Annotated in this window: 54 protein-coding genes and 1 pseudogene (2 of these 55 running past the window's edge); 8 read left to right on the forward strand and 47 right to left on the reverse strand. The window is 48.1% G+C overall.

What is annotated here, in order from left to right; all coding sequences use genetic code 11:
* Window positions 1–872: the 3' portion of a copper amine oxidase N-terminal domain-containing protein gene (locus tag BBD42_RS01000; protein ID WP_099516620.1), read on the forward strand. Its footprint begins 325 nt before the window's first position; the window shows 872 of its 1,197 coding nt (coding positions 326–1,197); the start codon falls outside the window, past its left edge; its stop codon occupies window positions 870–872.
* Between the two features lie 125 nt (window positions 873–997).
* On the opposite strand, the gene BBD42_RS01005 is transcribed toward BBD42_RS01000, so the two are convergent.
* From BBD42_RS01005 to fabF, 3 genes are all read right to left on the reverse strand, one after another.
* Window positions 998–2,470, reverse strand: a complete 1,473-nt coding sequence (locus BBD42_RS01005; protein ID WP_099516621.1) for a gluconokinase — start codon at window positions 2,468–2,470, stop codon at window positions 998–1,000.
* The gene (locus BBD42_RS01010; protein WP_099516622.1) at window positions 2,442–2,651 is read right to left on the reverse strand and encodes a hypothetical protein; all 210 of its coding nucleotides are present in this window, start codon (window positions 2,649–2,651) and stop codon (window positions 2,442–2,444) included. Before BBD42_RS01010 ends, BBD42_RS01005 begins: the two co-directional genes overlap by 29 nt.
* An 80-nt stretch (window positions 2,652–2,731) precedes the next feature.
* Entirely contained in the window at window positions 2,732–3,976 is a 1,245-nt protein-coding gene (gene fabF, locus BBD42_RS01015; protein ID WP_099516623.1) for a beta-ketoacyl-ACP synthase II, read from the reverse strand.
* A 149-nt stretch (window positions 3,977–4,125) separates the two neighbouring features.
* Between fabF and BBD42_RS01020 the strand changes: the two genes are divergently transcribed.
* Window positions 4,126–4,977, forward strand: a complete 852-nt coding sequence (locus BBD42_RS01020; RefSeq protein ID WP_099516624.1) for a helix-turn-helix transcriptional regulator — start codon at window positions 4,126–4,128, stop codon at window positions 4,975–4,977.
* A 239-nt stretch (window positions 4,978–5,216) separates the two neighbouring features.
* Here BBD42_RS01020 and BBD42_RS01025 read toward each other — a convergent pair whose 3' ends face one another.
* On the reverse strand, window positions 5,217–5,705 hold the full coding sequence (locus BBD42_RS01025; protein WP_099516625.1) for a hypothetical protein: 489 nt from the start codon (window positions 5,703–5,705) through the stop codon (window positions 5,217–5,219).
* Between the two features lie 499 nt (window positions 5,706–6,204).
* Here BBD42_RS01025 and BBD42_RS01030 point away from each other — a divergent pair, with 499 nt between their 5' ends.
* Window positions 6,205–6,570 (forward strand): transposase, encoded by a 366-nt coding sequence (locus BBD42_RS01030; protein WP_237163317.1) that lies wholly within the window; start codon window positions 6,205–6,207, stop codon window positions 6,568–6,570.
* A gap of 53 nt (window positions 6,571–6,623) precedes the next feature.
* On the opposite strand, the gene BBD42_RS01035 is transcribed toward BBD42_RS01030, so the two are convergent.
* The 12 genes and pseudogenes from BBD42_RS01035 to imm47 form a co-directional block, all read right to left on the reverse strand.
* The gene (locus BBD42_RS01035) at window positions 6,624–7,070 is read right to left on the reverse strand and encodes an SUKH-3 domain-containing protein (RefSeq protein WP_099516626.1); all 447 of its coding nucleotides are present in this window, start codon (window positions 7,068–7,070) and stop codon (window positions 6,624–6,626) included.
* Between the two features lie 403 nt (window positions 7,071–7,473).
* Complete coding sequence (locus BBD42_RS01040) at window positions 7,474–8,166, reverse strand: Imm3 family immunity protein (protein ID WP_099516627.1); 693 nt, start codon at window positions 8,164–8,166, stop codon at window positions 7,474–7,476.
* 18 nt (window positions 8,167–8,184) lie between these two features.
* Complete coding sequence (locus BBD42_RS01045; RefSeq protein ID WP_172455348.1) at window positions 8,185–8,601, reverse strand: deaminase domain-containing protein; 417 nt, start codon at window positions 8,599–8,601, stop codon at window positions 8,185–8,187.
* Between the two features lie 71 nt (window positions 8,602–8,672).
* The gene (locus tag BBD42_RS01050; protein ID WP_099516629.1) at window positions 8,673–9,773 is read right to left on the reverse strand and encodes a hypothetical protein; all 1,101 of its coding nucleotides are present in this window, start codon (window positions 9,771–9,773) and stop codon (window positions 8,673–8,675) included.
* 247 nt (window positions 9,774–10,020) lie between these two features.
* Window positions 10,021–10,989 (reverse strand): suppressor of fused domain protein, encoded by a 969-nt coding sequence (locus BBD42_RS01055; RefSeq protein ID WP_172455349.1) that lies wholly within the window; start codon window positions 10,987–10,989, stop codon window positions 10,021–10,023.
* 276 nt (window positions 10,990–11,265) lie between these two features.
* Window positions 11,266–11,453 (reverse strand): annotated as a pseudogene (locus tag BBD42_RS32720) (pentapeptide repeat-containing protein); the annotation flags it as partial.
* Window positions 11,444–11,662: a hypothetical protein gene (locus BBD42_RS01065; RefSeq protein WP_150131492.1), complete on the reverse strand. Its 219-nt coding sequence runs from the start codon at window positions 11,660–11,662 to the stop codon at window positions 11,444–11,446. The pseudogene BBD42_RS32720 and the gene BBD42_RS01065, both read right to left, overlap by 10 nt.
* A 419-nt stretch (window positions 11,663–12,081) precedes the next feature.
* Entirely contained in the window at window positions 12,082–12,546 is a 465-nt protein-coding gene (locus BBD42_RS01070; RefSeq protein WP_099516632.1) for an SMI1/KNR4 family protein, read from the reverse strand.
* A gap of 1 nt (window position 12,547) precedes the next feature.
* Entirely contained in the window at window positions 12,548–15,307 is a 2,760-nt protein-coding gene (locus BBD42_RS01075; protein ID WP_172455350.1) for a deaminase domain-containing protein, read from the reverse strand.
* A gap of 33 nt (window positions 15,308–15,340) precedes the next feature.
* Entirely contained in the window at window positions 15,341–15,736 is a 396-nt protein-coding gene (locus BBD42_RS01080; protein ID WP_099516634.1) for a DUF4280 domain-containing protein, read from the reverse strand.
* 27 nt (window positions 15,737–15,763) lie between these two features.
* Window positions 15,764–16,165 (reverse strand): hypothetical protein, encoded by a 402-nt coding sequence (locus tag BBD42_RS01085; RefSeq protein ID WP_099516635.1) that lies wholly within the window; start codon window positions 16,163–16,165, stop codon window positions 15,764–15,766.
* 175 nt (window positions 16,166–16,340) lie between these two features.
* A complete protein-coding gene (gene imm47 / locus BBD42_RS01090) occupies window positions 16,341–17,135 on the reverse strand; it encodes an Imm47 family immunity protein (RefSeq protein WP_099516636.1) in 795 nt (264 codons plus the stop codon).
* Window positions 17,136–17,335: 200 nt separating this feature from the next.
* On the opposite strand from imm47, the gene nfi reads away from it, so the two are divergent.
* A complete protein-coding gene (gene nfi / locus BBD42_RS01095; RefSeq protein WP_099516637.1) occupies window positions 17,336–18,025 on the forward strand; it encodes a deoxyribonuclease V in 690 nt (229 codons plus the stop codon).
* Window positions 18,026–18,145: 120 nt separating this feature from the next.
* Here the strand turns inward: nfi and BBD42_RS01100 are convergent, their stop codons facing one another.
* The 21 genes from BBD42_RS01100 to BBD42_RS01200 form a co-directional block, all read right to left on the reverse strand.
* Window positions 18,146–18,622 carry a toxin-antitoxin system YwqK family antitoxin gene (locus tag BBD42_RS01100; protein WP_099516638.1) on the reverse strand — a complete coding sequence of 159 codons (477 nt, stop codon included), beginning with the start codon at window positions 18,620–18,622 and terminating at the stop codon, window positions 18,146–18,148.
* 26 nt (window positions 18,623–18,648) lie between these two features.
* Window positions 18,649–19,890, reverse strand: a complete 1,242-nt coding sequence (locus BBD42_RS01105; RefSeq protein WP_099516639.1) for a YwqJ-related putative deaminase — start codon at window positions 19,888–19,890, stop codon at window positions 18,649–18,651.
* A 625-nt stretch (window positions 19,891–20,515) separates the two neighbouring features.
* Window positions 20,516–20,932 (reverse strand): SUKH-3 domain-containing protein, encoded by a 417-nt coding sequence (locus BBD42_RS01110; RefSeq protein ID WP_099516640.1) that lies wholly within the window; start codon window positions 20,930–20,932, stop codon window positions 20,516–20,518.
* An 11-nt stretch (window positions 20,933–20,943) separates the two neighbouring features.
* Window positions 20,944–23,829 carry a contractile injection system protein, VgrG/Pvc8 family gene (locus tag BBD42_RS01115; RefSeq protein WP_172455351.1) on the reverse strand — a complete coding sequence of 962 codons (2,886 nt, stop codon included), beginning with the start codon at window positions 23,827–23,829 and terminating at the stop codon, window positions 20,944–20,946.
* A 33-nt stretch (window positions 23,830–23,862) separates the two neighbouring features.
* Window positions 23,863–24,219 (reverse strand): DUF4280 domain-containing protein, encoded by a 357-nt coding sequence (locus tag BBD42_RS01120; RefSeq protein ID WP_237163318.1) that lies wholly within the window; start codon window positions 24,217–24,219, stop codon window positions 23,863–23,865.
* Window positions 24,220–24,336: 117 nt separating this feature from the next.
* Complete coding sequence (locus BBD42_RS01125) at window positions 24,337–24,861, reverse strand: hypothetical protein (RefSeq protein ID WP_237163319.1); 525 nt, start codon at window positions 24,859–24,861, stop codon at window positions 24,337–24,339.
* Complete coding sequence (locus tag BBD42_RS01130) at window positions 24,861–25,583, reverse strand: hypothetical protein (protein WP_099516644.1); 723 nt, start codon at window positions 25,581–25,583, stop codon at window positions 24,861–24,863. The genes BBD42_RS01125 and BBD42_RS01130 overlap by 1 nt, the downstream gene beginning before the upstream one ends.
* On the reverse strand, window positions 25,580–27,526 hold the full coding sequence (locus BBD42_RS01135) for a contractile injection system protein, VgrG/Pvc8 family (RefSeq protein ID WP_237163320.1): 1,947 nt from the start codon (window positions 27,524–27,526) through the stop codon (window positions 25,580–25,582). The genes BBD42_RS01130 and BBD42_RS01135 overlap by 4 nt, the downstream gene beginning before the upstream one ends.
* Entirely contained in the window at window positions 27,523–28,122 is a 600-nt protein-coding gene (locus BBD42_RS01140) for a hypothetical protein (RefSeq protein WP_099516645.1), read from the reverse strand. The genes BBD42_RS01135 and BBD42_RS01140 overlap by 4 nt, the downstream gene beginning before the upstream one ends.
* A 99-nt stretch (window positions 28,123–28,221) precedes the next feature.
* A complete protein-coding gene (locus BBD42_RS01145; protein ID WP_172455352.1) occupies window positions 28,222–28,794 on the reverse strand; it encodes an RDD family protein in 573 nt (190 codons plus the stop codon).
* Window positions 28,795–28,837: 43 nt separating this feature from the next.
* On the reverse strand, window positions 28,838–29,728 hold the full coding sequence (locus BBD42_RS31660; protein WP_172455353.1) for a DNA and RNA helicase: 891 nt from the start codon (window positions 29,726–29,728) through the stop codon (window positions 28,838–28,840).
* A 202-nt stretch (window positions 29,729–29,930) separates the two neighbouring features.
* Entirely contained in the window at window positions 29,931–32,687 is a 2,757-nt protein-coding gene (locus BBD42_RS01155) for an acetate and sugar kinases/Hsc70/actin family protein (RefSeq protein ID WP_481855956.1), read from the reverse strand.
* Between the two features lie 687 nt (window positions 32,688–33,374).
* Window positions 33,375–34,070 (reverse strand): iron-dependent peroxidase, encoded by a 696-nt coding sequence (locus BBD42_RS01160; RefSeq protein WP_099516648.1) that lies wholly within the window; start codon window positions 34,068–34,070, stop codon window positions 33,375–33,377.
* Window positions 34,061–35,353, reverse strand: a complete 1,293-nt coding sequence (locus tag BBD42_RS01165) for a normocyte-binding protein (protein WP_099516649.1) — start codon at window positions 35,351–35,353, stop codon at window positions 34,061–34,063. The genes BBD42_RS01160 and BBD42_RS01165 overlap by 10 nt, the downstream gene beginning before the upstream one ends.
* 49 nt (window positions 35,354–35,402) lie before the next feature.
* Window positions 35,403–37,319, reverse strand: coding sequence for a PP2C family protein-serine/threonine phosphatase (locus tag BBD42_RS01170; RefSeq protein ID WP_216364908.1), 1,917 nt, complete (start codon window positions 37,317–37,319; stop codon window positions 35,403–35,405).
* Between the two features lie 33 nt (window positions 37,320–37,352).
* Window positions 37,353–38,213, reverse strand: a complete 861-nt coding sequence (locus tag BBD42_RS01175; RefSeq protein ID WP_099521385.1) for a protein phosphatase 2C domain-containing protein — start codon at window positions 38,211–38,213, stop codon at window positions 37,353–37,355.
* 13 nt (window positions 38,214–38,226) lie between these two features.
* Complete coding sequence (locus tag BBD42_RS01180; protein WP_099516650.1) at window positions 38,227–38,754, reverse strand: FHA domain-containing protein; 528 nt, start codon at window positions 38,752–38,754, stop codon at window positions 38,227–38,229.
* Between the two features lie 113 nt (window positions 38,755–38,867).
* Window positions 38,868–39,440 carry an FHA domain-containing protein gene (locus BBD42_RS01185; protein ID WP_099516651.1) on the reverse strand — a complete coding sequence of 191 codons (573 nt, stop codon included), beginning with the start codon at window positions 39,438–39,440 and terminating at the stop codon, window positions 38,868–38,870.
* A gap of 39 nt (window positions 39,441–39,479) precedes the next feature.
* On the reverse strand, window positions 39,480–39,938 hold the full coding sequence (locus BBD42_RS01190; protein ID WP_099516652.1) for a J domain-containing protein: 459 nt from the start codon (window positions 39,936–39,938) through the stop codon (window positions 39,480–39,482).
* Between the two features lie 135 nt (window positions 39,939–40,073).
* Window positions 40,074–40,499, reverse strand: coding sequence for a hypothetical protein (locus BBD42_RS01195; protein ID WP_056039302.1), 426 nt, complete (start codon window positions 40,497–40,499; stop codon window positions 40,074–40,076).
* A gap of 132 nt (window positions 40,500–40,631) precedes the next feature.
* The gene (locus BBD42_RS01200) at window positions 40,632–42,800 is read right to left on the reverse strand and encodes a transcriptional regulator (protein WP_099516653.1); all 2,169 of its coding nucleotides are present in this window, start codon (window positions 42,798–42,800) and stop codon (window positions 40,632–40,634) included.
* Window positions 42,801–43,268: 468 nt separating this feature from the next.
* Between BBD42_RS01200 and BBD42_RS01205 the strand changes: the two genes are divergently transcribed.
* A complete protein-coding gene (locus BBD42_RS01205) occupies window positions 43,269–45,311 on the forward strand; it encodes a vWA domain-containing protein (RefSeq protein WP_099516654.1) in 2,043 nt (680 codons plus the stop codon).
* Between the two features lie 156 nt (window positions 45,312–45,467).
* Here the strand turns inward: BBD42_RS01205 and BBD42_RS01210 are convergent, their stop codons facing one another.
* Together BBD42_RS01210 and BBD42_RS01215 are read right to left on the reverse strand one after the other, a co-directional pair.
* A complete protein-coding gene (locus BBD42_RS01210) occupies window positions 45,468–46,382 on the reverse strand; it encodes a serine/threonine protein kinase (protein WP_099516655.1) in 915 nt (304 codons plus the stop codon).
* A gap of 296 nt (window positions 46,383–46,678) precedes the next feature.
* Window positions 46,679–47,041: a HesB/IscA family protein gene (locus BBD42_RS01215; RefSeq protein ID WP_056039292.1), complete on the reverse strand. Its 363-nt coding sequence runs from the start codon at window positions 47,039–47,041 to the stop codon at window positions 46,679–46,681.
* 432 nt (window positions 47,042–47,473) lie between these two features.
* Between BBD42_RS01215 and mqnE the strand changes: the two genes are divergently transcribed.
* A complete protein-coding gene (gene mqnE / locus BBD42_RS01220; RefSeq protein ID WP_099516656.1) occupies window positions 47,474–48,577 on the forward strand; it encodes an aminofutalosine synthase MqnE in 1,104 nt (367 codons plus the stop codon).
* A 125-nt stretch (window positions 48,578–48,702) separates the two neighbouring features.
* Window positions 48,703–49,770, forward strand: a complete 1,068-nt coding sequence (locus BBD42_RS01225) for an NAD(P)/FAD-dependent oxidoreductase (protein WP_099516657.1) — start codon at window positions 48,703–48,705, stop codon at window positions 49,768–49,770.
* On the opposite strand, the gene BBD42_RS01230 is transcribed toward BBD42_RS01225, so the two are convergent.
* Window positions 49,767–50,039 carry a YuzB family protein gene (locus tag BBD42_RS01230; RefSeq protein ID WP_056039283.1) on the reverse strand — a complete coding sequence of 91 codons (273 nt, stop codon included), beginning with the start codon at window positions 50,037–50,039 and terminating at the stop codon, window positions 49,767–49,769. The genes BBD42_RS01225 and BBD42_RS01230 overlap by 4 nt on opposite strands.
* 85 nt (window positions 50,040–50,124) lie before the next feature.
* Here BBD42_RS01230 and BBD42_RS01235 point away from each other — a divergent pair, with 85 nt between their 5' ends.
* Window positions 50,125–50,370, forward strand: coding sequence for a NifU family protein (locus BBD42_RS01235; RefSeq protein WP_046228577.1), 246 nt, complete (start codon window positions 50,125–50,127; stop codon window positions 50,368–50,370).
* 114 nt (window positions 50,371–50,484) lie between these two features.
* On the opposite strand, the gene BBD42_RS01240 is transcribed toward BBD42_RS01235, so the two are convergent.
* From BBD42_RS01240 to BBD42_RS01270, 7 genes are all read right to left on the reverse strand, one after another.
* On the reverse strand, window positions 50,485–51,258 hold the full coding sequence (locus tag BBD42_RS01240; RefSeq protein WP_099521386.1) for an SDR family oxidoreductase: 774 nt from the start codon (window positions 51,256–51,258) through the stop codon (window positions 50,485–50,487).
* 36 nt (window positions 51,259–51,294) lie between these two features.
* Window positions 51,295–52,002, reverse strand: a complete 708-nt coding sequence (locus tag BBD42_RS01245) for a Cthe_2314 family HEPN domain-containing protein (RefSeq protein WP_099516658.1) — start codon at window positions 52,000–52,002, stop codon at window positions 51,295–51,297.
* A gap of 25 nt (window positions 52,003–52,027) precedes the next feature.
* On the reverse strand, window positions 52,028–52,954 hold the full coding sequence (locus BBD42_RS01250; RefSeq protein ID WP_099516659.1) for a COX15/CtaA family protein: 927 nt from the start codon (window positions 52,952–52,954) through the stop codon (window positions 52,028–52,030).
* A 167-nt stretch (window positions 52,955–53,121) separates the two neighbouring features.
* Window positions 53,122–53,472, reverse strand: coding sequence for a thioredoxin family protein (locus BBD42_RS01255; protein ID WP_099516660.1), 351 nt, complete (start codon window positions 53,470–53,472; stop codon window positions 53,122–53,124).
* Window positions 53,473–53,489: 17 nt separating this feature from the next.
* On the reverse strand, window positions 53,490–55,088 hold the full coding sequence (locus tag BBD42_RS01260; RefSeq protein ID WP_099516661.1) for a copper amine oxidase N-terminal domain-containing protein: 1,599 nt from the start codon (window positions 55,086–55,088) through the stop codon (window positions 53,490–53,492).
* Window positions 55,089–55,347: 259 nt separating this feature from the next.
* Entirely contained in the window at window positions 55,348–57,009 is a 1,662-nt protein-coding gene (locus BBD42_RS01265) for a putative polysaccharide biosynthesis protein (protein ID WP_099516662.1), read from the reverse strand.
* Between the two features lie 30 nt (window positions 57,010–57,039).
* Window positions 57,040–57,671, reverse strand: partial view of a ThuA domain-containing protein gene (locus tag BBD42_RS01270; protein ID WP_099516663.1) — the 3' portion only. Its footprint extends 91 nt past the window's final position; 632 of the gene's 723 nt are visible here — the last part of the coding sequence; its start codon lies off the right edge, out of view — the gene reads right to left on this strand; the stop codon is at window positions 57,040–57,042.

Here is a 57,671-nt window from a genome sequence, read left to right on the forward strand (position 1 = left end):
TCGGGTCCACGGAGGCGATCAACAACGGCAAGCAGATCAAGCTGAACACCCCGCTTCAAGTGATTAAAGGCCATGTCTACGTACCGCTGCGCTTTTTCTCGGAATCCATTGGGGCAAGCGTGACTTGGAAACAAGCCGATAACACAGTAGGGATTAACCAGAAGGTCATTTATCAAGCGGGTGGCAGCCTGCAGTCAGGCGCAGTATGGATCGATCCAGCAACTGGAACCCTTTATTCGGCGCTAGGCAAATCCGATATCCCCAAGCTTGCAGGCAAGCTTAATATTGATCCGGAGCTTACCGGCTACTGGGGCATTTCAACCAAAGCGGTCGGAACAAATGGCCTCATGCTAACCGTTCTACTAAACTACGGGGAGCCCGGCATTCAATACCGTTCCCACGCTGCTTATATTAAAGATAGTAAGCTCGTCAAGCAGGCTACGGCGCAATATTTCCAGCGCTATGAGCCTAACATCGTTGCGATGAACAATAATCCTTTGCTGACCGACGGCAAAACATTATCCCTACTAGACAGCAGCGGAGCCACCTTGGAGGAATATGACCTGCCCAAGCTCGGTGGCAAGGATGAAGCATATGCCGTGCTTGGCATGGGCCAAGGCTACCTTATTATTCGCCCTAACAAAACAGGGCTGCTCACTTTAGTCGATTTGAAGACGGGCACCGCTACGCTCCTTTATAAGCAGTTCCTGTCTGCTGCCGAGCAGGAATATGCGGAAACAAATGACGTCCCTTATCATGGCGATGAGCTGGCCTTCAATGGCGAAACGTCTAAAGGCGTGCTCAGCTTCTCCTATCGCAGCGCCCTCGATGGCAAAAGCTACACCTACAGCTACTCGCTGAATAAAGCGTAAACAGCAAATCCTTATGTTTATATAATAAAACAAGCCCCGATAGCGATTTATTACCGCTGCCGGGGCTTGTTTTATTGGCGGCTGCCCGCCTATGAAAGGGTGCGGCTTAATGGTTAAGCTGCCCTTTAGAAAAAGGCTGCCATCGTTTTCGCCAGCTTTTCATAATTCGCATAAATTTCTTTGTAGCGCTTGCTCATCTCCGGGTTCGGCACAACCGGCTTGTCCATTGGAATATGCTGCTTAATTTCCTCATAAGAGCTCGCATAGCCAGTTGCTACTAATGAAGTCCAAGCGGCGCCCCATGCGGCGCTATGATGGTTTTCCGAGACGTATATTTCGGCGTCGAAAATATCCGCCATCATTTGCAGCCAGAGCGGCGAGCGGGACAGCCCGCCGTTCACATACATTTTTTGCGGCGCGCCCGCCAGCTTCTCCAGCGCCTTGCCAATCTGATACAGGTTGAACGTTACACCCTCCAGCACCGCGCGAATGAAGTGTGCCCGCTCATGGGTCATCGTTAAGCCGTAGAAATTGCCCTTCGCCCGCTGATTCCACAGCGGTGCCCGTTCGCCGTTCAAATACGGCAGGAAAAGCAGGCCGTCCGCGCCGGGAGCAACCTTCTCAGCCTCAGCCAGAAAAGCCTCGTAGCCGCCCTCATAATTCAGCGTATCCTTCAGCCATTGCAGCGCAATGCCGCCATTGTTCGTCGGGCCGCCGACGATATACGTGTCCTTCGTAAAAGAGTAGCAGAACGTCTCGCGGCTATCGCTCACCTTCGCCTGATGCGTGAGCTGGCGGATTGCCCCGCTCGTCCCAACAGATACGGCAACCTCGCCGGGAAGAATCGCTCCAATGCCGAGGTTCGACAGCTGTCCATCCGCAGATCCAATCGCGAACGGCAGGTCCGCTGGAACGCCCATTTGGGCAGCAATATCCGCATTTAGCCCCGAAAGAATTTCCGTTGGCGGCACGATTTCGGACAGCTGCGCTGCTGTAATGCCGGTTAACGCCAGCAGCTCTGGCTCCCAGTCCAGCTTCGCTGGATTGAATAAGCCGGTTGCCGAAGCCATCGCATAATCGATTTTGCGTTGTCCGAACCAACAGTAAAGCAAATATTCCTTAATCGACATAAAATAGCTCGCTTGCTCATAAGGCTCATAGTTATTTTCTTTCATCCACAGCAGCTTCATGAGCGGCGTCATCGGGTGAATCGGCGTTCCCGTCGCCTTGTACACCTGCTCCCCGCTTGCTTCCAGCAGCGCTTCCGCCTGGCCCGCGCTTCTTCCATCCGCCCAAATAATCGCCGGGGAAGTCGGATTTCCGGCTGCGTCCAGCGTCAGAATCGCATGCATCGCCGCCGAAAAACCGAGCGCCAGCAGCTCGCCTTCCTCTACCTTCGCCTTCTCAATCGCTTCTCTAATAGCGAGCACGGCCGAGCGCTCGATTTCCACCGGGCTTTGCTCCACCCAGCCTTGCTGCGGGTAGTAGAACGTATTCATTTTCTCCACATCTGCAACCAAATGGCCGTTTCGATCAAAAATACAAGCTTTCACGCTGGTTGTCCCCAGATCAAGCCCGATTACCAGCTCTCTTCCCATCTCTCATCGTCCTTTTCGTCTCCAGCTCCGAAGGGCCGTATTTTCCGCTTGCTATCGTTTTATTATAACTGATTTGCAGGGCAGATACGTTATAAATAAGCGGCCGGCCCGAATAAGCAAAACCAAGCAGCCGCATGAAGCGGCTGCTTGGTTTTGGCTTATCCTCTTTCATCGAAGCCATTCGTTTGCCTCATGCAGCCCGCTTGTTCCTCCAAGCTAGCGCATCAAGGAGGCTCGATGCAACGGCGTCTGCTCTCTAAATTACTCCTCAAATTTGCGCATCGCAATGACGGCATTGTGGCCGCCGAAGCCGAAGGAGTTCGTGAGGCCGACCTTTATATTTGCGCGGCGCGCTTCGTTCGCTACTATGTCCAAATCTCCGCAGTCCGGGTCAGGTTGCTCATAATTGATCGTCGGCGTAATGACGCCTTCCTGCAAGCCTTTGGCGAGGGCAATCGCCTGTGCCCCTCCCGATGCGCCAAGCATATGCCCCAGCATCGACTTCGTCGCCGTGACAGCTGGCGGCTGCTTGCCATCCGCTGCAAACAAGCGGCGAATCGCCGAAGCCTCCGAGCGGTCGCCAACCTCAGTGCTTGTGGCATGTGCACTAATGACATCCACATCCGCAGGGGCTAGTCCCGCTTCCTGCAGCGCAAGCTTCATCGCCCGGTAGGCACCATCTCCATCAGGCGGCGTCGCTACTATATGATAAGCATCCGAGGTTGCTCCATAGCCTACAACCTCCGCATAAATCCGCGCTCCTCTGCTTTGCGCATGCTCAAGCGATTCCAACACCATAATGCCCGCTCCTTCCGACATGACGAAGCCATCCCGGCCGTTGTCAAAAGGACGGCTTGCCCGCTCCGGCTCCTCGTTGCGAGTCGAAATCGCTGTCGCATTGCCGAAGCCTGCGACCGCAATATCTGTTACGGCCGCCTCTGAGCCTCCAGCAAACACAACGTCCGCCCAGCCGCCGCGAATGAGGCGGAACGCCTCGCCAATGGCGGTATTGCCCACAGAGCAGGCAGTAACTGGCGCAAGCGTCGGGCCGAGCGAGCCAAGCCTGATGCTGATTTGGGCAGCTGCCATATTGGCAATCATCATTGGCACAAGCAGCGGGCTGACCCGGCCTGGCCCGCGCTGACGCAGCTGCCCTTCGTTATCCTGCAGCGTTTGCAGGCCGCCAATGCCAGAGCCGACATATACCGCAAGCCGCTCACGGTCCAGCTGTTCCAGCTGCAAGCCCGAATCGGCAAGCGCCTCTTCCGCTGCCGCGAGGCCAAACTGGGTGAAGCGGTCCATTTTGCGGGCTTCTTTTTTCCCAAACCGCTCCTCTGGATTAAAATCCCGCACTAGACCGGCGAAATGCGTCTTATGGTTTGATGCATCGAATGTATCGATAGGGCCAATGCCCGATTTTCCCGCAAGCATTCCTTGCCAAAACGTCTCGACTCCTACTCCTAATGGCGATACGACACCAAGCCCCGTCACAACGACTCTATTCATTAATTGTTCCCCGCTTTCCAATAATAAACTGCTTATCTCGATTGATTGTATTATGGCAAACGAATTATCCTATTACAAGTTGTCGTTTATCCTAGTATTGGCTATACTACAATAACAAATAACAGCGTATTGGGAAGGGTTTGAGAGTTTTGTCCGATCGTATTCGGCTAGAAGCGCTTGCGTCTTTTCTGAAGGCGAAGCGCGCTGGAATTAAGCCGCAGGCAGTGGGCTTGCCTGCTGGCATTCGGCGGCGGACGCCGGGACTGCGCAGGGAGGAAGTGGCGCAGCTGGCGAACGTCAGCGCAACCTGGTATACGTGGCTGGAGCAGGGGCGGGACATTCATGTGTCCACCCAAGTGCTGGAGTCGATTGCAGGCGCGCTGCTGCTGACAGCGGATGAACGCGACTATATTTTCGGACTGGCGTTTGGCCATCATGCCGGTACAGGCGGGGGCGGCTTGAAGCTCGAAGAGGAGGAGCTTCCGCTTAGCCCTTCCTTGCAGCGGATCTTAACGGAGCTTCGTTATTGTCCGACGATTATTTCCGACCGCCATTGCCATATTGTCGGCTGGAACGAGGCAGCTGCGCATGTATTCGTCGATTTCAAATCCATTCCGTATGCCGAGCGGAACCTGATTCGCCTCCTGTTTACCCGCAAGGAACTGCGCAGCCTAGCCGTCAATTGGGAAACGTTCGTGGAAGGCTACCTTGCGATCTTCCGCACCTATTACGGCCAATATATGGGCGATGAATGGTATGATCATTTTATCGAGGAAATGTCGCGGCTCCATCCTGAATTTGAAGCATTATGGCAGCGCAGCCAGGTCAGCCGCTCACCGGAGGTCACGATCGAATTCCGCCACTCCAAAACAAGCAAAATGCTGTTCGCGCTGACCTCCTTTCAAGTGCTTGGGAGCGTAGACCTGCGGTGCACCGTCTATACTCCGGTGGAGGAATCAGGGACGGAAGAGAAGCTGCGGAGATTATTGGGCACTACATAATAGCCCCTTATTTCCGATGGGTAGGGAAGACTGATCGTGGAACTTGAAGGACTGATCGTGGAGCATAAATGTATTTCAGATTTCGCTAGATGGAGATAACGATGACTTTTGTGAGCCGTCTTATTTTACGGTAGATGGAGACATCATTTATGTTGCTTTGAACAAAAACAAACAACAAATAGCCAGCTTGCTATAATCCACTAAAATAATAAATTGCCAAAAAACTAAAATAGTAGATACTAAAATACTAATAACTGGCCTTCTGGCCATTTCCCTTTCCAGCCGCATGGGATATGTCCTGATTGATATACGTTTAACAGTCTCGTATAAAATCCAGGCATAATATAAGGGCTATAGGCATGCTCCATCATAGCTGCAAGCAGGTCCCACTCCACACTTTCATATACTGATTCGTTAAGATGATTATTTTTGGCGTACAAGGAGATATCATTCAAGACTCCATTTTTCAATAGCTTTTTGGCTTCAAGCGTTATGCTATTCCACTGTCTATAGGCTTCAAGATGCTCCTTATGCAGAGCTACGGTTAGACCGTTTCTAATTTCTAATTTGAAGTTATCCCATCTAGAGTTGAGGCTTTTCTCTGCCTCTCTCCAGTTATTTAGACAAGAATACTCATAATGGAGGGTAAAATCCGCCCCTTCCCCACACTTGCTAAACCAAGCTATTTCAGCAATTTGTTCAGCGTAGAACTCTTTCAGTGTTTTCATAAATGCTCCTTTGATTGTCTGCTTCTGGTTGCTTAGCGCTTATTCGAGGCCAATTTCATCTGACGATTCATGGCTAGATGAACCGCAGCTTGCATTTGTTGCTTAGATCAATGGGGTAGTGGCTATGGCTGGGGCTAACACCACACAGTTCGATAGGCTGCCTGCTTTTTTGGAGGACTGAGTTTCCGCTATTCTGGATTCTAACCCAATTTTAGGGCGTAAGCGGACAGGAGATACGCTATTGCCCTCAATCTCCCTTCAAAATGGCTTTTAGCAGCGTATTAGTGGCCCCTGTGTCCGCAGCCTGTGCCTTCACCTATGAATCGGTTGAAATAGCTGCCGCCGTGTCCGCCAAATTTTTCTTAGTGCAGGGAGAGGCACCTTGAAACGAAGGGCATAAACCTCTTTAGCCCCCTAATCCCCTTGGACACTTTTGTCCCATTCATATACACTACAGGAAGTGGAGGAAGTATCCATAAAAAGACGGTTTCGGTGCTCGGTGCAAACGAAGAAAGAGTTTGTAGTGGAGGTGCTGTCGGGGTACTGGATAGAGGCGGTAGCCCGGCAGCATGGCCTCTCCCCTAAAACACTCGGAAACTGGGTTCGCCAATATCAGGATGACCTTATGGTAAAAAAGCAAAGAGAGGACAAGCAGCTCGAGCAAGATGCTGCACAGTTTCAGGACCTCCAAAAGAAATACGAGGAAGCCGTTAAGCTGTTGGGTGAAATAGAACTGGAGATCCCTCTCCGCGAGATCTGGTTAAAAAAAAGTATCCCGACTGGAAGTAGCGAGCCATTGGATTGGACAAGGCTACCCCGTGCTTACCGTGCTGCGGATTTGCGGGGTTCCTCGATTGTAAAATAATTAAGGCTACCTCAGATAATAATACTAGGTAGCCCCTAAAAGATAAGTTATCCTTATTCTAGTTGTTCCCCTGGTAGAACCAAACATAGTGTATTCATTGCATTATATATATCTTCACCGAATTTAACCAAACAATATCCTGTTTCTCCATATATTTTTCCCGAGGTTGATATAAACATCATCGTATTTTCATTTCTCGCTTGACCTATAGCGGTTATTCCCTCCCCCACACGTTTTTCTATTTCATCAAAGTCTTCTTTATCGTAATAATCACCAAACGCTTCTTCTGGGTTTATATAAAATGAGTCCTTATTACCATTAGGACGCTTAAATTTACATTTTAAACCTCCAAATTCACTTAAAACATCTATAAGAGATTGATCAATTTCATAACCTTTCGATTTTAAAAAATCCACCATGCTAGTTATATCAGTCTTTCTTTCAGGGAACCAACCCGATGCCCTCAGAATACTCATTGTTTCAAGTGCAAGAATACTCATATTTTCACCATCCTATTTTTTATGCTTATTTCGAAATATCAGCCATAAAGTCCATGAATGTAAGTTTACAAATACGAACGATTACGGGCGAAACTAAACGGCCTCAGTCCGATGAAATTCAGAACTAAGGCCGCTCAAATGATCTTATTTTTTGTACTATCTACTTGATGTGGTACAATTCATAATTGCAACAGGCTTTTAAATTCTGATGTCTAGTCTACTAGTTCTAATTTCTTGATAAACCCATCAATCTGTTCAACATTACGGCATATCTATATTTTTTCTTTATATGCATACATCTCATACATAAAAACCTGCTACAAAAAAAGGTTATATTGGTATTCGTGAATTAAGTCTTTTGTTTGATCTTAGTAGCCTCTCAATAATATAAATCTCATAATGCTTATTTAGCATCTGGTAGCCGCTTTAATACACCTTCTATTTGTAATTGTAGCTTTTGTTTCTCATCCTGAGATAGTTGATCACCGACATCATCAACGTTAAAATCTTTCAAAGTTTCTTCAATGCGCATTAAATATTTAGTATCCGTTAAATTATATTCTATTAATCGTTCAGCTAATGTAGCGTAAACTCCAATCTTTTCACCTATTGTATGTTCACAATCACGTTCAAAACGCTTTAGAACATCTTCTGCCAGTTCATTAGCACTTTTGGTAGGAATGAAAATGGCATTAAAGTATCCATTCACTTCATTTCCAATTTCCTCATAATACCAGAAAGTCCTTGGATTAAAATTCAAAGGTTTTTTTTCAATTTCTTTTAGAACATAATTTTTTCTGACAATCAAAACGTTATATTGTTCGGGAGTTAACTGCTGTTCTAATGATTCAAAAGCAATTTCATTTAACTTTTCTAATAAATAATCTTTAGACTTATAAAACATATAGGGTTGTTTTAATGCAAATTCACCGTAAGAAACCAAAATAATTGCTTTCTCAAGGTCTCCTCTGTTCATAATTAATTCAAAATCATCCATTGTTCGTTCCAGAGCATTAGAGTTGTTTAATTTTCTTTCTTTATACTCTTTGTATGTTTCATTAAATGACTCAAATAATTCTTCGTATTTGTTATTCATATTCTCAAAACTCCTTTATTATTTAATAGGTGTAATTTCAACTCCTCGATTATGAACAACTTCCACCTCAATATTAGGATACTTTTCTTTAAATTTACTTATTAAGTAATTACAACTACCGCATGTATCTTTTTCTGTAAATAAAGTAATTTTCCCTTTCACATCTGGTTTATCCCCCAAATCTTTTGCTATATTATTTAAAATTTTATACTCTGTATCATCATCTCTTAAAGTTTCTCTCCCACGTGAATTAGGAGCATCAGTTGCATTAAATACTGGATTTTCAGGGTATTCGGATATATCTTTTATATTAGGATTACCTGAATGTTTTGTTACTTGACTATGAGCATAGTATTCATCTTTTGGTAATTTTACATCTAGCTCAACAGAAGAATAACAAAAATTACCTTTTACACTATTTAATACCTTGTTCAATAATTTACCTTTATATTTCGCTGCGCTTTCTAACAATACCTTGTCTTTAATAGGGTCAACAGCCCTTGTTGTTACCCACCCAAATTCAATAAGTTGTCAGTTTTAGGGTCACGAGCATATCTATGTTCATGTGGTGTTGAACCATGATCTATATCAGGTTTACCCTCAGCATCATTCTTCAAACGATCAGCCAATTCCTTCTTACCCGCTTCGGATTCCTTAAAGAAATCCTTATGATGCTGTGAAGGACTTGAAGGTATAGAATCAGGACTTTCATGAAGTTTTATATTTCCTCCAGGACCTGCGGGAACAAGATCATCCCCCACCTTCTTAATCGTCAAGGTATTCTGAAGCTTCTTCCAGCCTGTAGTTGCTGCATCCTTGATATCCAATGCATCACGTATTAGTTTCGCTTTAACTGCATCTGCGGCATTCCCAATCCAGCCCGTCATTTTATTCAGCGAATCGCCAAATGCGTTGCCTAAGGTCTTCACGATTTTCGCACCAGCGATCTTGTTACCGATTGCCTTCGTAAGACGTGAATCCATTATACCACCAGTTAAACCGCCAATCCCCATATCCAGCGCCAGTGTACCAAAGCTAAACCCTTTGCCTTCCATCGTCTGGCGAATGACACTCTCAAAACCATTCTGCACCGCACCAAACGCCATACGTCCACCTAGGTTCGCCATCGGACCGAACGGGCCAAACACTGCCCCAGATATCGCCCCAATGACCGTCTCTCGAAAGGCCGTTGAAACATACGTCCCCATATCGCTGACCTCGCCGCGGGCAATATCCGACACCGCTTGGCTCACGACCGCAGCGGTTCCCGCAATGGCTGCTCCAGCTAGCACCGCACCAACAACGACCGCTCCCGCTCCTAGTGTCGCTACCGTGAAGGCTGCTGCTACCGCGACTACTGCGACCACAGCCAATCCTGCCAGCACATTCCTCGCTAGTTTCCCCCAACTAAACGGTGGTTTTTCCGGCGGTGGCGGTGGGGGAGGTGGCTCTCCTTCTACTGGCGCATCATCATAAGGCGCATAGCTCGTCCGATCCTTTCCTTCCGTTCGGATCTGCGCACCCATGAGGTTATACTCGCCTTCCAGCGTAATCCCGCTTGGAGCACTTGTCTTCTTCGCTACCAGCAGCGCTTGTGCACCAATCACTACACGCTTCGGCGTAAACAGCGAAATCTCTTACTTCCCTGTCAGCTTCACGATACGCTTCATCTTTAGATAAAAAAGACTTATCCAACTTAAATGCAAGTTAGATAAGTCTTCTATTTTGTTTCGAGTACTTATTAGAGCTTACAGAATTCAATCACTTAACTAAACCATTTTCAAAACACACTTACTGCTACAAACTAAAACCTAGTTATTTAGAAGAAACATACATTAATATTATTGAATAAATCTAAATTACTGATTCTCTTTTTGATGGAGTATAATTAATATAATCTTGATTAAAAAATTCATCAGCTATTGTATATACATCTTCTTGTTTAACTATAGCCAGTTCCTTTGAAGTTACTCCTATAAGCACGTTCAAACGTGCGTACCCATCACTTACTGGAATAAATTCTGGAAAATCTATTGGAGGCACAATAATAAACCCACTAATATCAGTTTGAGGAATATTCCCTTCTTTATACTCCAAATACTGTCCCGGATATATATGTCCATTACCGTTATCAACATACTGAGCCCAACTAATTAGTTCTTTTTTTAATACTTCTTCGTCAGGTTTTGCAAAAATGATTAACTCATAGCCATAACCTGAAATTTTGAAATCTGTTGACTTAATTTGAGATGAAGGGAGATTAGGATTGCTGAACCCCGAGGTAATAAATGCATCCAACCCCTTATACGCACGTGGATATTTAAAAACAAATAAATCGCTTTGTTGATTTCCCCAAATGACGCTTGGTTCTATAAATCCAAATAAACCGCCGTATACCAATTCTACTCGATCTTCTAATGGATACTTATTTGGACTCAATGGCATAAAAATTCTTTGTAATATCTTTTCTACAGAAGGATACAAAATTTCTCCCTTATTTGATGAAGCAAAACTTAATTTAGTTACAGATTTACCATTTATTGAAAGTCCGATTAGTTCTTGTTCATCTAAGCGCACCCAAATTTCAGCCTCTACCTTTTCAGAGGATTCAAAGGTTTGAATGTCTACAATACCATGATTATATTTTGAAAGGCCTAAAGCAGCAGCAAGGTGATTTTCCTCTTCATTGATTCTCCCGGTTAATAAAACTAGTTCGCATCCATTTTCAAACTCAAATCCAATTTCTGATGCATTCTTATATAAAAACTGAAAGTAAGGTGATCCTTCTAATACTTTTTCTAATACATCTGCTCTTGTACTCATATGATATATAACCTCCATTCAAAAATTAAGACATAAACAAAATATATCCGTTTTTAATGATATGTTCCATTTTTCAAATACCAATTAGAGTTCGCACATATAAATATCTGTGAGGGGATAATCAATTGTGCCGTTTGGCTGCTTTTACTCTCGCTTCTTATTTTGATTACGGCTGTACTTAGAAATAAAAAAGGCATACTCTAACTTTTTCAAGTGAAGTATGCCCTATAAATTTCATCTTACTTTTTCTTAGATCTTAATAAATCAAGAAAGTCACTATAGCATTGTTATTACATGTTCTTTAACATTTTCGTCGAACCTAGCTCCTTCTACAATTCTCCTTTCCAGATCACATTATCAAGCTTAACGCCCGTAAAGTCAGCGCCTGTAAATACTCCGTTGCTTAAATTGGCTCCTGTAAGATTTCCATTTTCAAAATTTGCATTTTTAGCATTTACTTTTGCAAATCATCATGTAACTCTTTAATACTCGGATTGTATTGCCCTACTCTTCTTCTATCAGCATCGTCGAGCTTCAAAAATAGAGGCTCCTTGCTTCCGCCTGTAAACTCGACTCCCGTCGGAGACAGTTTTATTTCACTGCCATGCTTCGTGCAAAAATAACGGTTGTTTCGATCGGCCACCTTCTCTGCACTCGCTCCATTTGTTCGCACGCCGACTGTAACGATCTCTTCTTGATCTCTCGCATCGACTAGATTCAGATTCGCCTTCGTTCCTACCTACGGCATAATATATTATTAATAATGGGTAGCTCTAAAAAAATATATTTATTCCAGTTGTTCTCCTGATAGAACTAAACATAGTGTGTTCAAAGCATCATAGATACTATCACCAAATTTAACCAAACAATATCCTGTTTCTCCATTGAGTGGTTATTAGCGTTACTTGTGATACAGTAACGGATGAAAAAAGAAACCGCAACGCGAGCGGCTAACTAGCATTGCGGTATTGTTAGTTGTATTGAACGATCTTGTTGTTGGGATTGTAAAATTATATTATTTATGAGCGGCGTTTAGCAAGCTGTTTACATTAAAGTCGACAGACCTCTGACTTATTCCAAATTTTCTTTTCATTAATCCTTCTTTTTGAATACATCTTTATCTTTTGTATACATTGCTAATAAGAAATCAGTAAATGTATCTGCAATTTTGTAAAAGTCATCCTGATCCGTACTCTCAGAATAGAAATAAATTGGAGGATTATCACCTTCATCTAATTTAAAGAAACAAAACATACATCCTTGACTCATCCAAAAAACAAAATCATTTTCAGTTAGTTTCTTGGCAAACTCGTTTTCCTCCAGTAATTCCTGCCCACCTTCTTTTAGAATTAAAAGTTCATCCATAAAGCAAGAGTGGCCTCGTAAAAAAGTATGTTCTGTACCTCTACCCATTATTTTTAGAAATTCAATATATGATTCTGGTAATTCGTTATCACCGATCGCCTCTTTCACCTGAGCCAAATCCTCATTTGTGCAAGGATTCATTGGTATTCTATCATTATTCAATAAACCAATGATTCCACTTAAATACCTCATTCTATTTTCCTCCCTTTGGTAACACCTCTACGCGAATTACTGTAATATTAGGGAAATCACTTTGAAATTGATCAACTAAATCTATACAGTTATCACAGTATGGTCTCTCGGATATAATTTCAATTTGGCCTTTGATATTAGGATTATCTTTATACTTATTCCTTAAATATTCTACTATTTTTTGCTCCGTATGGTTAGTATACTCTGGTATTGGGCCTTGGTATTTATATTCATCAGGTTGTGGAGGCTTAAAGTTCCCCTTGTTAAAATGATCTTTATCAGTAAATTTCCCACTAACACTTTCTAGATCTATTATGTCGTCCCCAATTTCCCCCTTTGCTGCTGCAACATTTCTTGTTTTACCTGCCGTATATTTAGATCTTAATTGATCAATTAATTCTCTATCCGCTTGAGTTGCTGTTCTAAATTCTCTATTTATAGCAACTTTACCCGTCCCCTCAGCCTCATTCTTTAAACGATCCGCCAATTCCTTCTTACCCGCTTCGGATTCGCTAAAGAAATCCTTATGATGCTGTGAAGGACTTGAAGGTATAGAATCAGGACTTTCATGAAGTTTAACATTTCCTCCAGGACCCGCGGGAACAAGATCATCGCCCACCTTCTTAATCGTCAAAGCATTCTGAAGCTTCTTCCAACCCGTAGTTGCTGCATCCTTAATATCCAATGCATCACGTATCAGTTTCGCTTTAACCGCATCTGCTGCATTCCCAATCCAGCCCGTCATTTTATTCAGCGAATCGCCAAATGCGTTGCCTAAGGTCTTCACAATTTTCGCATTTGCAATCTTGCTACCAATCGCTTTCGTGAGACGTGAATCCATTATACCACCGGTTAAACCGCCGATTCCCATATCCAGCGCCAGTGTGCCAAAGCTAAACCCTTTGCCTTCCATCGTCTGGCGAATGACACTCTCAAGACCATTCTGCACCGCACCAAATGCCATTCGTCCACCTAGGTTCGCCATCGGACCAAATGGGCCAAACACTGCCCCAGATATCGCCCCAATGACCGTCTCTCGAAAGGCCGTTGACACATACGTGCCCATATCGCTGACCTCGCCGCGGGCAATATCGGATACAGCTTGGCTCACGACCGCAGCGGTTCCCGCAATGGCTGCTCCAGCTAACACTGCACCAACAACGACCGCGCCCGCTCCCAGCGTGGCTACCGTAAATGCTGCCGCTACCGCGACTACCGCGACGACAGCCAATCCTGCCAGCACATTCCTCGCTAGTTTTCCCCAGCTGAATGGCGGTTTTTCTGGAGGTGGCGGTGGGGGAGGCGGCTCTCCTTCTACTGGTGCATCATCATACGGCGCGTAGCCCGTCCGATCCTTCCCTTCCGTTCGGATCTGCGCCCCCATCAGGTTGTACTCGCCTTCCAGCGTAATCCCGCTTGGCGCACTCGTTTTCTTCGCTACTAGTAGCGCTTGCGCGCCAATCACTACACGCTTCGGTGTGAACAGCGAAATCTCTTCCTTCGCCGTCAACGTCAACTTACGCGGGCTGCTCAAGATAATTCCTACGGCATCGTCCAGCTTCAAAAACAGCGGCTCCTTGCTTCCGCCTGTGAACTCGACTCCTGTCGGGGACAGCTTCATTTCACTGCCATGCTCCGTGCCAAAATAACGGTTGTTCGGATCGGCCGTCTTCTCCGCACTCGCTCCGTTTGTTCGCACGCCTCCGGTGACAATGGCTTCTTGACCACCTGCATCTGCGAGATACAGATTCGCCTTCGTCCCTACCTGCGGCATGCTGTACATCGCGCTTCCTGTCTCCGGGGCATAGCGGTACCAGTGCGCCGTTCCCTTATCCTGCTCGTCATCGATCGCCAGATGCACCTGCACCTGTTCTCCTTTCACCGCCAGGATTTCTCCTTGCAGTGTCAGGCCCGACAGACTGCGGTTCATCATGGGCTGCTCTCGTATTCCCGCTTCCCGCAACAGACGGTAGTGGTAGATGAGCTGACCCTTTTCCAATCGCGCCGTCATCGACGATACGATCAGCTCAATATATCCCCGAATCTTAAAGCGATCGCCTAAGCGATAGAACGTCCTAGACTCTATTTCATAACCGAAAAAATCCGTATCATGCAGGCCTGCTGCTTCACCGCCTGCTTTTTGAAAAGCCGCCAAATCCTTGCTCACCGTGTATGAGGCTCCATCAGGCAGTTGATGCTCTTTCCCCTCCGGCATCCCAATATACAGCTTCGGCGTTTCTTCCAATATATCACAGACGACAACCGACTGGAACTGGCTAGCTAGACGTTTCGTCAGCTCCCAATCGGTTTCCTCATATTGAATGATAGGCTCCGTTGGCTTTTCCTTCTCGCCCTGTTGAAGCAGCACATCCCCACCTGAATACGCACGAAGCACGGTGGTCATGATTGCCCCATACGTCTGGCTCGTATCCTGAAAAGATCGCTTCCGCTTCTTCAAATCGCTATAGATGCTTCCCGACACTGCCTCGATCTCGACCGTGTACACCCCATTGCGATGCACCGTCTGCACGAATGTGACAACTCCCTTAAACAGAGGCTTCCGCTTGCCCTCTTCTTCGTCGTACAACGCAATTTTATCCTGCCAGACCGCTTCTAGCGTAGCATTCGTCCGCAGCTCTTCCTCGACGATTCCGCTAATCCGCAGCGTCCCATGCTCCCCCGGCTTCCAGCTCATCGCCACATCCGTAATATGCTTCAGCTTGCAGGGGCCTTCCACCCGCAATCGATCATATCCGATCATCTGCATCCCTCCTCCCCGTTGTCCTTGCCTGGCTTAATCCGAGTCGTGCTGACCGTCCGAGAGAAAAAAGACTTCCCCTTCAATCGAGCATTTTAAAAACGAATCCGTCGTCAGAGCAGGCTTATTATCCACCTTCGCATTTTCCTTTGGAAGGAGCCATTTCCCCATAAAATCGGGCATGCACGGCGGGCCCCCGATGGTGTTGCCCTCCTCGTCAATTAAGTAGACGATCTGTCCGGCTGCCATTTTCGGACTGATGCATATGCCGAAATATGGTACATTATCCGGGCAGTTATCATCCTCGTTCATCATGGGCTTGCCATTGACATACGACCCATGACTTTCGGGCAAATTAATCCGCCGCTTGTGCGTTCCGCATGTACAGGCCATCGTCGCCCCTCGCACCACATAGGCAGGTTGGTCTCCCATTCTCTTCTCCTCCTTCACTCGTTCCGCTTAAGCCAGCTCCACCCGTTCCAAACGAATACCCACAGGCTCCCGCCGCAGCAAGCTCTCCGCTACATCCAGCCGCACAACGATCAGCGGCATTTCGCTTTCGCTCACTCGCACGATTTTCTTCCCTTGCAGACGTTCCCGATCCAGCACCAAATGCTTAATCGTCCGTTGATCCTGATGCAGCTCGGCATACGGACTTAAACACGACAGCTCCTCAAAAAAGGGCAAGTAATACGTTTGCTGGCGGCGAGTCAGCATATGCATCAAAATGACCATCTTGTATACCGCTCTCGGCTCGTACAGCTCCACTTTGACTTGGAACAGCAGCTTGTCCGGTATCCGGTACGATGTCGCTGCATACATATCTCGCATGTCCAGCTTCTCCCGCAGCCCTTCCAGCATTGGCGTACTCGTGTAGCGGCTGTCTTGCTTCAGTACAAGCTTGCACTCTCACCTCACGCAGCGGTTATTTCAGGTCTAAAAAAGAAAAAAGCCTACTCCATATTATTCATTGGAATAAGCCTTTAAATTAAATTCTAAATTTATGAATATATTTTATATTTCCACAACAATAAAGCTAAATTTTATATCCATAAAAATACTTCTCACCTTTTTCCCACTCCTTGGTTGATAGCCCCTCTATATAAGAAATAAAATTTTTATAGTTATCTTTGTTTATAACCGTGTCATACTCAGCCGGCACTTTTATTCCTGTCCAAATGGATAATACAGATGGTATAAATTCCATTTTAAAAATATCTTCATTGTTGATAGCTAGCATAACTCTTTCAAAAATCCTTTTTGCCAAATCTCCTGGAAAAGCTAGTTTTTGTCCAAAATAATACTTCTCTACTTCGTATTGCTGGGTGTAGTTCAAATAATATTCTCCAATGTCATCTACTGTTGCCTCTTCTCCTAAGTCCTCCTCGTAATTTATAAAAAAGTCGATTGAATCCCTTAAAACTACTGCTATGTCATTAATATCATACCATTCTTCAAGCAAGCTCAATAAATAGGGAATAGCATCGAGTGAAAGTGATGTAGTCGCAGCAGATGCAAAAGTTCTTATTGTATCTGCTGAAGCATTTTCTAAAAAAAGCATACTATTTGAATCATTTAAATCATCATGTGTACAGATTGAAAAATAAACCCTAATACATAAATTTAATACAGCTTCATCATTTGTTTGATTCATTAGTTGAACCAACAGTGGTTTTTGTGTAAAATCACCTAGTTTGAACATTTCTATTAAGAAAATTAAAACTTTTGATTCTGTATCAGCCTTTAATAGATTTGCTTTAATTTCTTCGTTAGAATACTCTGATTTTTCTCCAAACCAAGAACTATTCATAAGGTTTTTAGATTTGTCCAATTTGCTTCACCAACCTCTATCAAATTTAACGTTTCTTATTCTCTTTCTGCCATTTCAATACTTTATTTTTGAATACAGTAACTTCAGTATGTACAATTTTGTCCTTCCCTTTCGCTTCCCACATTTTTGACGAAGCATCATTAAGTGGGATAACATAGGGGTAATCATTCGATTGTTTATATTTATTGGAGGAATCTATAATGGTAACTTGTATACAGCATCGATGGAATTTAAGTGAATCGGAAGCTATTGAATTACAGTCGGAATTAGCTCAAAAAGTGATTACTGAAGATCAATTCACCCCCATTCATCATGTTGCAGGTGTAGACGTTGCTTATAGCAAAAACAACGACACGCTAATTGCAGCGATTGTAGTTTTAGAGTTGAATTCATTGAAAATCGTAGAATCAGTTGTAGTTGAAGACAGGGTGCAATTCCCATATATTCCGAGTTTATTTTCGTTCCGCGAGTTACCCCCGATTATAAAAGCTTTTGAAAAGATAAAAAACACCCCTCAATTAGTCGTTTGCGACGGACAAGGGCTCGCCCATCCTAGGCGCTTTGGCTTAGCTTGTCATTTGGGAGTACTTTATGATATTCCCACTATTGGGTGCGGAAAAACGAGGTTATTAGGCAGTTTTTCAGAGCCCGATCAATATAGAGGAGCCCAGTCACCACTATTCGATAATAATGAGATTATCGGAAACGTATTAAGAACACAGGAAAGTATTAAACCTATCTTTGTTTCAATTGGTCATCGCATCTCCTTAACAACTGCTTGCCAGTGGATTCTTAAACTCTCACCAAAATATCGTTTACCCGAAACGACTCGACAAGCAGATCAACTCGTGAAAAAGAGTTTTTCACATCATAGCCACTTTCTAATTTAAAAAAAGATGGGTCAAAGTTCCCCATCTTTTTCTAACTAACGATTTACTAATTTAGTTATATCCTATATTGTTTTTACGTTCTTCAAACAAATTACATGACTTGTTCCCTTCACTTTAACTCTATTCTGTTTCCCTTATACTTTTAGCCCTAGTATCATACTTTTCAATCATTTTTTTTTCAAATTCATTTGGTTCTATTTTTTCTTTAATTAATTCTTTATTTTCATTCCACTCTTTGTACATTATGCAAAATCCATATTTATGTTCTGCTACCGTTCTAATATTTCCATTTTCAAACCATGTAATTGACTTCCCAGAAATAACTCCATTACTCATTTTTTGGAAGCTCGCTACTTCACCACTTTCATAAAAGTTTATATAGTCTCCGTCACTTATTCCATTTTTATAGTAAGCATAGTACGCTAATTTTCCATTTTCTCGCTTTTCATATAATAGCCCTGATAATGGCTTTCCTCCCTCCTCCTCCGGCTTGTCAAAAACTAATTGCCCATGTGTTCCGGAAAAACAAACATCTTCAGCAAATTCAATCCCATTTTGAATTACATATCCTAAAGATAAAATTTCTATATCTTTCATATAAAACTTCACCCTTCACAAAAAAATTATAAATCAGATAATACAGGGAAACCTTGTAAAATATAATTACAGTGCGGACAAGTGTGAAATGGAATATCTGTTACAGGTTTTGTAGATCCTCCAGGTTTGATAACATATATTAGTATGTCCTCTATACTTGCATTAGGATTATCTAACAATGCTTTATTAGCTGCATATACTTCAGCATGAGATCCTGAACCATGAGTAAATAATTTATATGATTCGTGCACATCATCCGGCATATTAACTATTCGGTCTTCAATAAGACCATTTAGCTCCTTGGGTACCTTACCATCAACATCATTAATTGCTGTGTAAATTTTACCTGTATTTCTATCATAGGCTCCAGCAACTGCTGGACCTAGTTGCTTATTAGTTAGACCAATATCCTTTAACATTTGTGCTTCTTCTAATACATGATTTTTGAGTTTTTGAATTTCTTCAGGTGTAAAATTATCAAAAATATCTTTCCCCTTATTCTTAGCCTCATTCTCCAAACGATCCGCCAATTCCTTCTTACCCGCTTCGGATTCCTTAAAGAAATCCTTATGATGCTGTGACGGACTTGAAGGTATCGAATCAGGACTTTCATGAAGTTTAACATTTCCTCCAGGACCCGCGGGAACAAGATCGTCACCCATCTTCTTAATTGTCATGGCATTCTGAAGCTTCTTCCAACCAGTAGTTGCTGCATCCTTGATATCCAATGCATCACGTATCAGTTTCGCTTTAACTGCATCTGCGGCATTCCCAATCCAGCCCGTCATTTTATTCAGCGAATCGCCAAATGCGTTGCCTAAGGTCTTCACGATTTTCGCATCAGCGATCTTGCTACCAATTGCCTTCGTCAAACGTGAATCCATTATACCACCGGTTAAACCGCCAATCCCCATATCCAGTGCCAGTATGCCAAAGCCAAACCCTTTGCCTTCCATCGTCTGGCGAATGACACTCTCAAACCCATTCTGCACTGCACCAAACGCCATACGTCCACCTAATGAGGCAAATGCTCCAAACGGGCCAAACACCGCCCCAGATATCGCCCCGATGACTGTCTCTCGAAAGGCCGTTGACACATACGTGCCCATATCACTGACCTCGCCGCTCGCAATATCCGACACCGCTTGGCTCACGACCGCAGCGGTTCCCGCAATGGCTGCTCCAGCTAGCACCGCACCAACAACGACCGCTCCCGCTCCTAGTGTCGCTACCGCTACTACAGCGACTACAGCCAATCCTGCCAGCACATTCCTCGCTAGTTTTCCTCAACTGAATGTTGGTATTTATGGCGGTGATGGTAGCTCGCCTTCCAGCATGATCCCACTTGGAGCACTTGCTTCTTCGCTACCAGAAGCGCTTGCACGCCAATGGCCTTCCTTCGTTGTCAGCGTCAACTTGTGTTGACTGAATTTAAACTGACGGTGCCATCTCCTTCAACGTTGATAGAATCCTTGCTCACCGTAGCTGTTTTGACAAGGAACACATAGTTAATAAAGCCAACCAACAGCTCGTAGTTCAAAAATTTAGAAAGGTCGCCTCGACAATATAGACATTATCGAGAAATGCGTATCCGAATATTGTCATACAAAAAAAAGGTTAACTCCAATGTTGTTACCTAATGGAGTTAGCCTTTTTAAGCATTCATTAATTAGTTGAAATAATGTGCTATTATTCCTATCTAAAACAAATCTTTATCTTACATATATAAATTCACAACCTTTATAACGCGCAATCGTCCCGAAAAATAATCACAATTAATGTAGCAATTTGAGTTAACTCCTCGTTCATACTCCAATCCGTCGTAAAAAATCGTATCCTTAACTTATTAATCTTAAAATGATTTAGGTTTATGTAACCACTAGTGAACTTAAATCAATCCCATTCTTGCCCTCCATTTCCACTTATTAAATTTTCCCAAGCTTCCAATGGGGTATCTCCCAATTTTCCAGTACTACAATATACTTTTCCGGTTTCTGATACAAATAATATTAAATAACCGCTATCAATTTTACCTACAGGAATTAATTTTTCTTTAGCATATTTTTCTTCAGATTTGAAGCTTCCATATACATAATAATCTGTAAATACTATGCTAGTGTCATGAACCTCTTCATTTTCTTCATCTTCGATTATTAAGTTTCCAAATTCCATCAAAAAAGGCTTTGCTTCTTCAAAAATAGTATAACCTAATTTTTTTAAATTTTCTTCAATTTTTTCAATATTAATACTTCTGCCTTCATACCAACCCGCGTTCTCCAAAGTAATCAATGTCTGTCTGCTTATATTCATAATATTCTCTCCTAACCCATTGATTTCATAAAATCACCGAATGTCACCTTGCAATTCTTACAAAATGCTTTAACTAATCCAGTATCAACATCAACTGACCTTAATACTATATTCTCAATTTTCGCACCTTGTAATATTGCATCACGAACAGCCCAAACTTCTGCACAATTTTCCACAAGCCAGTTATTTTGCATACTTGGTTCACTTTCATTATTTTTAAAATATTTACCCTCAGATGCTGCAAAGTCCTTAGTTTTTTGAATTAATGCTCTTAGTTTCTCCATTTCAGCCTTAATAGATTTTACATCTTTACCTTTAAAATAAGAAGAATTTTTAGTTATAAGATCATCAATGTATTCATCAGTTAATGTTTTTCTATAGAAATCCACATATTCATTTGTCGAACTAAATATCTTACTACTAATACTTGGGTTATTTTGATAAATACCACTACAACCGAAACCAACCCTAGAAACATCAGTCGCATCAACTGCTGCACTAGTTACTGATGGTTTAAAATCCGGGCCATACTTACTACCATTTTTTATTGCACTTGTATAATCATCTAACAATTTTGGCGCTACAGCAACAGCTTCAGCCTCATTCTTCAAACGATCCGCCAATTCCTTCTTACCAGCCTCGGATTCGCTAAAGAAATCCTTATGATGCTGTGACGGACTTGAAGGTATCGAATCAGGACTTTCATGAAGTTTAACATTTCCTCCAGGACCTACCGGAACAAGATTGTCACCCATTTTCTTATTCGTCAAAGTATTCTGAAGCTTCTTCCAGCCTGTAGTTGCTGCATCCTTGATATCCAATGCATCACGTATCAGTTTCGCTTTAACTGCATCTGCGGCATTCCCAATCCAGCCCGTCATTTTATTCAGCGAATCGCCAAATGCGTTGCCCAAAGTCTTCACGATTTTCGCACCAGCGATCTTGCTACCAATTGCCTTCGTCAAACGTGAATCCATTATACCACCGGTTAAACCGCCAATCCCCATATCCAGTGCCAGTGTGCCAAAACTAAATCCTTTGCCTTCCATCGTCTGACGAATGACACTCTCAAACCCATTCTGTACCGCACCAAACGCCATTCGTCCACCTAGGTTCGCCATCGGACCAAATGGGCCAAACACTGCCCCAGATATCGCCCCAATGACCGTCTCTCGAAAGGCCGTTGACACATACGTGCCCATATCGCTGACCTCGCCGCGCGCAATATCGGATACAGCTTGGCTCACGACCGCAGCGGTTCCCGCAATGGCTGCTCCAGCTAGCACTGCACCGACAACGACCGCTCCCGCTCCTAGTGTCGCTACCGTAAACGCCGCGGCTACCGCAACTACTGCGACGACTGCCAATCCTGCCAGCACATTCCTCGCTAGTTTCCCCCAACTAAACGGTGGTTTTTCCGGCGGTGGCGGTGGGGGAGGTGGCTCTCCTTCTACGGGCGCATCGTCATATGGCGCATAGCTCGTCCGATCCTTCCCTTCCGTTCGGATCTGCGCCCCCATCAGGTTATACTCGCCTTCCAGCGTGATCCCGCTTGGTGCGCTCGTCTTCTTTGCTACCAGCAGCGCTTGCGCACCAATGACTACACGCTTTGGCGTAAACAGCGAAATCTCTTCCTTCGCCGTCAATGTCAGTTTGCGCGGGCTGCTCAAGATAATGCCCACGGCATCGTCCAACTTTAAAAACAGCGGCTCCTTGCTTCCGCCTGTAAACTCGACTCCCGTCGGCGACAGCTTCATTTCGCTGCCATGCTCCGTGCCAAAATAACGGTTGTTCGGATCGGCCGTCTTTGCTGCACTCGCCCCATTGGTTCGCACACCGCCAGTGACAATGGCTTCTTGACCGCCTGCATCGGCTAGATATAAATTCGCCTTTGTCCCTACTTGCGGCATACTGTACATCGCGCTGCCTGTCTCCGGGGCATAGCGAAACCAGTGTGCCGTTCCCTTGTCCTGCTTGTAATCGATCGCCAGATGAACCTGCACCTGTTCCCCTTTTACCGCCAGAATTTCTCCTTGCAGGGTTAGGCCGGACAGCCTGCGATTCATCATAGGCTGCTCTCGTATCCCAGCTTCCCGCGACAGCCGATAATGATAGATCAGCTGACCTTTTTCCAAACGTGCCGTCATCGACGATACGATCAGCTCAATATATCCCCGAATCTTAAAGCGATCACCCAAACGATAGAACGTTTTGGATTGTATTTCATAGCCGAAAAAGTCTGTATCATGCAGACCTGCTGCTTCCCCGCCTGCTTTTTGAAAAGCCGCCAAATCCTTGCTCACCGTGTATGATGCGCCATCAGGCAGCTTATGCTCTTTCCCCTCCGGCATCCCAATAAACAGCTTCGGCGTTTCTTCCAATATATCACAGACGACGACCGACTGGAACTGGCTCGCTAGCCGCTTTGTAAGCTCCCAATCCGTTTCCTCGTATTGAATGATAGGCTCCGCTGGCTTTTCCTTCTCGCCCTGTTGAAGCAGCACGTCTCCGCCTGCATACGCACGAAGCACGGTGGTCATAATCGCCCCGTACGTCTGGCTCGTATCTTGAAAAGATCGCTTCCGCTTCTTCAAATCGCTATAGATGCTTCCCGATACCGCCTCGATCTCGACCGTGTACACCCCATTGCGATGCACCGTCTGCACGGATGTGACAACTCCCTTAAACAGAGGCTTCCGCTTGCCCTCTTCTTCGTCGTACAACGCAATTTTATCCTGCCAGACCGCTTCTAGCGTAGCATTCGTCCGCAGCTCTTCCTCGACGATTCCGCTAATCCGCAGCGTCCCATGCTCGCCCGGCTTCCAGCTCATCGCCACATCCGTGATATGCTTCAGCTTGCAGGGGCCTTCTACCCGTAATCGATCATAACCGATCATCTGCATCCCTCCTCCCCGTTGTCCTTCGTCTACCTAATCTGAATCGTGCTGACCGTCCGAGAGAAAGTAGATTCGACCTTCCATGGCACACGTAAGAAACGATTGGGTCGTCAGCGCTGGTTTGTTGTCTACCTTCGCATTTTCCTTTGGCAGCACCCACTTATTAAAAATCTCTGGCATACAGGGTGGGCCTCCGATGTTTTCTCCCTGCTCACTGATTAAATAGACGATCTCTCCCGCTGCCATTTTCGGACTGAAACATATGCCAAAATACGGCACGTTCTCCGAGGTATTATCGTCCTCATTCATCATCGGTTTGCCATTCACATACGACCCATGGCTCTCTGGCAAGTTGATTCGGCGTGAATGCGTGCCGCATGTACATCTCATGGTTGCTCCTCGCACCACATATGCGGGTTGTCCTCCCATTCTCTTCTCCTCCTTTTCGGTCACCGTTTCCTATTCTCTTTCTTGTTAAAAGCTATAACTGGTTGCGAATCGTTTGGTCTAAACCAGCTCCACCCGTTCCAAACGAATGCCCACAGGCTCCCGCCGCAGCAAGCTCTCCGCTACATCCAGCCTTACGACAATCAGCGGCAATTCGCTTTCGCTCACCCGCAAGATTTTCTTCCCTTGCAGACGCTCCCGATCCAGCACCAAATGCTTAATCGTCCGCTGATCCTGATGCAGCTCGGCATACGGACTTAAACACGGCAGCTCCTCAAAAAAGGGCAAGTAATACGTTTTCTGCCGACGCGTCAACATATGCATTAAAATGACCATCTTGTATACTGCTCTCGGCTCGTACAGCTCCACTAACCGCTTCAATCCATCCGATAGCAAAAAGAGCTGCCGATCCAGCACATCCGTAAACACGCTGTCTTTCTCTCCCTTGACTTGAAACAGCAGCTTGTCCGGTATCCGGTACGATGTCGCTGCATACATATCTCGCATGTCCAGCTTCTCCCGCAGCCCTTCTAGCATTGGCGTACTCGTGTAGCGGCTGTCTTGCTTCAGTACAAAATAGTCCATCAGGACGCACCGTCCTTTCCATCCTGCTGCTCTTGAAGCTGCTTCTGAAGTTGCCCTTGCCGCTGCTCTTGCTCCTCTTCTTCCGCGTCCTCGCTATCGTCAGGCTCATCCAGTGTGCGTACCCCATGACCATCCTCCGCCAATATTTCCGTCTGATCGCGGTACTCGCCCATCGCAATCGCCCAGCCTTCCGCTTTCGCAAGCGCTGTAAAGGCTTCAAGCTGAATCAGCTTCTCCATCTGCCCACGCACGAATTCTATTGCCAGCGTATGGCATTTCTCTGCTTCCAGCTGGCAAATGTCGTCGATATCCATAAGCGTGACCTTCCTTGCATAAGCAACTCGCTCCGCTTCTAGCAGCTTGACTCGCTCAAACATCGGAGCGAACAGAAACGCTGGCTCCCAGCTCACCGCACAACCGGACGCATCCATCAGCCAGCGTTCATCATACGCGTCCAAACGGTACGTACAATGCCCTTCCATGATGCTCGTACGCAAATAGGAGATGTAGATATATTTCAGCTTCCCTTGTTTTTCCGCTGCTTGAAGCTCTGCTGCCTGTACGCATAACGCCTCAAACGCTCCCGCCAGCTCCGCATCAATCGCTTCCTGATGTTCTTCGTAAATGTCATTGACCAGCAGCACATCTTCCTGCCACCGATCAAACACATGCCGCTCCAAAAAATCTGCCAGCGCCTCTTCCCGCGTCATCACCTGACTCATACGATGTTGACCTTTCCGCCGCTCAGCGTCACTTCATCCTGCACCGTCAGCATCGCGTCGCCCTGCTTCAAGTCGATACCCGTCTCTCCTTGAATCAAAATGTTCGCTTCGCTCGTAATTTCAATATCTTCCACAGCCGTAAGCATAATTTTCTTATCGCTGTTGATCTCAATTCCGCCGTCGTCGGTCAGCCGCATCAGCATCTGACCGCCCCCAATAATTTCCACCGCGCCCGGCTGAAACACAATCTGCTTGCCATATTTCGTACTGATGCTTTTCACCGCTGGATCGCTGCGCTTCGTTGTATCGGAAGATGCGACGTCGACCGAGCTCGCCGCAAACGCATTTTTCTCCTCCGCATCGGGGAAATACAGCCTTGCCTCATCGCCGATCTCCGGCATGCAGTACCAGCCGCTTCCGTCTGGCGACGAATACACGGTCGAATACGGGAACCACGTATCGGCTCCACCGCCGTCGATTTTCAGCTTCAGCTTTACTTTGTCTTTCTCCACACCAGCAATGGTGCCGAATAGCGAAATACCCGTAATCTCCTCCAGATAACGGGTGCCGCAGCGAAATCCTTCCCGCTCTCGTAGGTCATAATGGTAGACGAGCAGTCCTTGCTCCGTGCGCGCTTCCACCCGGTATACGAACAAAGAACGGCGCTGAAATTGAACAGCGCTTCCCAGTTCAATGGCGGTATGGCTCGTCACCTCATAGATCATCCGGCCCTGCTCGGTGAAGCTCGCTTTGCTATTTTCAGCCAATTGCTTGTAGACGCCCATTTCCTTGCGGATCGAATAGTTTGTCTCCGTCAGCACGACCTCGCCGCCCGCCTCTGGCACGCCCGCATAAAAACGGATGCCCGGCATCGCGCTAATCGCCAGCAGCGGCATATTGAAATGCGATGCCAGCCGCTTAGCAAATGCCCAGTCGGTTTCTAGATATTGCATGATTAGGCCGCCTATCGCCTTGCCTTGCGACGCTTCATCCACGACATTCGCATTCGGATAATCCGACGCCAGCTGGTTCAAAATCTGCTCATACGTTTGCTGCCCGTTTTGGTAGGAGCGCGTTTCCTTCTTGAGATCCATCAGGAACGTGCGGCTGTGCGCTTCGATCGTCAGCTTACGCACGTTTTGCACCACTTGAATGCGGGCGTTCGTAATGATGCCGTGAAAAAGCGTCCGCTTGCCGCTCTCCTCCGTCTGCGTGTATACCTCAATCGGCTCATTGTCCGAGATGCGCTCGATATAGACATCCAGCTTGCTCTCGGGCACAATACCACTCAGCGTCAGCTGAATATGCTCATTCACTTCTTTTACGATCGTCAGGGCCGTGATTTGCTCATAGGGGTTTTCGGTCATGTGTATGTCTGCGAGGGTGTAAATCGGGTGGGCCGTTTGGCTGCTTGCACTCTCGCTTTGTATAGCGGTGGTGGTGGCTGCGGATGGGTGAATCCTCATACTTTCCGGGCGCTCCGCTCGTCCTCCCGGTCTTTCTGCACGGCCCTTCGCACGCTCTACTAGACCTGACATACCGGATGTCATGCTTCCCATGCGCGCCATTGCAGCTGCGGGGTGTGCTTCTTGCTTCTCCACATGCTTGGCTTGACCTGATGGTCTTGCAGCATGACCCTCCGCGCGCTCCATCTGACCTGCTGCTCTTGCCTCACGATTGTCCAGACGCTCCGCTTGGCCTGACGGCCTTGCCTCAAGATGATCCGCACTCCCCATTTGAACCGATGGTTTAGCTTCGTGTTTTTCCATCCCCTCCGCCTGTTTCTGAGGTCTAGCCGCTCTTGCTTCCACTAGCTTCTTGCGAGCCATCGGCCTTGCCGCAGCATGACCTGCCATAAACTCCGTGCCACCAGCTTCCTGCTTTGCTCCGCGTGCTTCCATACGTCCTACTCGCTCTGCCGGTCTTTCTGTACGTTCACTCATGCTTGCACCTCTTCCTCTGCTTCTTCGTATACCCGGATACTTTGCAGCATTTGGTAAGCAATCTCCCGCCAATCGGCATACAAGCTGTATGGGCATGTGAAGGACCCGATAACCGCCTGACCGTCCAGTGCGAGGAAGAACATAATCGTATACAGATAGCCGTCGAGCGCCGAGCTTTTGAAATCAAAAAAGCCAATTCGCTTTCCGTTGATTTCCTCCACCTCTGTCGTATAAAAAACATTAGACGGATTCGCCCGTTTAACCATGCCCTTCATGCCATTCGTAAGCTCATCTACCCATGGATCGCTTAAGTCCTCATCCACATATTTCAGTGTAAAAGCAATGCTTCCATCCGCATTTGCCTTAATAATCTCAGGACGCTCCTCATACGGATATTTGGCTTTCCGCGATTGCTCATCCATATCCGTAAACTGGCTTGGCAGATGCACTGATAAACGCTCATCGAAAAAGAAAACCGGTTCAAACACATAGTTTTCCACCCCGATCCGAATACTCTCGGCATGAATCGTTTTGGGTTGCTCCAATGTCTCCATCTCTTGCAGCAATTTCAATATTTTCTCATCAGCATGTTCCAACTTGTCGTCCTCCTTCAAGTCATCTAGCCTATTCTTGGACTAACCTGCTTCTAAGCTTTTATTTTGTTAAAAAAGAGAATTCGTTCCGAAAAAGCGTACTCACTCTTTCCCAAAAGGCGCCAACGGTGGCTGCTCTGGCGTATATGCGGAATACGTCGGATACTGCACAAACGGCGGCTGATGCACATCCAGACCAAACTGCTTTGCCAGCAGCAGAACTTTTTTATCCACCACATAGGTTTTTGCCATCTTGTCGTGCAGCCCTTGCTTCTTGCTTGTGAATGGAATCATAAGAAAACCGATATACAAAATCATTCCAGATAAGATTCTTCCAAAAAATCTTCCCGTCGCGCGGCCAAACGTCACACGTTCAAAACGCTCATCGGTTACGATGATGCCAAGATCCATTTTCCCCAGTGTCCCTTGAGCGGGCGACATTTCCATGAACGCGAAGTAAAGCCAAGTTACGATCAGAATGAAAGGAATCAAGAGAAATACCCCAATAAAAAAGCCATTCGTTTCATTGTTATCCGTAAATTCAGAGAACGACAGCCCATTTAAACCACTAAAAAAGAGCATTAAAGCTAATACACTTATATAGCTAATGATTGTAATAATATAAGCATCAATGTAATACGCACATAACCTTTTCCAAAAACCTGCATAAACCAAAATATGGCCTCCTGTGTCTGATCTCTCATGTATTTGAACTTCCTTAATCCACCAGCATCCGCCGCATGCCGCCTGGGCGAAGATCGCCTTTCGCCGCTCCTCCGCGATGCACGCTGCCGAGTATTCGGCGCAAATTGCCATACAGCTGGTCCCGGTCCACTGGAGGCGGGTCATCGAATTTCCCCGTATCGCCCATCCGTTCGCGGCCAGCCGCTGAATGAGCTCCAGCGCCTGAACCGCCTTTCGCTCCCATATGAAAACCCCGCTGCACGCCTCGGCGTTCCAGCCCCAGCCTTGCGGCTACATAATGCTCAATGACCGGCATCGCCACCGTTCCTTCATTCAGGCACAGCATCGCAAACGAAATGTCATGCGGATCAGAGCAGCCGCGCATCAGCAGCTCTTCTCCGTACAGGCGCATGACGATCGGGTCCATCGTGCTGCGCCCGTAAGCGGCATGCTCGACATGAATGAGCTGCACCGTGTTGTACTCGGTGATCAAATCATGAAACCCCTCATAGCTTTGGCGCAGCCTTGCGCCCGGCTTGAGCTTGTACCGTCCCAGCTCAAGCTCGTTCCCGCGCAGCTGGCCAGCAGGCTCCAGCACGATTTCCGTCTCATAGCTCGTAATATCACTGCGTACACTCGGCTCCGATGGGAAACGGATTTTAATCAGCGTCTCATTTCCCGTTGCCGAATAAGGCAGCTCATAATCCTGCTCCAGGCTGAACAGCCGCCCGTTATGCTTGACGATGCCGCGCTTGATTGTCAGCGTTTCCTCGCCCACCAGCACCTCGGCCCCGCAAATAATGCCATTCGAATAGCTGCTGTACTGGATGTCGAACATTTGCCGCGGGTAATCCCGCAAATTGCTGAGCATCTCCGTCTTTAGAATCCGGCCCTTCTGAAAGCTGGGATAGCGGTCTGCAAACATGCACGCTCACTTCCTTCCTGTCTATTTCACCTTTCTAATCTCCTTGCACTTTCTTTGTATCTTTTTATCTCTGTCTCTATCTCTGTCTCTATCTCTATCTCTATCTCTATTTCTATTTATATCTCTGTCTCTATTTCTATCTCTGTCTCTATTTCTAGCTCTATCTTTATTTCTAGCTCTGTCTCTATCTCTTCATTGCTATCTATTTCAGCCCGTCAAAGAAATCCAGCTCCGATAAATCATCCTCGAATGTGAACAGCCGCTTCTCGCCCAGCAAGAGCTGCTCCTGCATCCGCGCGACCGGAACGATGTGGAAGCCCCATTGATTTTCGCCCGTCACGACGAAAAATTTCACTTCCCCATTCACGATTAAATCCGTTTCCTCCTGCGGAATCTGTTCGCCGTACAAGGCGGCGATTTCTTCATATAACGCGGCATTGTAAACGCTGCGGCTGTTATCATACACGTATTTGCGCTGCAGCTTGTCGTCCCCGCTCTTGAGATAAAAAGCGACCTCCGACACATGCATCAGCCGCGACACCGCGCCCCGCATCCGGCTAAGCTGCTCCATGCTGCTGATGAGCACTTTTTCGCCGCCTTGATGCGTATAGGCCGTCACCGTATACGGCACGACTGGCGCGCTCCGCGTCACCGTCGTCTGAATTTGGCCCAGCTTGCGCGCCGTCAAATACCGGATCGCCCCGCGCAGGCATGCCAGCTTCAGCTCCGGCACCTTGCCCGCCTCATCTGCTTTCAGCCCAAACTCAATGCTGCGTCCCGGCACAAATTCCTTGAGCGCCTCGCGGAACGCCTCAATTCGGCACGATTGCCCGGTCAGCTTGATCATGGCGTACTGCTGCAAACGGCCATCCTCATAAAAATCCTCCAAAAACGCCCGCACAATATTATAAATATCTGCCCTCAGCAGCTTGGACATTTCATTGACCGTGAACACCGCATCCGGACTGTCATGGCGATCGGTGAACCTGCCGCCTTCATTGAGCGACAAGCACCAGCCGGCAATCGGCATCACTTCAAGGTCATTGTCCCCGCGATCCATCCGCCCGGAGCGAGCCGTCTGCTCTGCAATTTCGAACTTTCTGCGGAACGTGCTCGTCCGGCGAAAGAACGCAACCTTAAGCTCCTCTGCCAGCTCCCATAAAAAATAAAAATTGCGCCGTACCCGCCAATAATCGTCACGCGTCCGGTTCTCATACTGCTTGAAGCGCGTAGGCAGCACCCGCTCCGCTTCCCGGTACCGCTGCTCCAGCGGCTCATATACCGCGGTAACGCCATATTCATCCACATGGCGGAACAAGTCCGCGCCGGGTATGCCGATCAGCTCATCGAGATCCGTCAAGACACGGCCTCGGGCATAATAATCGGCAAAAACGATTTTGATATATTGCATCACCCGGTACGTGAGATTATTGCCGCCAAAATTCGTGTCGCCATTCTCGTAAGCGGTGCGAATATCGATGTTGTAAGAGATTCGCCCTTCCTCAATGCGGAAGCGGCACGAGGATAGGTCCGTTGTTCCCCCGCCACAATCGATTACGAGCGCTTCGAACGTCTCGCCCTCCATGTAACGATCCTGCTCGATTTGATCAGCTATCGTGTTGTACAGCACGGCCATGCCCTCATCGAGCGCATGCTCCGTTTCAATGACGTAGTCATCGTCCAGCACTTCCTGGAACATCGCCATAAACGGCTCTTTCAGCTTCACCGGGCTTGTAAAATGCAAATGCTTAAAGCGGCATTTGAACTGATGCTCTGCGGTTTGAATGACATGCAGCAAATAAGCGCGTATAAGCTCGCTTCGCCTCAGCACGGCGGTATTGCCGCTGGCGTCGCTTACTTCCTCCATTTTGCCGATCCCATTCACCCAACGCTTCATCCCGAGAAAAACGCTCGTTCTCCCCGCATGCGCATTATGCTTGAGCTGTCGCATCGCCTCATACCCATAGGTGTATTTGATATCGCCCATATCGGCGCAATCGGCTACACCAATCGCCGTCGGCAGCATTTCAATCCAGCCAGCCGTGGACGCAACGCCCATTCCACTGCCGCCAGAATGAAGAAAGTCCCCGCCAGCGACATCGCCTTCAGCTGTTTTGGCAAAGGATACATAATTAATCGTTCCCAGCCGCAGCTTGCCGTTCAAAATATCATGGCTGCTCGGCTCGGCAATAAAGCCATAATCGAGAAATGCGCCCGCCGTCGTATTCGACGTGCCGAAGTCAATCGCAAGCACCGCCTGCGTCTGCTCCACCTCGCGAATGTCCAGCTCGGACACCGGCATGCGCCAGTAATGCAAATTGGCAGGCGGCATCAGCCGATTGCTGTAATAGGCTTTATATAAATATTCCGAATCCTGCTTGCGGAACAGCAGCAGGCTGTAATTGCGGTTCGCCGTCCGGCGGTACACCGTATTTTTATCTGCGCACAGCATAAAGACGCCTGGCTCTAATCCATCTTTTACCAGACGCAAAATCCCGCACACTTCCTCCTGCTCATTGACAATAAGCACATTCGATTCGCACACGCTCGGCACATGAGGCGCACGCACCTGATAGCCATCCCGCCGACCCAGCGGCAGGCCGTTGTAGATCGTAATTTTCGCCGGAATGTGGATGCTTGCCGCATCGCGCAGCGGCGTATTTAAATAATGCTGCAACGCATATTCGAGCCGCTCAAAGCCCTGCTCCTCGTATTCATCAATAAACAGGCTTTCATCTGCGCCGCGATATTTTAGCACAATGCGAACGAGCTCCTCGCGGCTCTGCGCTTCGACAACACCTTTGACAATGCGCTCCTGATGGCAAATACTGCGCAGCTGATGCGTCGTCATTTGCTCAAGCTCAGCAAGCGAATAGCGCCTTGCCGCTGCACCGCGGGCATTTTGCCCCGCTTGCGGGCCGAGACCTTTCGCTCCTGGCGGCGCATAATGCGTTCTCATCCCAGATGGCTGGCGCGCTGCTCCCGAAGCTCCCCGCATATCGCCATTGCCGCCTGCGCCGTTACTGGAATAACGGTTATTGCTGCTCCCATTTCCAATTCCATTGCCAGTGTTAGCTGCATCCTCTTTATCCAAGTAGCTGCCGCCGAGCTTTGCCGCTGGACCATTGCCAGCCGCCCTTCCGTTACCGTTAACATTCCCGTTCCCATTGCCATTTCCGTTCGTGCTGCCATTGGCATTGCCATAGCCACCATCATCCAAGCCGCCATTTCCATAACCGCCTGCTTGCCCGCGGCCGCCTTGACCTTGATTTTGCCCGTTTCCACTGTACCCAGCGTTTCCGCCGTATCCGCCGTTTCCACCACGATTGCCAGCACCTTGCCCGTTTCCATCCGGATAGCCTTGGTTTTGGCCTTGTCCATATCCATCGTTGTTTCCCGAACCTTGGCTATACCCGCCTTGATCGCCTTGGGCTGGGTCTTGCCCTTGCCCGTAGCCTTTCGGGCCTCCTGCTCTTTTGTCCCCGGCAGCTATTGCAGCTCCTTCGTCGTAGCTGCCTTGGGACTGCTCCGCTTCGCGGGTTGCCGCCGCTTCGCCCTGGGGCCGCGCTCCTGCGTTATTTTCAGCACCGGGCTTCGTTAATTTATAGGTATAGCTGCGCATAATGACAGCCCTCCTCCTTCGTCTCTAATAGAGCGCAATGCGGTCGATTTGCATCGTCTCTTCCACATCAAGCAGGCCAAAATGATATTCCCAATAAATTTCGGTCACAAACCGCACAGGCAGAAACAGCCGCCGCACCAGCTCAATTCGCGCCTCGACTGCCTCCGTCCGCTTCTGCCCGACGTAAAACACAAGCTCGTCCTTCTCTTCGCAATTCACATATATCGTCGAGCGCTTGAACAGCTTGCGCATCGTATCCTTCAATAGATAAACCGCCTCGCCCGTCTCATAGAGCCGCAGCAAATTCGCCGCAATAACCTCCCGCTCGCCCTGGGTAAACAGCGTCAGCCCATGCTTCACCTCGTCGCCGAACAGGCCATCCTCAATATCCCGCAATATAAACCGGATGTAATATTCCCTCAGGTTCATCCCCTGCGATAAATCCACATCGGCGAGAAAGTGCATCATAATATCGAACAGCGCCACTCTTAGCTCTGCGCATTCCTCATAATCCAAATCAAACATGCCGTCAAAAATATCCGTAAAACGGTAATCCGCATTAACCTCAATCTCCCGATCCACAAGCGACGCATTCAGATCGGGCAAGCTCAGCTCCATATAAGGCGAATACACTTTGGCCGGTGTAAAATAAAGCCCTTTCCGCGCAAGCCCCTTCTGCTCGGTTTTGATGACTAAATCCCATACGTAGTTCAAGCCCATTCTCCTTCGCAGCTATATTCCGGAAAATGCATTTGAATTTCAGATACCATAAAGCTCATCACATCATTCAGCACAAAATCAGCCCCGGCCTGCGCCGCCCCGCGCCTCCGAAAGGTCAGCTTCAGCCGCTTCTTGCCCGATTCCGAGCGGATATTATCGCTGATGAAAGGGTTCATTCCATACGTCTGCCCGCTGCGGCCGAGCGGCTTGCCATCTACCTCGGCGCTTGCCAGCTCCAGCGCATCCGCAGCCTCGAAGGAATGCACAAGCCGCATCAGCTCGCTGACTGCCCGCACCGCCACCGACTGCTGGCGGGCATATTTGCCAATGAAGCCTTCACGCCTGCGATTGGAGAACAAGGGGTAATCAAGCTTGCCAACCTGCGACATAATCGGCTGGGTCAGCTTCCAAACGCTCCATACGCCGGATGCCTCCTTCGGGCTGACAACAGTCAAATCCTCGGCGGAACGCTTGATGTAACGGACATCCTGCTCATCGCCATCTACGAGATAGCCGTGATCCGCTCCCGTTTTGCGCAGCGACAGCACATGCTCGTAATTGATGCGGTCCGCCGCCGGAACGGGAAAGCCGCTGTTGCGAATTTCCAGTCGCTCAATGTTCCATAGCGGCACAATGTCCGGCTTTTTAAACCGCTCATACTGCTCCAGATCGACGCTAATTTCTAAAATTTCCTCGTCTTCCTCCGGAATGCGGTCGCTTCCAGTCAGTACGAGATCTATAAACTTGTAGGCGTAAGGATGATTTAACGTCTTCCACGGTATGCCATTTTTTTGAAAAACATCATAAAGCCGCTCAATCTCGCCCGTGTAGGTCTGGCTGCGCTCCGCGCGAGCGCTTATGGCGTAGCTGCCCCGATTCGTTTCCATCTTCCCTTGAAAAATGCGGCGCCGTGCCAGCAGCTCATTCAGCTCGGGATAGCTGCATTCCATAAACACCGTCAGCAGCTTGCACTCCTGCTTGCGGCTTAGGCCTGCAATAATGTCATGCAGCGGAATTTCCGGCTGCTTGGCGTCTCCCGGCAGCATCGGATACAAAAAATCATGGATCGGATCGATATCCTCTCGCGCGCAGACGGTGACGAAAATATCATTTTTGTCGTCACCCGCTCCCAGTTCTCCGAAGATGCGCTGCTCAAGCTCGCGGTTCATCTTCTCCTGATAATCGACGACCCCGTTGAACATGCTGGTCATGAGCTGCTTTAATATTTTTCGCTGCTCCAAATCCTCCATCCGGCTAAGCCGATCCTGTATGATGTCCTTCATTCCGTTCTCCCTCCCTGCTGGCTGCTGTGCTTTGGCTTAGCTGGTGCAGCTAGCCCGTTGTATTCGCCTGCTGCGTTGCCTCCTGATCGGGCGCCTTAGTTGGCGCTGGCGTTGCCGCCGGAGTAGCGTCAACCGTACCGCCGCCCGTTCCCGCGCCGCTTCCGGCTGACGAACCTGCATCGGCCGTGCTATTGGCAGTGCCGCCTGCACCGCTAGCATCTGCGCCACTGCCGCTTGCTCCGCTATTGTTGCCTGTACCGCCGCTGCCGCTTGCTCCGCTATTGTTGCCCGCGCTGCTGCTCGCATTGCCGCTGCCCGCGCTGCTTCCGCCAGCAGCACTATTCGCTTCGCTGCCGCTTCCCGTTCCGTCACTGCCCGCTCCGCCACCATCCCCCATGCCGGCATCGCCGCCCGCTGCCGGGCTAGGCACCGGGTTCAGCTTATCCTCCGCCTTGCCGATGCTGCGCTCCAGCTTGAACACCGGCTCCAGCACCGCGATTTCCTGATAAATCGCCTGTGCTTGCGTATAAGCGTCAATCGCCGCCTCATAATTGCCGGCGGCAAAGCTGCGGTCGCCGCGCTTCTCCAAATTCTCGGCCTTCAGCAGCTTCTGCTCCTTCACAAGCTCGGCAATTTTCGCCTCGGCTTCATCCAGCTTCGTCTTAATTTCCTTCTCGCCGTCCGCAAATCCCACATTAAGCGCAGCCTTGCGCGCCTGCTTGTAGAGCAGCACCGCTGCCGAATAATCCTGCCCTTCGGCCTTCAAATCCGCCTCCTGCACAATCGCGGCGATGCGGACATATTCATCGATTTGGCTTATTTTCTGATCCAACTCCTGCTGGTCATAGAGCCCGTCATTTTTCGTCTCTTCCTTCGCCTTCTTGTATTGCGTCAGCGCCTTCTCGTAGTCGCCGTCCTTCAAAAACCCGTCTCCGGCGACGATGAGATCGACCTTCTTGTATTTCACGCCATATAAGGCGATATGCACTTTATCCTTAAGCTTCTTGGCTTCGGCACGGGCTTCGCTGTACGATTTCAGCGCTTGCGCATAATTGCGCTCCTCGACGTAGGTGTCGCCCGTCTGCTCATATTCCAGCATATTGGCAAGGCCTTCCGCCATCCGCGCCGCAGTCCGGCTTTTATAATAAATAGCGAAGCCGGCCGCAATGATGACCGGAATCATCACCAGCGCAATCCGCTTCACCCATTTGCTCCATTTTTTCTTGTCTTCCTTGTACACTTTATCTACGTAGACAGCGGCCGCCGTATAATTGCCAATGACCGGCTGCTGCTTGCTGAGCAGCACTTCCTCAAGCGTATCGACGAGCGCGGTCGGGTCCTCTGTATCCTCCAGCGAATCCAGCATTTCAGGAACGTCCACGCTTTCCCACATGCCTGGCGTAACGAGCAGCAGCACGTCGCCGTCATTTAGCGCCGTCTTTTTCGAAATAAACGGCTCTAAGCCTTCCGGCTTGCCGACGTATTGCAGCAAATTATGGCGCTCCTCGTGACGGTCTACCTTATAGGCGGAAATGCTTTCGCGATCCGCCATCGCCTGCGCTAAAGATAAATCCTTGCTTTGACCAAGCAGCCTTCCCCCGCGAAAATGATAAAGCCGCGCATTGCCCGCTACCGCCCATACGATGCGGGTATAATCCGTAACGACCATAATCAGGCTCGCCTTCAGCCGTACGCGCCGGCTTTCGAGGCGAAGCCAATCCTGCGCTTCCTGCAAATAAGACTCCAGCTTGCGCTTTGACATTGTCGGCCTATGCGTGAAGTTTTCAAGCAGGCACTGCACTGCCATTTCGGCGCTGCGCACCTCCACATCGTTATCGCAGCCATCCGCGACAATCCAGCAGGCTCTGTCATCCAGCTCGACGTAAGCAAAATAATCCCGATTTTCCATAAACGTCCCTGCCTCCGACAGGAAATCCGTTTTGAAGCTGCTGTTTTCCTTTCTCATCTGTACCTCCGCATCCTTGTCGCTTGCCGCCGATCACCAGACCTCCAGCACAATGACGGTGGCATTATCCTGATTGACCAAACGTTTTTTCTCGATCGCTTCAATCATGTATTCGGCTGCTTCATGGGGGCTCTGGCTTTTTTTCAGCGCCTCCTCCATTTCCACCTCCGACAAGGTATTGTATAGACCGTCGCTGCACAGCAGCACTTTATCGCCCTGCCGCAGCTCGAAGGGCTTCTCGCCGATTTCCATCTCCTGATAGCCCTCATAGCCTAAATAGTTAATGAGCTGCTTGCGCTGAGGATTCGCAAGTGCCTCTTCCTTGGAAATTTCGCCGGACAAATAACGTTCCTCCAGCAGCGTTGCATACGTATGCTTCTGGTTAACCGGGATGAAATCGCCATTTCGGTAAATAAGCAAAATGCTGTCGCCCACTGCGCCCCAATACAGCTTCAGGCCGCGCATTACCGCAACGACCAGAGTCGTCCCGCCGCTCGCACCGCCCAGCTGCCGCAAAATTTCACTATTGGCAAGCCTCGCTGCCTTGGAAATAAAAGGGGCGATCTCCTTCTCAGCGGAGACATTCATAAATTGCCGCATAAAAGTTGTGACCGCCACCGTACTTGCCATTCGGCCGTTGGAAAGGCCGCTTATCCCATCGGCCAGCACCGCTACAACCCCTTGCGGCGTCTCGGCACTGGCAAAATAATCATCCTGTTCATTTCTTGCGCCAATCGTCTGGCCGTTGCCAATTGGCAGCTCCTGTACCGAATGCGCGGGCTCTGCTTCCGCCGGACTGTTTACAAGCAGGCGCCGCCGAATGAGCAGCAGCGCTGCTATAACAGCCAGAAAAGCCAGCAATATAATGACCGGAGGAATATCCATCAGCCTCATCATAATCATCGGCTTAACCTGAACTGTCTTCCCATTCAAAATGGGCGCCGCACAGCGGAATGAAAATAAATTTGCTATGGCCAAGCTGGATGACATCGTAGGAGGTCAGCTCGACAGGGGAATAAACCGCTTCATTGTTGTGGTAGGCAAGACCGGAAGCATCGCCTGGAAGCAAATAAAAATTGCGTTTTTTCGGGTCGTAGACGATAACGGCATGATTGCGGCGGGAGACGGTGTTATCCCCAATAATGCGAATATGCATCTCTTCCGAGCGGCCGATAAAATTTTTCTCCGCCATAATGCGGTAATCTTGGCCAAGCTGCGGACCTTCAATGCACACAAGCCAGCCCGTTACCGGATGGATTCCCTTCGTTTCGCCCAAATAAGGCATCGTCTTATCATCCGTCTCCGGCTGCTGGGCCGCCTTGCGGTCGCCGCCCCTCACTGCCGCAGGCTCGACGCTAATACTGCAATAAGGGCATAAATTGCCATGCTTTCTGGTGCTGAACATGTGGCCGTTCGGGCATCTTGTCAAACTCATCTAAGCTCTTCCCCCGTCTATTTAATCGTAAACGCACGCCGCTGCCGCTGCTTCCACAGCTGCTTGCACGCGCGTCTCGCGGTATGTTCTTCGTTATGTACAGCTGCCTTTCGTTATTTAACGAGCAGCCTCGTATTCGCAATGACAATCAAATCGCCGCTATCTATGCGGTATGATTGCTCATTGTCAATTCTCGTAATGACGCTATTGTTGTACTTGCGCAATCCCACGCCGTTCGTCGAATCCAAATCCTCCAAATACCAAATGCCTTTAGAGTGGTTCAGCACCGCATGCTGCAGGCTGATAATCGACGCATATTCGGCATCAGAGAGGTCTACATCCACATCGCTGCGGCTTGAGCTTTTGCCGATCAATAGCGAGGTTTCTCCATCTATGTACCATTCCTTCAAACGCTCGCCCTCCTCGTCTATCATGACGAGCCGGGTAATCACTGCTGCTTTGCTTGCACTTTTCCATTGCGGCCTCCATTTGAAAGCCAGCCATACCACGATTAAAATTCCTGCGATTACGCCGGTTGCCCCTTGCAGCATTTTGTCTTCATTGATGAAGAAGGCATAATATAAAGCTTCAATAGCCAGAATGGCGATAATGATATCCAGGGCTATAATGCCTGCCGATCTGCCGCTCGGGTTACGACCTGAAACAGCCGTCGCCTTCACCGTCATTCCTCCGTTCTCCCGCTTCCTTGAACACTTGGCACCGCTTTATTTTTTGCCGAAAAAGCGATTGAATAAATCCGTCGTATCCAGCGGATTGCTTGGTTTGCCGCCAGGCTTCTCCGTCATGCCTTCCTTGCCCTGCGGCTTAAAGCCGAAAAACTGCTCAAATTGCTTCGACAGCGGTGTTCCATCGCCGCCACCTCCTGCCATGCCCGCTGCTCCGCCAGCCGATTTCCTGCCCGCATTTGCGCCCATGCCCGCAGCGCTGCCTTTCGCCCCGCCTGCATGCCCTCTGCCGGAAAGCGACTCATCGTAGCTGCTCCGTTTAGCCGGATCACCCAGCGTTTCGTAGGCTGTCTGAATTTCCTTGAATTTGCGTTCCGCATCCGCGCTGCCGCCATTCGTATCAGGATGATAGCGCTTGGCCAGCTTGCGATAAGCCTGCTTGATCGCTGCTGCGTCTGCCTCTTTCGGGACGCCTAAAACGTCATAATAGTTGTTCATTCGGCTCCCTCATCACTTTTCAAAATATGGGAAATACCCCTTTAATCAAATTCAAGAGGCATATATGCCTCTTGAATTTGCTAGCCTGCTCTATAGGAAACGGGTCCCGCGAGCGGGCACTGCCGAATTCAGGCCTTATAGCGGGTAACCGCCGTCGATAGCTGTAAATTCGGTTTTGTCTTTCTTTTGCTTGATGTACAGTTCGAAAGTGCCGACGCCTTCGGTGTCGCCAAATCTTTCTGTGTAGTCAACAACGAATGCGTTCGGGAAGTGGATTTTGCGAACCACTTGGTCAGCAGAAATAACTTCCAGCGTTACTTTGCGGTAGCTGTCTGCTTTTTCAGCAGGAACGAGCGACCAGTTCGCAAGTTTGAGCGTGTCGTCAAAAGCGTCGCCGTCTGTTGCTGTAATGATTTTGCCGCTGATGCGAAGCGTAGCGCCTACATCAGTGGAGCGTGCATTGGAATCATCCGGTGTATCTGTGTCATACTTTACGGTTTGGATGTTGTCCAAGCCCAGCTCGATTTTTTCTGCGCCTTCAATCGTCAACTTAAATCCCATATTAAAATTCCTCCTTGAAATGGTGTACCCGCAGGTGCTAGCGCCTGACGAGTTCTATATATGTTGAAAGGGGAGCGCCCGAAGGCGTTCTCCTTTAACACCCGATTGGGGACTTGCTTTAAGCGAAAGGCGTTACGCCTTAACCGGCGTCGTTCCTTTTGTAATCATCACTTCAAGGTTCTTCACATTGCCGTTGAACACGAGATCAATGTGGCAAAGATTGCTCTTCTCATCAATGATGAAGCTCATATCATCGCCATCATGAATAATCGAGTTCGTATAGCCGCGCGAACCAAGCCATTTGCTTTTTTGGCTGCTTGGATTGTTGCTGAAGAACTTCACGATATTTTCATGCTTGAAGTCGCCCGTCTGGAAGCGGAGAATACGCTCAACATAAGTGCTGACAAGCGTCTTATAGATGGAGTCAAATCCGTCCTCCGAGGTAGCAAGGCTTCTCGCTTTGTATACCGTAATGCGTCTGATGTCCTTCGCTTGCAACTGCGCGTTCTCCGAGGAGAAAATAAAGCCGAAGTTTTTGCGATTAATCGCATCCTTGATGTTGTTCGTGAAGCCCGAAATTTCCTTCGCCATCGTCGTCGGAACGCGAAGCGCATTGTCGCCTGCTTCAATGTCGAAGCGGACGCCTGGATATTCGCGGCTGACCGTTTTGTATTGGTCGCGCAAATATTCCGGACACTGATAAGCGGAAACAAGGCCGGCAGCAACATAAGCTGCGCCTACATAAACGCCCTCAATCCACAGGCGCAAAATGTCTTCCTTCTCCTGCGACAGTTGGACGCCATATTCGGTTTGCAGCATGCGGCTATCGATGACAACGCCTGACTTGTCTTTCGGGATAATGGTGAAGTTCGGTACGGTAGGAATAGCGAATTCGCTGTAGGATTTGCGGGTCAGCACGCTGCATTTGTCCAAATACTTGTCGATGCCCGCAGTGGCAATGTTGCTGAAGGTCGTCTCTTCGCCTGTCTCAAAGCTGAAAAAGACTTGAATTTTGTATTCACCCAACACTTGAAGCAAGGAAGATAACGACTCCATGCTGTTGCCGTCCTGCTTCACTACTTGCTCGTTGCCTTTGAAGCGCTCACGCGATACTTTTACTTTTCCGGCTGTTTCCAGCTCGACGGAAGGCACGATGCCGAACCAAATCGTATCGGAAAAATCATTTTTCGCATTCACGGTGTTCAGGTACGTTTCCAGCCTTGTAATGCTGCTGCTTTTTACCGTCATATCGAGCTTATTATTCGTAATAAGCAGGGACGGCGCCATACCTTTGTTTTTGCTTGTATATTGGTCGAAAAACATCTTTACGCCCAAAATTTTCTCTACAAGCGGCTTAACCGTTTTGACGAAATCATCCTTCGCCGTTTTGTAAAACTCCAGGTACGTGTTGTAGTTTCTCACTTCTGTCGCTGTATCCACATCTGCTTGTACAGCTGGCAGCGGCGAGAACGTACGCACAACCAAATCCTTTACATAGGCCGACGGCGAATCCGTCACCGAACCGTAATCATCCGCGAACACTTCGGAGAGTGCGCTGCCGCTGCTCTCATCAAGCAGCATCAGCTCCTGGCTGTCGCTTTTCGGTGCTTCAATGATTTTCAGCTCGCCGCTTTCGCCGATCGTAAGCAAACCGATTTGCACCGCTTCGCTTGCATTTTCTTCCTGCGAGCCGCCAAGGAGCAGCCGCGTCTTAATATCCTCGATTGCGAGTGGAAGCATCGCCATAACATTGTTATAGTTCTTGCTCGCTTCCTCGAAGAGCACATTGAGCTTGTCGCCCATATCCAGCTGCTTCGGATCGCCATCGTCGAGCTTCTCGTACTGGCTGTACAAGTAATGGATTTCTTTGCGCACTTGGCGAATATCGTCCATTACCTTCTTCGGGGAAATCATGTCGAGCAAATGCTCGAATTTGAAATCTACGTTGGAGATGCCTTGGCTGCGCTTCGCATCAATGAGCGTAAACAGCATTTTCAGAAAATCGTTGTGCTGGTCGATCTTGATTTCTGAAATTTGATCCTCGGCAAGCCCCTCCGGCTTCTTCAAGGAATAAACGACCTTCTGGTTCGCTGCGTTGAAAAAGGAATAGACGCTAGGCGAGAACTTGTCCAGAAACTCATCGAAGCTGCGAACGAGCAGGTTCGTATTCAGTTCCTTTACCTTGTCGTCGCTTAGGCTATCAATGCCTTTCACGTCGCCTACCAGCGTTATCAAGTCCAGTTTTTCGGGATTAATTTCCTCAAAAAGAATAGTTCGGTTCGTCTGATTAATAATGTCCATTAGGCATGGCGCATAATTTTAGGCTGAAACAAGCGTAAACAGCTAAAGCCGTCCACTGGCGGCAAAGCTATTTCTAGCAAAATCGGTGAAGATTCTACCTTTTTCAGCAAAAATAGCGCCCCTCCTTCCTGCAATAGGCTCGTTCTTCATACAAATTATTACAAAGTTAGACTTTACACCAATAATACTAAACACTCCAATCCTTGTTTGTCAATAAATACAATTTAGGACTTTTATACTTATTTACAATAATAAATAGAACTAAAGTCGCTAATTTTCGTGATCTATTACTAAATTATAGATGGATTCCGATAACATTCTTAGGGTAATGCCCAAACAATGTAAATCACTTCGTTTTTCTCATAAGCCGCCCGCCCTATAAGCGCCTCCGCGCCGCCCTATTCTTCCATATTCGATCAATTATTCAACCCATAAATAACTAGAAAGAAAGGGATTATACATACAATTATGATAAAAAAACCATTTATACGCTCTTTGTTATTTTTATGCATAGGCAGCTTATTGCTAAGCCTCTCTGTTTCCCTCCCACCTTCCGCTGCTGCGGAGGCTGCTCCGCCTGCCAACCAATTTGATGCGATGTTTGTTCTTGATACAAGCTACTCCATGACAGAAACCGATCCCGGCAATACGTCTGCGGAAGTTATCCATATGCTGATGGATATGAGCGAGGCCGAGCGTACGCGCATCGGATACGTCGCCTACAACCATTCGATTGTGGACAGCCAGCCGCTGACGGATATGTCGGTCAAGGAGAAGCGCACCCGATTGAAAAGCTCGATCGAGTCGCTGAAGCGCAAAGGTTATACCGATATCGGACTTGGATTGCTCAAGGGCACGAATATGCTCGCCGAGCAGCGCAAGGAAGACAGCCAAGCTTATGTTGTGCTTTTGTCAGACGGGGCTACAGATCTCGGCATCTACTCCAGCAACCGCACGGTGCAGGATTCAGGGGAAGATGTAACCGCAGCAATTAATCTTGCGAAAAAAAATGGGTTCCCGATTTATACGATTGGGCTTAATCATGACGGCACGGTCAATAAAGCGGAGCTTGCCCGCATTGCGAAAGAAACGGGCGGCAAATCGTTTATGACGAGCAGCGCCGAGGATTTGCCGGAAATTTTCAACCAAATTTATGCTGATCAGGTGCAGTCGATTTTGCTCCCCGTTGCCGCTCTAACAGCGAAAGGCAGCTTGCAGGAAGTTCCGGTAACGATAGCGAACGGAAGCATGAGCGAGGCCAACATTATTCTCATTTCGGAGAAACCGATCAATGAGACGCAGCTCTTTTATCAATCGAGCAATATTCGGATGTACAATTCGAGCAAATATACGATTTTGAAAATTACGTCGCCGCTCAAAGGCACCTTTAACTTGAAATTCCGCGGCGTCTCGGGCGACTTGGTCAAAATTTATGTTTTGGCCAACTATGAGCTGAATGGTGAGGCAAAGCTGTCTTCTGATAAAGATATTGTGAAGGGCCAGCCTACACCGTTCGAAACACAGCTGTTCCATCCAGACGGCTCGCCATTGGCAGATGCCGATTTTTATGCGACGGTCAAAGCGGTGCTCACGATTACTAACAAAGATACGAAAAAATCAGAGGAAATTCCGATGACTTTGACAGAGGATAAGCTGGAGGCTGGCTATAGCTTTCCGATCTCGGGCAATTACAGCTGGCGCGTACGAATGGAAGGGCCGGATTTTTACCGCGTTATGCCGGGCGGTCCGTTAACCGTGACTAATTTGCCTCCTGTGGAAGCAGGCGATGGCCGCATCAAGCTTAGCAAGGAAGATGGCGGCTCCGACATTGCGCTAAGCACATTGTTCACGGACCCGAACAATGATCCCTTAACCTTCAAGCTTGCGTCTACTGCTGCTTCTAACCGCTATGATGCTGCGATTACAGCCGATGGCATTTTGCAGCTGGAGCCGCTCAAAACCGGAACGTCCGACTTGGTTATTGAAGCAGCAGACACGGAAGGCGGAACGCTGACACGGACGATTAAAGTAGAAGTAACGTCCGTCTGGACGCTGTACCTTCAAATTGCAGTTAGTGTGCTGATACTCGCGATTATAGGAACGGTGCTTTATTTCGTCTTGCGTCCGAAGCCGCCTTTTGCCGGCAGGCTGGAAGGCTTCTTCCTCAACACCGCGAGCGGCAATGAAATTCCGGTGACGTATTGGCCGCTCACTTCATTCCCGCAGCATTCCATTACGCTGCAGCAGCTGTTCCATTCGCTCGATATTAATGAGCCGCTGCCTGAAGCAGCAGCAATTACCTTTTATGCAGGGAAAAAAGGAACGTTGTTCGTGAAGCATACGTCGCGCTGCACGCTCGTGCGCGGCAAAACCGCACTGCGCAAAGACCGCAAAGAACCGCTGCAATATGGCGACAAGCTGTATATTACGTTCGAGGATGGCATTACGGAGATCGAGCTGCGCTACAAGCCGATTAAGGCGAATACGAATATTTTTACAAGGCCGGATTGAGCTAGAGAATGAGGCTTTATCATTTGATTTTTCTAATGAAGCTTATATAACGAGGTCCAAATGAAAAAGCGCCTAAGACAATTCGTTGTCATAGACGCTTTTTCATGCTGCTGCTTTGCTATTTATAATAGAAGAAACGATGCATTTTTTTGCCCGCTAAAGCTGCCTGTCCCGCCTCTTGCCAGCTGTTAATAGGCTTTCCCAGCGGAGAGCCATGGCGAACCAGCCGAGAGAGCGGCATCTTTTTTCCGGCGACATCGCAAGTCCCCAGTGGATCAGCTTATCGAAGGGAGCGCTAATGCGGCGATGGTTATACGATCTTACCGCAGCAAGATTATCCTCGAACAGGCGCTGCCTGACATCCAGCGGCGCTTTCCCTGCAAAAATGTAATAAAGCGTAGCCGCTAAACTATAAATATCGGATACCGGCTCCTGCCGCGACGTTTCCGAATAAAACTCCAATGGCGAATAACCGCTTGAAGTAAAAATAAGCTGCTTTCCAGGATTTCCATAAGGAATCGCCGAGCCAAAGTCAATCAGCTTCACCCCGCCACCTTCGTCAATCATAATATTGCCGGGTTTTACATCGCGGTGAATGATGCCCTGATCATGCACATATTTCAGCGCGCCTACTACTCCGCCAGCAATCGACAGCAGCTCTGGCTGCGCTCGTGTGACGTCCTCCTGCTGCAAATAATGCTCCAGCGTGAGGCCGCGGCAAAACTCCGTAACTAAATACGCCGTGCCATTTGCTTCTATATAATCCGTGTAGCCTACAATTTGCGGGTGGCTCAGCTTCTTCAAAATAATCGCTTCCTGCGCAAAGACGCAAAGCAGCTCGCGAAATTTCTCGGCAAAGGCTGGCCCGCAGCCTACCGTTAGATGATCCGCCTTGCGCCTCGCCAGCTGCTGGGGGAAAAACTCTTTAATAAGCTTCAGCTCGCCCGTCTCCGTCTGCCGCGCTTTATAGACAATGGAAAGCTCGCTTTGATGAATGGCCTGCTTCACCTGATAAACGTCGCCAATTCGCGTATTGCGAATTAACGCTTCCGTCGTTTTTTCCTGCTCCATAACCTCGTCCCCATCTTACAAAAGTTTTAATTCATCTCTTATATATGTTATCGGCTGCGCATACAGTTATTGTCATAAGGAGAAGGAAATTTTTTAAGCAAGTCGAAACGGCTGTCGCCGTACTCTGGCGGTAAAGCTCCTGTTTCGCGATAAATTATAAGCATGTTTAAGTGCGAAACTTATACATGCTTATATAAAAAAAAAGCAGCCGATTAGCTGCTCCCTGTTTATCGCCTGTAGGATGGCTTGCTTCATTATTAATGAAGCTTTATTTCATTCATGATTTTAAAAATGGTTTAGCACTCGCCAGCTTCAGCAGGCTTGCCCGCGTCGGTCGCTGTGCGGAAGCTGCTTCCACAGCCGCATGTAGCGCTCGCATTCGGATTTTCGATCGTAAACCCTCCGCCCATAGCGGATTCCTTCCAATCGATCTCCAGGCCGTTCAGATAGCGCAGGCTGCTTTGGTCAACGACGACTCTAAGGCCCGTCATATCCATTTCCTGATCGTCCGCGGACTGTTCATCATCAAATCCCATGCTGTAGGAAAAGCCGCTGCAGCCGCCTTCCTTCACACCGATGCGCAGGAACATTTCCGGAGTTCCCTCCGATTCCAGCATTTCTTTTATTTTATCAGTTGCCGATTCACTGATTGTAATCATCATTCATTACCTCCCTGCAAAATACGATTCTAATGCATGCTTATACGTCTAGTATACTCCTCTTCACGAAACAGCTCAAGAGTCCTTTGCCCGCTTCCATATATGGCAAAGCTATGACTTAATAGTTGCCGCTGCAACAATAGAGGTTTATAATAATGTCATCTCAAGCGTAAACGACTGATGCTATACTTAACCAGTAAAGCTTCGTTTCGCGTAGAAATATAAGCCTGACATAAACAGATTACTTATTCCAGTCTTATATTTTTAACAAAATCGGATCAGCAAGTTATTTTTTTCACAATTAGCCCAATCAGTACCGACAGTGATGTCCTTATCTGAGGTTGACCCGATTGTGGCTGACGATCGCATTCGCCGGCCTTTATGTCTTTTTAATAGCAATACCACTTGGAAAAAATGAAGGAGGATGCCGATATGTTTATCGCGGTACCTACAGAACAGAAGCGCATGCAGGAAATTATTGACAAGGTTCGAAATGGGCAACGGCTGACGCTGGAGGATGGCGTATTTCTCTATGAGTCAGACGATTTGCTGACGATTGGCCAACTCGCGAACGAAGCGAATTTGCGCAAAAATGGAAATAAGGTTTATTTTATCGAAAATATGAGCCTTTATTTCACGAATGTATGTGAAGCGCATTGCGCATTTTGCAACTTCCGCAAAGATGAAGGCGAGCCTGGCTCCTACACGCTGACTGGGGAGCAAATGATTGAATATGTGGAGCAGCATATTCACCCGGGCGTACGCGAATTTCACATCGTTGGCGGCCATAACCAGCATGTGCCTTTTCAATATTATGTCGATTCTCTAAAAGCTTTGCATAAGCAATATCCAGATGTCACGCTGAAAGCTTATACGGCGGCGGAAATTGATTTTTTCTCGCGGATTAGCGGCTTGACGTATAAAGAAGTGCTGCAGGAACTGATGAAAGCGGGGCTGAAATCCCTGACAGGCGGCGGTGCCGAAATTTTGTCTGACCAATACCGCAAAAAAATGCGCGTAACGAAAGCCGACGTATCGCAGTATCTTGATGTTCACCGCACGGCGCACAACCTGGGGTTAAAAACACATACGACGATGCTGTACGGCTCTATCGAGAGCAAAGAGGACCGCGTAAGGCATATGATTCAAATTCGCGAGCTGCAGGATGAAACAAATGGTTTCTTGGTATTCATTCCTTTGTCCATGCAGCCGATAAATCCTAAAGCGGGCATTAGACGCCGCAACTCCGCTTTCGAGGATTTAAAGACGATCGCGATTAGCCGTCTCATGCTCGATAACTTCCAGCATATCAAAGCTTATTTTATCAATATTGGCACACAGCTGACGCAAGTCGCACTGACGATGGGAGCTTCCGATGCTCACGGCACAATTGTGAAGGAGCGCATTAGCCACGCCGCAGGCGCACTTACGCCAGAAGGCATTACTCGTGAGGATTTGATTTGGCTGATTAAAGGTGCAGGACGCGTTCCGGTTGAACGCGATACTTTCTACAACGAAGTTAAGGTTTATGAGTAATCATCTGACCAATCACATATATTAAGGCGTGTATGCATAGCGCAGGACTGGCTTCCGGTTTACATGCACACCCTTGCAGCATCCATGACTGATCAGATTAATAATAATGCGGGGTTGAGGCGTAAATGAGAAAATTAGTAATTTTAGGCGGCGGCTACGGCGGCCTTGCCATTGTTGAAGAACTGATCGAGAAGCATATCCCGCTGGATGTGTCTATCGTTCTGATTGACCGCATGCCGTTCCAAGGCTTGAAGACGGAATATTATGCTCTAGCTGCCGGTACCGTGTCCGACCTTGAGCTGCGCGTCAAGTTCCCGGTGGACTCGCGAGTCAGCACCGTTTATGGCGAAGTTGACAATCTTGATCTTGAAAATAAGCTGGTTTATCTGGAGCAGCAAGACCCGATCTCCTACGATTGGCTCGTCATTGGCCTTGGCTGCACAGACAAATACCATGGCATTGAAGGAGCAGAGACGTTCTCTACGAGCATTCAGACGTTTTCTGCTGCACGCAAAACGTATCAACAGCTTAATGACGTCAAGCCTTACGGACAGGTGTCAATCGTAGGCGGCGGGCTCAGCGGCGTTGAAGTAGCTGCCGAGCTGCGCGAAAGCCGTCCCGATTTGAACATTCGCATTATTGACCGCGGCGCAGGCGTCATGTCCGCTTTCCCAGGCAAGCTGCAATTGTTCGTCGCGGAATGGTTTAAAGGCCATGAAGTGGAAATGCTCGGCAATGTTTCCCTTTGCAAGCTTGAGCAGGGCGTCCTGCACGACCACAATTCCAGCAAGCCGCTGCTGAGCGATGTAACGGTATGGACGGCAGGCATTCAGCCGGTGCCGATCGTGCAGCGTCTGGATTTGCCGAAGGATAATCAAGGAAGGCTGATTATCGATGAGCATCATCAGCTCCCTTCCCACAGCGGCGTATTCATTGTCGGAGATTGTGCTGCACTGCCCTTCTCTCCAAGCGGACAGGCGGCTGGCGCGCAAGGCAAACAAATTGCTGAAGTCATGCAAGCCATTTGGCATGACAAAACGCCCCGGCTTGGCAAAATCAAGCTCAAGGGCGTTCTCGGTTCGCTCGGCAAAAAGAGCGGCTTTGGCATTATGGGCGGCACACCGCTTATGGGCCGTGTACCGCGCCTCGTAAAGAGCGGCATTTTATGGCGGTCCAAGCGGCACTTCGGTTAAAGATCGTCCAGCAGCTTGTCTAGTGCGTCACGATCGGTCTCTTGGCGAATAATAGCTTCATGAATTTTGCCATATAATTCATCAATGGTATCGGCGGCGACAATTTCCCCCTCGACGAGGGCAAACGGCTTTAAGTAGCATTCGCCGCAGTTGCCGAGACAGCCATATTCTGTAATTTCGTAGAGATCTTCTTGCTCGAATTTCTGCATAATGTCCACGGTTCCATGGTGGGCATTGCTAGTACAATATTCAATCATTGTCTTAAACATAAGCTTTACACCTTACCTTGCTGTAGGTATCCATTTTCAATTGCACGACTTTGTACTATAATAAGACAGAAAGGAGATGATTGCAATGAGTGAACAAGCACAAAGCACAATGTACGATGAAGTATTGGACGTACTGGATAAATTGCGTCCGTTCCTGCAGCGCGATGGAGGAGACGTTGAGCTCGTAGACGTTGAGGACGGTATCATTAAGCTTCGCCTGATGGGTGCATGCGGCAGCTGCCCAAGCTCCACCATCACGCTGAAAGCTGGTATTGAGCGCGCACTGCTTGAAGAGGTTGAGGGCGTAGTCGAAGTCGTTCAAGTATTCTAATCGTACACTAAAGCAATAAGCTATAGCGAAAGCCCGGTGTCCTCTGAGGACAACCGGGCTTTCGCTGTTTGCATGTTCTATTCAGCTGCGGACGAGCACTTGCATCTCTTTTATTCACAGTCCTTTAATATTAGGACGAATCGGATCAAATCCGCCCGTCACATTAATAATATTCCCCGTTAAAAAATCCGACCGCCTTTCGCATAGAAAGGTGATCACCCGAGCAACATCTTCTCCTGTTCCGGGTCTGCCAAGCGGCGATTCCTCATCCTCCTGGCCTTCTACCTCAGCAATCGTCCGTTCCTTGTTCGCTCCGCGAATATCGCCAGGCCCAATCATATTGACGGTAATGCCATAAGCAGCTTCTTCAACGGCAAGCGATTTGGTAAAGGAGACGAGTCCGGTTTTGGCTGCCGCATATACTGCTCGGTGGGGCCATGACCGCGCTTCACCCGCGTGTCCAAAGCCGAAATGAATGATCCTTCCCCAGCCACGGCTCCGCATGCCTGAAAGCAGCTTATGATCGAGCAGCATAACGCTGAGCAAATTGCTGTTAAGCATGTCCGATATAGCGGCAAAATCATAGTCGGCAAACAGCCGCCGCTCCCTGACAAACGGTCCCGCATTGTTGACCAAAATATCAATGCCGCCTCTCCAGCTTGCCGCTTCATCGGCCAGCTTCGTCGCGCCTTCCGGCGTTGAAAGATCCGCCTGCACAATGGTAGCGCTTACGCCGAGTTGTTCGATTTCTTTTTTCGTTTGCTGGGCTTCCTGTTCGCTCTTAAAATAATTAATGACGATATGACTTCCCTGCTGCGCAAGCTGCAATGCGGTTCTTTTGCCAAGCCCTTTGGCGCTTCCCGTGACAAGCGCCGTTTTCCCGTTCAACTCCAATTGTGCTTCCTCCTTGCGATTACGAATCGACTATCTTTTTCGTATATAACCGCAAGCGTACTGGAACGTAAGATATAAAGTGTCGGTCACCATTGCTACTCCAGCCGCCAGGTCCTGTGACTGCGCCATGATGTTTTCAAGCTTTACTTCGAGTCCATAGCCTTTATGGCTTTGAACAAGATCATCGAGCATTTCAGAATTCATATAATGGATTTCGGCATTGCGCCGTTTCCTCAGGCGGGCCATTGGCTCCTGCGTTAAGCTTTTGACCTCATCAAGTCCACCTGTCAGCGTCCGATGGACACCGCGATCCCGCATATTCCGCAGCACCGTAAAATAGGAAAAATGCGGTTTAATCCGCTCTGTCTTCATGGCGAGCAAATCATTGAGCAAAATGCCTATTTTATCGAGCAAAGCAAATACGCGAATGAAAGCATTTTTGTCAAAATAAACATAACGCTGATACATAAGGTACTCGTCAGCTTGCATTTGGCTGACTGAGCTGGATTTGATTTTCTGCTTGAAGCGAATGGTTGCATAATGGCTTTGCTCCAGCTCATTCAAGGAAGAAATCAAACCGCGCGTCCATATCTCATACGTCCGAAGCTTATGATCCACATCCTTGCCCGCCTCTACCTTGCCCTGAAGCTGCGATATAAATTGCTCCATTAAACGCACCGTCTCACCGTGTCGTCCCTCTAATGCCCGCTCTGGCTCGTCAAACAGAAATCGCAACATCGTGTGCCTCCGTCCCTTCCCCTGGCTATCTAGCGCCTTCCCGCAGCCTCCAAGAACGCACCAACATATCCATTATAACGCCGAATAGTGCACTAACAATGAGATTATGCAATAAATTTGTAAAAACAAACCAGTTTGAATTTGTAATCGTCAATGTGAGCAGAGCCCCGCTTAATACTTGCGTCAGCACGAGAATGAGCGCTAGCTTTGCCATTGGTGCAAGTCCCTTATTTGCTCCGCTTTTCCTGCGAATGTGCACGAATACGCCAGCAATTGCAAGAGACAATATAACTGCACCTATCCGATGGATGAATACGATCGTCTCGGCACCTTCAAAATCAGGAATGACTTTCCCGTTGCAAAGCGGCCAGTCCAGACAGCCGCCGCCGGAATCCGTATGACGAATATAAGCGCCTAAATAAATAACAACATAAATGTATACCGCTAGCCCCAAGAGCCGTGGAAAAAACGATCTTGGCACTGAAAACTCGACTGCTTGTCCATCCCGATTGCGATATGCCCAAAAGACGAGCAGCAGCGTCGAGGCGAATGCCATAAGCGATATGCCAAAATGAATTGCCATCACCCATGGCGATTGCGGCCATTTGACAGCAGCAGCGCCCATCAAAGCTTGCAGGATGGTGAAAAACAAGGAGCTGCTTGCGAAAACGAGCGGCTGCTTGAAGGCGACTTTGTCGCGTTTAAACAAAAGAAACGATGCAATAAACATGCCCACGACCAAAATGCCTTCAATACCCGTTGTAAGCCTGTGCGTGTATTCGATAAACGATTCTAATGTATAGGCTGGTATAAATTTACCATGGCATAACGGCCAGTCATCTCCACAGCCTCTGCCAGCATCCATGTTCGTAACCAATGCACCGTTCAGCAGTATGATTAGCATGCCTAGAGATGTTGCAACTGAAAATTTGCGAAAACGGCTTGAAACCATTCGTACAATCACCTTTTTTCGTTTGAATTACCACTCATTATAGCCATAAAATATGCCAAAAGCCATGTTGAAAATGTGACACTTGTCCATCAAGGCTCTAATTATGATGCTTCTGTGACCATAAAAAAATCCGTGCGACGGCGCCGCACGGACTTTGCAAATTGTGCTTATTGGTTTTCCGCCAAAGCATCGCTTACTTGCAAGGCGCGATCGACAAACTGTTCGATCTCCTCACGCGACTTCCGAAGCTTATTGACGAACCGCACAACTTCCTGGCCTTTGCGAAAAGCAAGGAAGCTTGGAATGCCGAGAATGTTCAGCTCGGAGGACAGATCCGGCAAATCATCGCGGTCGATTTCATAAAAGACAGCTTTGCCCGCATATTGCTGCTCAAGCTCCGGCATAAATGGCTCAATGTAATGGCAATCTTTGCACCATGTTGTTTTGAATACGATAACCGTCAGTTCATCAGCCTGTACAGCTTCCCGAAAGGAAGCATCTGTCGATAATTTAATCATTTTTTCCTTCCTCCTTCTTATCCAACTTCACGTTCAATGACTAAATATTTCTCGTTGTCATAATAAGATTCCCATTTTAAAGATGCGCCAAGCGTCTTCGCAAGGTTGCGGGCAGGAACATAAACCGTACCTCTTACAGTAGTTGCCGGATAGGACCATTTCACCGACTTGCCATTCACAATGGCGGTATCGCTGCCATTTTTCACTGTAATCGTCGTAGCAGTCGCCTTGTCAAATAGCGTAAGCTGCTTCGTCTTCTTGTTGTAAGAAATCGTAGCTCCAAGCTGCTCCGCCACATCGCGCAATGGCACAAGCGTAATATTCGTAGGAGTTATAATCGGCGGATTGCCATAATCCTGTGTATATAACGTAGCCGTCTGGACACCTACATGGAACGTATTTTTGAGCAGATCATAAGCATATGAGCTTTTGTCAAACCATTGCAGCGTTTCATAGCCATTCAGGTCGTACATATCATCCAAATTAATAGCATTGTCGCTCACGACTGGAGCTTCCGCCTTCACCGCTTCGTTCACATTCCATTTTTGGCTCTCGGAGCGAATGACGATGCTCATTTGCGTCTCAGGCTCGGTATCGCCAATCATAATGGTTGCCTCGACTACTTGCTTGCGAATGTCCAGCTTGCTGTCTACATAAACATCTGTCTTGAGCGATGTATTCTTGTTGAAGACAGTTTCCAGGAAATAGCCGTCCTCGTCTTCCTCCAACGCTTGCAGCTCCTCCTGCAAGTATGCAAGCTCTTCTGCAAGGCTGTCTGCAAGTTCTTTAATTGTATCCTCTTGTGTAGGGCCATCAAGCACAACCGGTTGGTCAAAAGGATTTACTTCTCCGATCGCTTCCCATACTTCTGGATGACTGGAGAGCACTTCAACGAAGCCTTTAACCATCTTGTCCAGTCCCGCACGATCGTTTACGAGAACATCGACATATTTTTTAATCCAAGTCCAAATAGCCGGACCATCCAGCTCCGTATGAACTTTCATCAAGGATACCGATTGGCCGTTAATCGATTCCTGCACCGCATTCACAGAAATTTGATCGGGATTAGGCAAATTATTAATGAAATAGCCGCTTATGGCATCGATCACTTCTTTGCCCAGCTCTACGAGCGAAGCGTCTGCCGGACCACCCGTTACGGACTGTCCAATCGCCCCGGAAACGCCCATTAACGAAGGCAAGCCCGCTTCGCTCATATCCAAAGCAAAGGGCTGCTTCGCCCCTTCAATTTCTACGACCGCCGTTGTATCGGACATTTTGAGTGAAAAACCAATGGAAATCGTGTCAGCCAGCAGAAGCTTACCGCTGTAAGATACATGTGTGTCGTCCTGTACCTTGATGTTTGTAAGCTCAAGCTTTGCGCTGTTGATTAATTTCATAATCGCCAATTCATCTTCGTCCATGTATTCAAGGTCTTCCTCGCTCAAATTCAATTGCACAGACAACGTCTGCTCGCCCTCATAAGAAGTAACCTTAAGCGAGTTCGTAATCGCCTTATTTAGATCGACACCGCTAATAGCCTGGCAGCCTGCAACAAACACAAGCACCAATGCCAGCAGCAGGGCGACCCCTTTTTTTATGCTCCCCAGCTTTTTCAATGTACGTGACCCCTCTCGCCAACAAAATAAAAATGAATAAATTCCTCTTCATTGTACAGGAGCCTAGGACCCATGTAAATGTATGGAAACATGCGCTATAACAAACAAGCGTAAACGGCTTTGCCGTCCTCTGGCGGCAAAGCTTTTGTTTCGCGATGAAATATAGAGAAAGAATAACGTTAGGATATCCTTTCCTATATTTCAAGCGTAAACGGCTGTCGCTGTCCTTTGGCAGCGCTGCGCGTTTCATTCCGAGGTCTTACACTGCAGCGCGGCCAGTCAGCCTAAACAGCTTGGCAAACAACTTCCGAAGCGGTCCGGGGAATGTTTTCACATCTTCTGCTGTCACGACGCGCAGCAAAATAAGCAGACCCAAATACAAACCGCCAATAACGACGCCCGCCACAATGAGAGAAATCAGATAAGCCAGCCTATCCGGCAGCTCAGAGCCTTCTAACAGCCATCTGAGTCCTTTGTCCGCTCCCCAGCCTGCTGCCATGGAAAGGAGTACAGCCGCGATATAAGGCATCCAGCGGCGACCGAGCACGTTGAATTGCACATAGGTGCGAATCGATTGCAAATTAAACCAGGTAATAAAAATAAAACATAGCGTTGATGCGGCAATTAGCCCATAAATACCGAATATCGGAGCCAAGACGAAGCTGGCCACCAGCTTGAGCCCAATGCCAATTAAGGTGTTATACATCGCTAATCGCGGCCTGCCAAGCCCGGACAATACCGAATTGCTAATCATCATCGTCGCCTGGAAGATCGTACCCGCTGTCAAAGCCGCTACAATGCCGCTGCCTTGCGGTCCTGTGAACAGCAGCCCTGTAACCGAATAGGCTAAGACCGCAAGCGTCAGTGCCGCTGGAATGCCTGTAAACAGCACAATACGCATAACGAGCGACGTTTGGCGATTAACCTCTGACATATTTCGCACGGAAAAGGCAGAAGATATAACCGGAATAATCGAGGTGCTTAGCGCTATCGCCAAAATCGGTGGAATGCCGGCAATAGATTGCGCTTTCCCCCCAAAATCCGCCAATATCTCGATTGCCTGATCATAGCTGTAAACGCCCGCCCGCAACTTCATGAGCAAGTAATTATCAACCATATAAATCAGTTGAACCGTTATAGCGGTAACGACAATCGGGATTGAAATTGAAAATATTTCCCGGTATATGGCGCGAAAAGGAATACGGGACGCTTCCGCTTTTTGTAAAGCGATCGTTTTTGCTGCTTCGCTGTCCGCTGGCCAATTATCCATTTCTAGCTTGTCGGTCCGGCGCAGCTTGACTGCGTACCACACCATGACCAGAATAGCGCCTATCGCTCCAAAAAAGTTGCCGAAGGACGCTGCTGCTGCTGCCAGCTGATCTCCCCAGCCCCAAGCGAGTACGAGAATCGCTAGACCAACACCAACCACAACGCGCATAATTTGCTCCATTATTTGCGAGAGCCCGCCCGCCATCATCAGCTGGCGGCCTTGAAAGTAACCGCGCATCATGGCGATTAGAGGGAATAGGAGCAGGGTTGGCGCTATCGCCCGAATAGCAAATACCGCATCAGGCAAATCTTGAGAAACAGCCAGCTGCTCTGCAAAAACGTACAACAATGTAGACAAAATGAGTCCTGTTACCAAACCGAACAAAAGCGCCGCCTTATAAATGCGCTGCGCTTCCTGCTGGCGGCCGAGCGCGTAACGCTCGGATACCATTTTGCTAATGGCGCTTGGGATACCGCCTGTTGCTACAATAAGTAAAGTTAAATATAAATTGTTGGAGACGGTAAAGCTCGCCAAGCCTTCTTTGCTCAGCATATGCTCCAGCGGCACACGCTGGAAAATACCGAGCATACGGGCAACCAGCGCAGCCATAGCTAAAATAAGCGTTCCTTTAATAAGTGAATCTTTCTTCATAGCGGGTATGTCTCTCTTTCGAATGCAGGATTATGGTTTCACGATCGGTTCAAGCGGCTGGTGATTGCCACGGAATGGGACACCGGCATTTGAGGGCTTCGCCCAATGAACCGCATTTTTGATTACTTGGAGCACTTGTTCGTTGTAATACGTCGGGTGCGTTTCATGACCGGGACGGAAGTAAAAAATCTTACCTTGGCCGCGATAGAAGGTGCACCCGCTGCGGAACACCTCGCCGCCCTCGAACCAGCTCAAGAAGATAAGCTCATCCGGTGCGGGAATATCGAAATGCTCGCCGTACATTTCCTCATGATCGATGGTAATGTACTCAGGCAATCCAGCAGCAATCGGATGGGCTGGATTAACGGTCCAGATCCTTTCCTTCTCGCCTGCTTCGCGCCATTTTAGATCACAGGTAGTGCCCATCAATTTTTTGAAAATTTTCGAAAAATGACCGGAATGCAAAACTATGAGCCCCATGCCTTGCATGACCCGCCCATGCACACGTTCAACAATCGCATCATCGACTTGATCATGGCCCATATGTCCCCACCAGATCAGGACATCTGTGTTGTTCAGGCGTTCTTCGGTCAGCCCGTGTTCTGGCTGATCGAGTGTGGCCGTAGCGATTTCGAATGAATCGGTGGCGATGCCGGCTGCCA

This window comes from Paenibacillus sp. BIHB 4019, from assembly GCF_002741035.1.
Taxonomy (GTDB): domain Bacteria; phylum Bacillota; class Bacilli; order Paenibacillales; family Paenibacillaceae; genus Pristimantibacillus.

Excerpts from the sequence above, each read along its gene's own strand:
- BBD42_RS01005 (WP_099516621.1), bottom strand. The coding sequence starts at position 2,470 with ATGGGAAGAGAGCTGGTAATCGGGCTTGATCTGGGGACAACCAGCGTG.
- BBD42_RS01010 (WP_099516622.1), bottom strand. The coding sequence starts at position 2,651 with ATGGCTTCGATGAAAGAGGATAAGCCAAAACCAAGCAGCCGCTTCATG.
- fabF (WP_099516623.1), bottom strand. The coding sequence starts at position 3,976 with ATGAATAGAGTCGTTGTGACGGGGCTTGGTGTCGTATCGCCATTAGGA.
- BBD42_RS01025 (WP_099516625.1), bottom strand. The coding sequence starts at position 5,705 with ATGAAAACACTGAAAGAGTTCTACGCTGAACAAATTGCTGAAATAGCT.
- BBD42_RS01035 (WP_099516626.1), bottom strand. The coding sequence starts at position 7,070 with ATGAGTATTCTTGCACTTGAAACAATGAGTATTCTGAGGGCATCGGGT.
- BBD42_RS01040 (WP_099516627.1), bottom strand. The coding sequence starts at position 8,166 with ATGAATAACAAATACGAAGAATTATTTGAGTCATTTAATGAAACATAC.
- BBD42_RS01055 (WP_172455349.1), bottom strand. The coding sequence starts at position 10,989 with ATGAGTACAAGAGCAGATGTATTAGAAAAAGTATTAGAAGGATCACCT.
- BBD42_RS01070 (WP_099516632.1), bottom strand. The coding sequence starts at position 12,546 with ATGAGGTATTTAAGTGGAATCATTGGTTTATTGAATAATGATAGAATA.
- BBD42_RS01075 (WP_172455350.1), bottom strand. The coding sequence starts at position 15,307 with ATGATCGGATATGATCGATTGCGGGTGGAAGGCCCCTGCAAGCTGAAG.
- BBD42_RS01080 (WP_099516634.1), bottom strand. The coding sequence starts at position 15,736 with ATGGGAGACCAACCTGCCTATGTGGTGCGAGGGGCGACGATGGCCTGT.
- BBD42_RS01085 (WP_099516635.1), bottom strand. The coding sequence starts at position 16,165 with ATGCTGGAAGGGCTGCGGGAGAAGCTGGACATGCGAGATATGTATGCA.
- nfi (WP_099516637.1), top strand. The coding sequence starts at position 17,336 with ATGGTAACTTGTATACAGCATCGATGGAATTTAAGTGAATCGGAAGCT.
- BBD42_RS01100 (WP_099516638.1), bottom strand. The coding sequence starts at position 18,622 with ATGAAAGATATAGAAATTTTATCTTTAGGATATGTAATTCAAAATGGG.
- BBD42_RS01110 (WP_099516640.1), bottom strand. The coding sequence starts at position 20,932 with ATGAATATAAGCAGACAGACATTGATTACTTTGGAGAACGCGGGTTGG.
- BBD42_RS01115 (WP_172455351.1), bottom strand. The coding sequence starts at position 23,829 with ATGATCGGTTATGATCGATTACGGGTAGAAGGCCCCTGCAAGCTGAAG.
- BBD42_RS01120 (WP_237163318.1), bottom strand. The coding sequence starts at position 24,219 with ATGAGATGTACATGCGGCACGCATTCACGCCGAATCAACTTGCCAGAG.
- BBD42_RS01125 (WP_237163319.1), bottom strand. The coding sequence starts at position 24,861 with ATGGACTATTTTGTACTGAAGCAAGACAGCCGCTACACGAGTACGCCA.
- BBD42_RS01130 (WP_099516644.1), bottom strand. The coding sequence starts at position 25,583 with ATGAGTCAGGTGATGACGCGGGAAGAGGCGCTGGCAGATTTTTTGGAG.
- BBD42_RS01135 (WP_237163320.1), bottom strand. The coding sequence starts at position 27,526 with ATGAGTGAACGTACAGAAAGACCGGCAGAGCGAGTAGGACGTATGGAA.
- BBD42_RS31660 (WP_172455353.1), bottom strand. The coding sequence starts at position 29,728 with ATGTTTGCAGACCGCTATCCCAGCTTTCAGAAGGGCCGGATTCTAAAG.
- BBD42_RS01155 (WP_481855956.1), bottom strand. The coding sequence starts at position 32,687 with ATGAGAACGCATTATGCGCCGCCAGGAGCGAAAGGTCTCGGCCCGCAA.
- BBD42_RS01160 (WP_099516648.1), bottom strand. The coding sequence starts at position 34,070 with ATGGGCTTGAACTACGTATGGGATTTAGTCATCAAAACCGAGCAGAAG.
- BBD42_RS01165 (WP_099516649.1), bottom strand. The coding sequence starts at position 35,353 with ATGAAGGACATCATACAGGATCGGCTTAGCCGGATGGAGGATTTGGAG.
- BBD42_RS01170 (WP_216364908.1), bottom strand. The coding sequence starts at position 37,319 with ATGAGAAAGGAAAACAGCAGCTTCAAAACGGATTTCCTGTCGGAGGCA.
- BBD42_RS01175 (WP_099521385.1), bottom strand. The coding sequence starts at position 38,213 with ATGAGGCTGATGGATATTCCTCCGGTCATTATATTGCTGGCTTTTCTG.
- BBD42_RS01180 (WP_099516650.1), bottom strand. The coding sequence starts at position 38,754 with ATGAGTTTGACAAGATGCCCGAACGGCCACATGTTCAGCACCAGAAAG.
- BBD42_RS01185 (WP_099516651.1), bottom strand. The coding sequence starts at position 39,440 with ATGACGGTGAAGGCGACGGCTGTTTCAGGTCGTAACCCGAGCGGCAGA.
- BBD42_RS01190 (WP_099516652.1), bottom strand. The coding sequence starts at position 39,938 with ATGAACAACTATTATGACGTTTTAGGCGTCCCGAAAGAGGCAGACGCA.
- BBD42_RS01195 (WP_056039302.1), bottom strand. The coding sequence starts at position 40,499 with ATGGGATTTAAGTTGACGATTGAAGGCGCAGAAAAAATCGAGCTGGGC.
- BBD42_RS01200 (WP_099516653.1), bottom strand. The coding sequence starts at position 42,800 with ATGGACATTATTAATCAGACGAACCGAACTATTCTTTTTGAGGAAATT.
- BBD42_RS01205 (WP_099516654.1), top strand. The coding sequence starts at position 43,269 with ATGATAAAAAAACCATTTATACGCTCTTTGTTATTTTTATGCATAGGC.
- BBD42_RS01210 (WP_099516655.1), bottom strand. The coding sequence starts at position 46,382 with ATGGAGCAGGAAAAAACGACGGAAGCGTTAATTCGCAATACGCGAATT.
- BBD42_RS01215 (WP_056039292.1), bottom strand. The coding sequence starts at position 47,041 with ATGATTACAATCAGTGAATCGGCAACTGATAAAATAAAAGAAATGCTG.
- mqnE (WP_099516656.1), top strand. The coding sequence starts at position 47,474 with ATGTTTATCGCGGTACCTACAGAACAGAAGCGCATGCAGGAAATTATT.
- BBD42_RS01225 (WP_099516657.1), top strand. The coding sequence starts at position 48,703 with ATGAGAAAATTAGTAATTTTAGGCGGCGGCTACGGCGGCCTTGCCATT.
- BBD42_RS01230 (WP_056039283.1), bottom strand. The coding sequence starts at position 50,039 with ATGTTTAAGACAATGATTGAATATTGTACTAGCAATGCCCACCATGGA.
- BBD42_RS01235 (WP_046228577.1), top strand. The coding sequence starts at position 50,125 with ATGAGTGAACAAGCACAAAGCACAATGTACGATGAAGTATTGGACGTA.
- BBD42_RS01245 (WP_099516658.1), bottom strand. The coding sequence starts at position 52,002 with ATGTTGCGATTTCTGTTTGACGAGCCAGAGCGGGCATTAGAGGGACGA.
- BBD42_RS01250 (WP_099516659.1), bottom strand. The coding sequence starts at position 52,954 with ATGGTTTCAAGCCGTTTTCGCAAATTTTCAGTTGCAACATCTCTAGGC.
- BBD42_RS01255 (WP_099516660.1), bottom strand. The coding sequence starts at position 53,472 with ATGATTAAATTATCGACAGATGCTTCCTTTCGGGAAGCTGTACAGGCT.
- BBD42_RS01265 (WP_099516662.1), bottom strand. The coding sequence starts at position 57,009 with ATGAAGAAAGATTCACTTATTAAAGGAACGCTTATTTTAGCTATGGCT.